Below are 57,671 nucleotides of genomic sequence, written 5' to 3'. Positions count from 1 at the left end.
ATCGAGCGCATCCCGAAGCTTGTAGATTTTGTAACGGCGTTCGAGTTCAGATTCAATTTTTTCCAGTTTGGGGCTAGACGGAATGATATCTAACTTGGGGAATTGAGTCGGCTGGGGAAAGGCTTTGACCGGTGTGGAGACCGAAAACCAGCCGACGGTTTGATTCAGTAATTCTGCAATACTCTTGCTTTGATCTGTCCCGGCGTCATCGCGGGGATCGTAGCCCAAATAATGGCTGCTGTTGCCTTGAACATCCAAATCGATCAGCAGTGTTTTGTAGCCTTGTGCCGCGCTCAGTGCCGCTAGGTTAGTCGCAATGCTGGATTTACCCACGCCACCTTTTTGGTTAAATATGACTCGCCGCATGTCTCCCTTCCCTGGATGATGTTGAATCAAAATACGTTACCTGACCGCGGTATGCGTCGCAATGCTTATTTCAGTAACTCGTGATCCGGGGGCAATAAGCGGGAAATCCACAACACCAGCTTATGCTTCATATTGGGGCCGTCTTCCTGATCCGGAGCCAGTGGCGTAATTTGCTTGGCCGCAACCAGCAGGCGGTAAATACATTCCACCTTGTCTTTGGCCGAAACGCTTTTATCCAAATCACCGTAGCCTTGCTTGTGCGCAAAGGCAAAGCCCAATTCCAGCGCTTTTTTCAGTAATTTGGCATCGTTCTTATTCTTTTTCATCTGTGTTCCTTCCCTTCGCGATCCACCTATGTGCCTGATAGCACAGCTGAGTTCATCATAGAGGGATTCACCCGGGATAGATAGCTCGGGCTGCCTCGGTGTTGGTTGGGCTAATACTAGTTTGCGTAGCATCAGTTGGATTGGTGCTGCAAACCGACTTTGATCCGGCAGCGTTTGAACGTGCGCTGCCAAAATCGGACATGGCTGAGGATGGCTTGGCGATAGTCCTGATAGAGTTGACCGGCGAGGTAATAGTCGTAGTAGGGCGTAAACCGGGGACTCAGTTCCGGCGGTGGGTTCAACAATATCCGCAGGGGGACCTGGATTTGCTGATACTGGCTGTCGAGTTCGGCGAGATAGGGCTGCAGGTCGACGGCATAAAATTGATAGAACACATTACTCAGATATTCCGCTTGCCGCTGGTTGCGGTTTGCCCCGCAGATGACCCCGGATTCATGGGTTTCCAGCAGCCGGGTAGAGGCGTTGAGCCAGTCGCTGGCACGGGCTAAGGAATAGACGAGCTGGCCGAAGTAACGGAAGGTGTGAATGGCCGCCTGATGATGGAGTAAGCCTTCGGCCTGCTTGGGCGGCAGGGTTTCCCCCCGGGTAATGATCTGGTGAATGTGTTGCAAGAAGCGCATTGCTTCCTGGTTCTCTGTTGCACCGGGGAAGCTGTCCAGTGGAAAGGCGTGGGTGAACAGGTTCAGTTGCCGGCGCCATTCTTCCCCAGTTGTCAGCATGTTCCATAAATAACGTGGCAGTTGCCTGCGTTTTAAAGCGTGAAACTGCTCAAGCTGGGGCCGCAAGTCTGAGTCTTCCGGTAACGTACTGAGGCAGTATTCCAGTCCGTCCATAAACAGCAGCTCGTAGCGCATCTGGCGGGTTTTATCCTGAAGCTTTCCCAGCGTCGAGTTTCGCTCTGCGATGAGCTGGAACAAACCACACTTTCGAAGTTCATATGCATCCAGCAGGCCGATTCGGATTTCCTCTATCGGGAGAATCAGGTCACGAATGTCCGGCAGGGGCGGAGGTTGTGTTTTCGGTGCGGCAGGTGCCGGCACCTCGAGAACACTGGCAAGGCGCTGCTGATAGGTCTCGAAACTGGCATCCGAGTCATTGCGCTCACACCCGAAGAGGGCGAAGCAGAGGAGCAGTACAAAAATCGCAGGGCATTTTGGCATCACGTAAGCTTATGTTTTTTATGATTGCTTTCTTTATTATGGTTAACTTTGTCGCAAAAAGAAAAGGCGACCTGAGTCGCCTTGTTTTCGATGGGGGAGATGCGGGGCTTATCGCAGTGACATTGCCAGTTGGAACTGATTGTCCTGATGGTGTACCCAGCGCATCCGCACGGCCAGCATAACGGCGGCGGACGTCAGGCCGATGATGTTTCCATACCAGAAGCCGTGCGGGCCCATCGGTGTCACCACCCAATCGGTCATACCCAGAATATACCCGGACGGCAGACCCAGGATCCAATAGGCGATAAAGGTGCGGCTGAAAATCGCCTGCATATCTTTATAACCACGCAGGGCACCGGCGGCGACCACCTGGATCGCGTCGCTACACTGATACACGGCGGCCAGGAACAGCAGTTGACCGGCCAGCAGGATAACCTCCGGGTTGTCGGTGTAGAGCTGGGCGATTTCTTCACGGAACAGCACGGTGAAGACCGCGGTGATGAGCGACATTGCGATTGCCACGAAAATCCCGCTATAGCTGGCAATCCGGGCTTCATCAATCTCTTCTTTCCCCATCAGGAAACCGACCCGGATGCTCAACGCTGCGCCGAGGCTCATCGGCAGCATAAAGATCAGCGAGGAGAAGTTGATTGCAACCTGATGCGCGGCCACCACAATCGAACCCAAGGGGGAGATCAGCAGGGCAATCGCTGCAAACAGGGAAACTTCAAAAAACAGCGAGGCCGCGACCGGGAAGCCCAGCTTAAACAGGCGCAGAACAGCCTTCGGTTGCGGTTGGTACAGCGTGGTAAACAGGCCCGCTTGTTTTAAGCGTTTGTTGATGAAGACATAGAACAGCATCGCGATAAACATCAGCCAGTAGACAATCGCGGTTGCGACGCCGCAGCCGACGCCGCCCATTTCCGGTGCGCCGAATTTACCGTAGACAAAGATCCAGTTCAGCGGAATGTTGGCTGCCAGGCCGATAAAGCCGATGACCATCCCGGGGATGGTTAAGGACAGTCCTTCCGAGAAGCTTTTCAGGGTCTGGAAGAACAACAGGCCGGGAACAGCGTAGAGTACCGCATGCAGATAGCCGATGGTTTTCTCAGCCAGAACCGGTTCAACGTCCATCAAGTCAATCAGGATCCCTGCGTTATAGAGCACCAGAATAATCGGAACGGACACCAGCGCGGAGAGGACAAATCCGTGCTGGACTTCAAATGGGATCTTTTCTTTCTTTCCGGAACCATTGAGCTGGGCAACGATCGGCACCAGCGCAATCAACAGGCCAACCCCAAATAAAATGGCCGGTAACCAGATGCTTGCGGCAACGGAAACGGCCGCCATGTCGGTGGCGCTGACGCCACCGGCCATGACGGTATCGACAAATCCCATGGCGGTTTGGGCCACAGATGCGATCAGTACCGGAATGGCTAATTTCAAGAGATGACGGGTTTCTCGCCAATAGTTTTGCACGGGATGCTCCTGGAACAGGGTAAGAGAAAGGTAATACAAATGTGCTGAGCGGTGAATTATAGCGCGATAATAACGTGACACAATTGTTAACGACTAAAAAACGCTGTGATTTCGGAAATCCTGGCCGGAATTTCCCGGAGGCCCATTGGCAATATCCGGGAAACCGGGAAGGTTGTGCTAGGATACGCTTTTCAAGCGGTATCCATGATTCGGATACCGGATTTTCCTCTGGAGTATGTATGTTTACCGGGATTGTTCAAGGGACCGCAGAAGTTGTTGAGATCATTAAAAAAGAGCAGTTTCAGACCCATGTGATTTGCATACCGCAAGCGTTGCTCAGCGGGTTGGAAATCGGTGCATCGGTTGCCCATAACGGCTGCTGCCTGACCGTGACGGCGATTGAAGGCGATCGGGTTGCTTTCGATCTGATGCAGGAAACGCTCAAAGTGACGAACTTGGGCCGGGTGGTGGTGGGCGATCACGTCAATATTGAACGGGCGGCGAAGTTTGGCGATGAAATTGGTGGCCACTCGATGTCCGGCCATGTGAACTTCACCACCGAAATCAGCGAAGTGATCACTACGCCAAATAATTGTACGCTGTGGTTCAACTTACCGGAGGACTACAGTAAGTACGTGCTGCGTAAAGGCTATATCGGGATTGACGGCTGTTCGCTGACCATCGGTGAGGTCACTGGCACGCAGTTTTGTGTCCATTTGATCCCGGAGACGCTGAATCGGACGCTGTTTGGTCAGCGTCGCGCCGGTGATCGGGTCAATATTGAAATCGACCCGCAAACCCAGGCGATCGTCGATACCGTTGAGCGTGTGTTGGCAGCCCGGGCATAATCGGGACAATTGCAAGCCCGGCCGCTGAGCCTGCGGTGTTGTCTCGTGATCACGCAGGCTCTGGCTCAGAAAATTTGTTCGTCGTCGGCATCCACAAATAAGTTGATGGTGCGATGTAATTCATCGACTTCCATGGTCAAATGAATGGCATGGCAGCACGCCGGACAGTCGTCATAGAATTCCTGACTGCCGCCGCTGGTATCTAAGGTGATGCGAATATTGTGGCCGCAATGCGGGCAGATAACCCCTTGCTCTGTAATATTTTTCATTGTTGTACTCCTTACTGAAGTGCTGAGCACGTCAAGCCAGATTCCATTCTGTTCTGTATTCGCCCCTGGGGAGATTCGATTGTCGGACAGAGGGAATCAAAATCCTTTCAAATCAAGGCAGTTCATGGACGATTGGCATCCTCCATTTATCTAAACTGTAGCGTTTTGTGTTGGTTTTTGCTGAGAATTAACCATAAAGTTTGATTGGTGGGGCAATTTAGGATAAATCACGGGGAATGTGTCTGTAAGGGGAATTGTTGTGCTGGTAATTTATCGTTTTATCAGAGCGGCGTGAAAAGATAAAAAGTCAATTTCGGAACATTGCGCTGAAAGCAAAAGATAAAAATGAGAGGTAAAGAGAAAGCGTTGATCTTTACCTCTGAAAGCTGCGAAAAATGGCGCTACAGCGCCTGAAGCAAGTCGCTACTTACTTCGTTTAACGAGCGAAGTTTCTGGTCTGCAATCGCCCAGCGGGCATCATCGGCAAAGTGAAGTTCCGGAACGGCGATCCCCTTCATTTGCGCGGCTTTGGCCGCCAGTAGTCCATTCACCGAATCTTCAAAGGCAACACAGGCCTGAGGCGGAACGCCCAGTGCGTCGGCGGCATTGATATAGACTTCCGGATGTGGTTTTCCGTAGCGAAGATGCTCGGCCGACAGAACTGCGAGAAACTTATCTTCCAGGGAGAGAGCCTGCAGGGTTGATTGGATCAAACGCATCGGAGAAGAAGAGGCCAGAGCAATTTTTAACCCGGCTTGTTCGCAAACCTGAATCGCTTCCAGCACCCCCGGCAACATGGGTTTGTGCTCGTTGATCAGGGCTTCGACCCGGCTGACAATCAAGTCGGTGACGGTGGCGCAGTCGTTCCCTTGCCAGGGCTGCTTGGCAAACCAGAACTCGACCACCTGATCGATACGCAGTCCGGTGGTTTCCCGGGTATCTTCCAGCGTGATCTGAACACCCTGCGATGTTAGTACTTCAACTTGAGCGCGTTGCCAGAAAGGTTCTGAGTCGACCAGCAGGCCATCCATATCAAAAACAGCAGCTTGTAACATGTACATCTCTCAATTTTCACGACGAGCGGCAAGTCGGATTCGCACCCATCTGAATATCTGACGATTCGCACGTTCTGACTTGTCGGAAATCCTGAAGATAACACAAGATTGCGGCGCTCGTCATGGTATGGCGTGGAAGGTCACGGGGGCGTGTGCCACGGTGGCGGGACGGACGCCCGCCACCGTGCGATGGGCGGAGAGATTAATCGAGCAGTCCGAGTTTTTCAATCAGGTGCTCGGCTTTGGCGATATAGCTGCCGCCGAACAGGTTACAGTGATTGAGGATGTGGTACAGGTTGTACAGCTCTTTTCGCTCCTGGTAGCCTTCGTCCAGGGGCCAGATGGCTTGGTAGCCTTCATAGAAGCGGGGCGGGAAGCCACCAAACAGCTCTGTCATCGCGATGTCGCATTCCCGATCGCCCCAGTAGCTGGCCGGATCGAAGATGATCGGGCCGGTGACGGTAACGGCGGTATTGCCGTGCCAGAGGTCGCCATGGAGCAGCGACGGCTTGGGCTGGTGGTTCATGAGCAGATCGATGACCCGGCTGGTGATGGTGTCGATATTGCCGAAGTCGATCCCTTTTTCCAGGCAAAGCTGGAGTTGCCAGGCGATGCGTTGTTCGGCAAAGAACCGGCACCAACGGCGGCGCCATTTGTTGGGCTGCGGTGTCAGGCCGATAAAATTGTCGATATCGAATCCGTATTCGGCTTGCTCGCCCCAGGCATGCAGGCGAGCCAAGTCCTGGCCGAGTGCGTAGGCGCTGTCGTCATCCAGGACTTTGGTGGGCAGGAAATTTAAGATCAGAAAGGCGTGCTCGCGGGAGATCCCCAGATGCTGGACTTCCGGAACCTGGATGCACCCGGCTTCCTGAAGAATACGCAGGTTTTCAGCTTCGGCTTCGAAGGTCACCAGTTGTTCGCGATCGTTGAGTTTGACAAAGAAACGGTCGTTGCCATCGCTGATACAGTAGCAGTCGTTGACATCGCCGCCCTCGACCGGCTCCTTTTCGGTGATTGTGAACGGTTTTCCCAAAACATCAGAAAGCTGGTGAGATATTACTTGCCACATAGCATCCTCCACGGCCCATCCAGGTATAACCAGTCAGAAGTTACCTGTTCCTTCAACATCCTAGCCTAATTTCTGAACCCGTTACTGTGCGTTCATCAAGGTTTTAGCGCATTGACTTCTGATCTGCTCATCCAAGCATAGCCAAAGCTGACCGGGTTGGCGGCCTGAACAGATGACAAAACAATGAAAAAAGCCGGAAAGTCTTCCGGCTTTGAGTGAGGGATGGGTGATAGGGCTGCTTACAGGCTTGGCAGAAGCGTTGCCGGCATCAGGGCGTTGAAGCTTGCTTCCAGCAGCAATTGGTTGGCTTTTTCGATGTCCGGCGCAAAATAGCGGTCCTTATCGTAGAAGCTGACACGTTCACGCAGCTGAGCTTTGGCCGTTTCAATCCGCGCCGAACTCTTGTTCGGGCTACGGAAATCGAGACCCTGCGCCGCGGCCAGCAGTTCAACCGCCAGGATCCCGCGGGTATTCTCAGCCATGTCTGCCAGGCGGCGACCGGCGAAAGTCGCCATCGACACATGGTCTTCCTGGTTTGCCGAGGTTGGCAGGCTGTCGACGGAAGCCGGGTGTGCCAGGGTTTTGTTTTCACTGGCCAGCGCTGCAGCGGTGACCTGCGCAATCATGAAGCCGGAGTTCACGCCACCGTTATCAACCAGGAATGGCGGCAGTTTGCTCAGCGCGCTGTCGATCAGCAGGGCCATGCGACGCTCTGACAGGCTGCCGATTTCAGCAATCGCCAGCGCCAGGTTGTCGGCGGCCATGGCGACCGGCTCGGCGTGGAAGTTCCCGCCGGAAATGATGTCGTCATCTTCCGCAAACACCAGTGGGTTATCGGACACTGAATTGGCTTCGACTTCCAGAATGTCTGCGGCGTGGCGGATCTGCTGCAAACAGGCGCCCATGACTTGCGGCTGACAGCGCAGGGAGTATGGATCCTGTACTTTTTCACACTGCTGGTGGGAAAGACCGATCTCACTGTCTTTATCCAGCATGTGACGATACGCTGTGGCAGCATCAATCTGGCAGCGATGGCCGCGAACACGATGGATGCGCGGATCAAACGGACGACGGCTGCCCAGCGCGGCATCGACAGACATGGAGCCGCACACGGTCCCGGCCGCGTACAGATCTTCCGCTGCAAACAGACCTTCCAGAGCAAACGCTGTGGATGCCTGGGTGCCGTTCAGCAACGCCAGACCTTCTTTTGGTGCCAGGGTGATAGGCTCCAGGCCGGCAATTTTCAGCGCCTCAGCACCACTCAGGATTTCACCCTTGTGACGGGCCTGACCTTCGCCCAGCAGCACGGTGCTCATGTGCGCCAGCGGTGCCAGGTCGCCGGACGCACCGACGGAGCCTTTCTTCGGAATACACGGGTAGACTTCGGCATTGACCAGCTGCATCAGGGCATTGACCACCAACGGACGGATGCCCGAGAAGCCGCGAGACAGGCTGTTAATTTTCAGCACCATCATCAGGCGCACGGTCGCGTCGTCCATGAACTCGCCAATCCCGGCGGCATGGGAAAGGACAATACTGCGCTGCAGGGTTTCCAGATCCTCGACGGCGATGCGGGTGTTGGCCAGCAGGCCAAACCCGGTGTTGATCCCGTAAACGACACGATCTTCAGCAATGATCCGTTCAACAGCGGCGGTACTGGCCAGCATGCCTTCCAGCGCAGAGTCATGGAGAGACAGTGAAACCCGCTGGCGGTTGACTTCACGCAGTTGTTTCAGTGACAGTTGACCCGGATTGATTTCTAAATGGTACATACAACGTCCTTTTCGCAATCGTTATTTGGTAGTGATCATTGGCAGGTCCAGACCCTGCTCTTTGGCACAGTTAATGGCAATTTCGTAACCGGCATCGGCGTGACGCATGACGCCTGTGGCCGGGTCGTTACGCAGCACGCGGCCGACACGCTCACCCGCTTCGTCGGAGCCGTCACACACAACAACCATACCTGAGTGTTGTGAGAAGCCCATACCGACACCGCCGCCGTGGTGCAGCGATACCCAGGTGGCACCGGATGCCGTATTCAGCAGGGCGTTCAGCAGCGGCCAGTCAGACACAGCATCTGAGCCGTCCATCATACCTTCGGTTTCACGGTTCGGGCTGGCAACAGAGCCAGAGTCCAGGTGGTCACGACCGATGACAATCGGTGCTTTCAGCTCACCATTTTTCACCATTTCGTTGAAGGCTTTCCCCAGGCGGGCACGGTCTTTCAGACCCACCCAGCAGATACGTGCCGGCAAGCCCTGGAACTGAATACGCTCGCGCGCCATGTCCAGCCAGTTGTGCAGATGCGGGTTGTCCGGAATCAGCTCTTTCACTTTCTGATCGGTTTTGTAGATATCTTCCGGATCGCCGGACAGAGCTGCCCAACGGAACGGACCGACACCTTCACAGAACAGTGGGCGGATATACGCCGGAACGAAACCTGGGAAATCGAATGCGTTCTCAACGCCTTCTTCCAGTGCCATCTGGCGGATGTTGTTGCCGTAGTCTACAGTCGCCGAGCCGGCTTTTTGCAGATCCAGCATCGCCTGAACCTGAACGGCCATAGAAGCTTTTGCCGCTTTCACCACTGCTGCTTCGTCTTGCAGACGCATTTCAGCCGCGTATTCCATGCTCCAGCCTTGTGGCAGGTAGCCGTTCAGCGGATCGTGGGCCGAGGTTTGATCCGTCGTGCCGTCCGGGACAATGCCGCGGCGAACAATTTCCGGATAGATATCGGCGGCGTTGCCCAGCAGGCCGACGGAGACCGGTTTGCCGGTTTGTTTAGCTTCTGCAACAATCGCCAGCGCTTCATCCAGCGTGGTGGCTTTACAATCGACATAGCCGGTACGCAGACGGTAATCGATACGGCTTTCATCACACTCGACCGCAATCATCGAGAAGCCGGCCATGGTTGCCGCCAGGGGTTGAGCGCCGCCCATGCCACCCAAACCACCAGTCAGGATCCAGCGGCCGGATGCATCACCGTTAAAGTGTGTTTTCGCCATTGCCACGAAGGTTTCGTAAGTGCCCTGAACGATGCCCTGTGAGCCGATGTAGATCCAGCTCCCGGCAGTCATCTGGCCGTACATCATCAGGCCTTTCTTATCCAGCTCGTTAAAGTGCTCCCAGTTGGCCCAGTGCGGGACCAGGTTGGAGTTGGCGATCAGGACGCGCGGCGCATTGGCGTGAGTCTTAAAGACGCCGACCGGCTTTCCGGACTGAACCATCAGCGTCTCGTCTTCTTCCAGGCGTTTCAGCACTTCTACAATCTTGTCGTAGCATTCCCAGTTCCGTGCAGCACGACCAATCCCGCCGTAAACCACCAGCGCGTGCGGGTGCTCCGCGACATCCGGGTGTAGGTTGTTCATCAGCATCCGCAGTGGCGCTTCTGTCAACCAGGATTTGGCATTGAGCTGAGTCCCGGTCGGTGCTTTGATGGTCCGTGTTTCATCTAAACGTGGATTCTGTTGCGTCGTAGATTGTGTCATTTGGCTCTCCTTGCTGTGCCTGTGTTGTTATCGGATGGCACGGGCGATTGTCCAGGCTAACCGTGCGGCCAGCCGTGCTGTGTGGTTATCAATGTCGAAACGCGGGTTGTACTCGGCCAGGTCGGCGACCAGAATTTTGGATTCACCGGCTGGATTTTTCGCTGCCAAAATGGGCGCGAGTAACTGCTCAACGACATCGAATGGTACGCCGCGCGCAGCCGGGGCACTGACCCCGGGGGCGACAGCGGCGGGAAATACGTCCAGATCAATGGTCAGATAGAGGTGATCACACTGATCGATAAACGTTTGTAATTCATTCAGGGTTTGCTCCAGGTGCTGATGCGTCAGCTCCGTATCATCTTTGTAAAGCACGCCCAATCGATCCGCTTTCTCATACAGTGCCTGAGTATTACTGGTTCGGCTCAGGCCCAGGCAGGCATAGCGGAACGGCCAGTTTTGCAACTGACAGAAGCGGGCTGCCTGATGAAACGGCGTGCCGGAGCTGCCCATGTTGGATTGCTGCCCGGCAGGCGGGTTCCGCAAATCGAAATGAGCGTCGAAGTTGATAATACCGATGCTGGGTGCCGGATGAGACGACTGGGCGTCGGCGTCCGAGTGATCCGACACCGCTGCATGTTGTTTTTGCAGCAGGTAGTTGCCGATCCCCTGGAAGGTCCCCCAAGCCACTTCATGGCCGCCGCCGAAGACGATCACTTTATGGCGTTGGCGCAGTGCCCGGCAGACATCTTCGCCCAGCCGATGCTGAGCCAGCTCCAGGTTACCGTCGTTACAGCTGATATCGCCGCCGTCATAGACCGGCTCTTCATGGTGCCAGGCCAGATTGGCCAGGGCTTTACGGATAGCTTGCGGGGCCTGGTAAGCACCGGTGCGGCCTTTGTTTCGGGCGACGCCTTCATCACAGGCGAATCCCAGCAGCATGATGCCTTCGTCGTTGACTTTATCGGCTGGCTGGACCACCTGGTGCCAGCGCAATCCCAGTTCACCGTCTTCCGGATCAGTACGGCCTGTCCAGGCACTCATATCAATTGGCATGGTTGAACGCTCCATTCGCTGGAAACAGATGTCCGTCGACGACACGTGCCATCAAGTCCGGAACACCGAGGCGATAAGATAGCTCGGCAGGCGTCGAGACTTGCCACAGGGCAAGGTCGGCTGCCATACCGGGTTTGATTTGTCCGCGTTGCTCCTGTAACCCCAGCGCTTTTGCTGCGTGGCAGGTGACGCCGCGCAGACATTCTTCCGGCGTCAGGCGGAACAGGGTACAGCCCATATTCATCATGGTTCGCAGCGAGGCAATCGGAGAGGTTCCCGGATTGAAATCCGTGGCTAAAGCCATCGGCACCTGGTGTTGGCGCAAGGTTTCAATCGGCGGTTGCTGGGTCTCGCGCAGAAAGTAAAAGGCGCCCGGAAGCAGCGTCGCAACCGTACCGTGCTCAGCCAAAGCTTTCACTCCGGGTTCATCAAGGTATTCAATATGGTCGACCGATAACGCGCCCAGACGAGCTGCCATTGCGCTGCCGCCAAGGTTGGACAGTTGCTCGGTGTGGCCTTTAATGGCTAAACCATGCTGTTTGGCTGCTTCAAATACGCGTTCACACTGCTGCGTTGAGAAACCGATGCCTTCACAGAATACATCGACTGCATCTGCCAGCTGCTCTTTGGCAGCAACAGGAATCATCTCATTGCAGACCAGATCGATATAGCCATCCGCATCATCTTTGAATTCAGGCGGCAAGGCGTGGGCGGCCAATAGGGTTGTGGAAACTTTGATGTCCGACGCCTGACCGATCCGGCGAGCGACGCGCAGCATCTTCATTTCGCTTTCCAGCGTCAGGCCATAACCGGACTTGATCTCAACCGTGGTGACGCCGTCATTCTTCAGCCCCTGCAATCGCGCCATAGCCAGTGCATACAATTCGTCTTCTGACGCTTCGCGTGTTGCATTGACCGTGGCCAGAATCCCACCACCGGCTTTGGCGATGGTTTCGTAAGGTACACCGTTCAAACGCTGCTCAAACTCATTGGCACGATTACCGGCAAATACCAAGTGGGTGTGGCTGTCGATGAACCCCGGTGTAACCAGTGCGCCCTGACAATCGATCACCTGCGGGTGACCATGACAGTCCGGATGTTCATCGGCATGACCGACGAATTGAATTTTACCGTCCTGGATACCGATCATGGCGTTATCGATGATCTGATAGCCGTTTTCCGGTTGCATCGTTACCATTTTGAGATTTGTCAGTACGCGATCCATGGGAACCTAATTTGCGTGTCGTTTATGTATATACAAATTATTAGTCAAAGTTGAGCCTGAACACAAGAGATTGTGTAAATAAAATGTGATCGAAATGGCACTAAATCGATAATTTTAACAATTGGGCAGGATCAGTGCTCGAATGAATCCATGTTGAACCGCTGATTTTATAAATGTATAGATGATAATCATGACCAGACAGTCATGGTCATTTTATGGCTTTGGCCCTTCTGTGGCGGGGCTGGCTGGCAAATAATGAGATGGCAAATAATGAGATGGCAAATAATGAGATGGCAAATAATGAGATGGCAAATAATGAGATGGCATCTCAGATGACAAAGCAGGGACCGGTTGACGGCCCCTGTCTGGTATAGAGAAAAGAAGGGGAGATTAAACTTTGCTGCGGGAGCTGAGTTTGTATTTGTCACCCGGATGGTAGAGCAGGGCTGTGCTGATCAGGTTCTTATTACTCCAGGTCCGGCGATTGAGGAGCAAACAAGGCGAGCCGGTGCGAATTTTTAGTAAATCAGCAATGCGTTTGGCCGGTAAAATCGCTTCAACCGTATGTTCGATATCACTGAGCGGGCATGCCTGCACCAGATACTCGTTCGGCGTCTGGCGGGTAAAGTCCTGATCGATATAGCTCGGGGCATAGTCCGGATTGACCCAGCGCTCTTCAAGTTGGATTGGGCTGTCGTTTTCGTAATGGACGATCTGGGTAAAATAAACATCGGTGCCGTGCCTGACCCCCAGTTGCAAGGCAATATCATCACTGGCTTTCACGGTGGTTTGGCTGATCACCTGGCTGGTATAGCTGTGACCGCGGTTTTTGACTTCTGCCGCGATATTTCGGATCTCCATCAATGGCGATTCGGCTTTCTTCTGACAAACAAATGTCCCCAATCGTGGTGTCCGTTCCAACATGCCGTCTTTTACCAAATCGCGAACGGCCTTGTTGGCCGTCATGCGGCTGACGGAAAATTGCTCCGACAGTTCGATTTCGGTGGGGATCCGATGGCCCGGCGGCCAGGCGCGGGACCGGATTTTGTCATGGAGATATTGCTTGATTTGTAAGTATCGCGGGGACTGAGCCATTGCTGTGATTCCATAATTGCCTATACAAATGAAAGCAATTTTTCCGTCCGATTTCAAGTTTACCCGCGTAGAATTCAGGGGGGATGCAAGAGAAATCAGTCCACTGTGGGGTGTGATGGCGGGAAAATGTACGATTTCCGCGAGTTGATGCAGTCTGACTTTGCATTTTCTTCCCTGCGTTTGCTATAGTCCCACTTTGCGTTTGTGTATCGGGCTGCTCAGTATTGCGGTATCGGCACAAAAGCGACTCTCACTTTAAGCTTCTCAAAGCTTTTACGTTTAAATTCAACATGTCTTGCTTGGTGTGCAAGACCACTGTTAAGGGATATATACATGCCTGTAATTACTCTTCCTGACGGCAGTCAGCGTCACTTTGACAACCCAGTTTCAACCATGGAAGTTGCGGAATCGATTGGTCCGGGTCTGGCGAAAGCCACCATTGCCGGTCGTGTCAACGGTCAACGCGTGGATGCGTGTGATCCGATTGAAGCCGACGCGAGCCTAGAAATCATCACCGTAAAAGATGAAGTCGACGGCCTTGAAATCGTTCGTCACTCCTGTGCGCACCTGCTGGGCCACGCCCTGAAGCAGCTTTACCCACAAGCGAAAATGGCGATCGGTCCAACCATCGATAACGGCTTCTACTACGATATCGATCTGGATGAGTCACTGACGCAAGAAGATCTGGAAAAGATCGAAGCGCGGATGAAAGAGCTGGCGAAGACCAAATACCAAGTGGTAAAGAAAAAGGTCAGCTGGCAGGAAGCACGTGATACATTTGAATCACGCGGCGAACCGTACAAGATGGAAATTCTTGATGAGAATGTTTCTCGCGACGATCGTCCGGGTCTGTACCATCATGAAGAATACGTCGACATGTGTCGTGGTCCACACGTGCCGCACATGGGCTTCTGCCAGAACTTTACGCTGCTGAACGTTGCCGGTGCCTATTGGCGTGGTAACAGCGACAACAAGATGCTGCAGCGTATTTACGGTACGGCTTTCCACGACAAGAAAGCGCTGAAAGCGCATCTGGTTCGTCTGGAAGAAGCTGCAAAGCGTGACCACCGTAAGATTGGTAAGCAGTTGGATCTGTTCCACATGCAGCAAGAAGCACCGGGTATGGTGTTCTGGCACCACAACGGCTGGACTATTTTCCGTGAGCTGGAAGTGTTCGTGCGTGAAAAACTGACTGAGTATGACTACCAGGAAGTGAAAGGTCCGCTGATGATGGACCGCGTGCTGTGGGAACGTTCAGGTCACTGGGACAAATACGCTGAAGCCATGTTCACCACCTCTTCTGAGAACCGTGAATATGCGATTAAGCCGATGAACTGTCCGGGTCACGTTCAGATCTTCAACCAGGGTCTGAAATCTTACCGTGATCTGCCGCTGCGCATGGCCGAGTTCGGTTCATGTCACCGGAACGAACCATCCGGCGCGCTGCACGGGATCATGCGTGTTCGTGGTTTTACCCAGGACGATGCGCATATCTTCTGTACGGAAAGCCAAGTGCAACAAGAAGTTACTTCTTGCATTAAAATGGTTTATGATACCTACCAGACATTTGGTTTCGACAACATCGTTGTGAAACTATCAACGCGTCCTGAAAAGCGTGTTGGTTCAGATGAAATGTGGGATAAAGCGGAGTCGGACCTGAAACTGGCCTTGGAATCGATGGCACTGCCATACGAAATTCAAGAAGGTGAGGGTGCATTCTACGGACCGAAGATCGAGTTTACCCTGCATGACTGTCTGGATCGTGCCTGGCAGTGTGGTACAGTGCAGCTGGACTTTGCCCTGCCTGAGCGTTTGGGCGCGACATATGTTGGTGAAGACAATGAGCGTCATACGCCGGTCATGATTCACCGTGCAATTCTGGGCTCGCTGGAGCGCTTTATCGGCATTTTGATTGAAGAGTATGCTGGCTTCTTCCCAACTTGGTTGGCGCCGCAACAGGCTGTTGTGATGAATATCACCGATAGTCAGTCAGAATATGTCCAGGAAGTTGTAGCAAAACTGCAAAAAAGTGGAATTAGAGCCATTGCGGACTTGAGAAATGAGAAGATTGGCTTTAAAATTCGCGAACATACTTTGAAGCGAGTACCATACATGCTGGTTTGCGGTGACAAAGAGGTCGAAGCAGGCGAGATTGCGGTACGTACTCGCAAGGGTAAAGATTTGGGTAAATTTAAGATTGATGATCTTGTTGCATTTATGCAGGAAGAAATTAGCAGTCGCAAGCTCAATATTGTGGAGGAATAAGGTATTAAAGGCGGAAAAAAAACCCAAGCACCGGTTAAACAAAATCAGCATCGTCTGAACGGCGAGATCCGTGGCGTACGTGAAGTTCGCTTGACTGGTATTGATGGGGAGTCAATTGGCGTTGTTTCTATTGAAGAAGCAATTAATACTGCTCATGAAGCTGGTGTTGATCTAGTTGAAATCAGCCCTAATGCCGAGCCACCAGTCTGTCGTGTGATGGACTATGGCAAGTACCTGTTCGAAAAGAGCAAGGCTGCTAAAGAGCAAAAGAAAAAGCAGAAACAAATCCAGGTGAAGGAAGTTAAATTCCGTCCTGGTACAGACGAAGGCGATTATCAGGTAAAACTGCGCAACCTGACTCGCTTTTTAGAAGAGGGCAACAAGGGTAAAGTCACACTGCGTTTCCGCGGTCGTGAAATGGCCCACCAGAGTCTGGGTATCGATCTTCTGAATCGTATTAAGGATGAGCTAGCCGACCTAGCGGTTGTAGAGAGCTTCCCGAGCCGAGTTGAAGGTCGTCAAATGACGATGATGCTTGCCCCGAAGAAGAAGTAATTACGGCATTACAAGTAGCAAAAGCGCTGCTTCACCGCAGCGCTTTTTGTTCGCCTGATTACTATGTTATTAACTATCAACAATGCGGAGTCTCATCATGCCTAAGATGAAATCCAACAAAGGTGCTGCTAAGCGTTTCAAGAAAACTGCTGGTGGCTTTAAGTTTAAGCACGCAACTAAGCGTCACATCCTGACTAAACGTACTACTAAGAACAAACGTCAGCTTCGTCCAAACGCTATCCTTCCAGCATGTGAAGTGGCAGCTGTTGCACGTATGCTTCCGTTCGCTTAATCGTTTTTAGTTTTATATTTAATTTTAGTTAGGAGTCTCCTATGCCTCGCGTAAAACGTGGTGTACAAGCACGTGCACGTCACAAGAAAGTTCTTAAACAAGCTAAAGGTTACTACGGTGCACGTTCACGTGTATATCGTGTAGCTTTCCAAGCAGTTACTAAAGCTGGTCAGTATGCTTACCGTGACCGTCGCAACAAGAAACGTACTTTCCGTCAACTGTGGATTGCACGTATCAACGCTGCTGCTCGTCAAAACGGTATGTCTTACAGCCGTCTGATTAATGGTCTGAAGAAAGCATCTATCGAGATCGATCGTAAGATCCTGGCTGACATCGCTGTATTCGACAAAGCAACTTTTTCAGTTCTAGTTGAAAAAGCAAAAGCTGCACTGTAATTTCAGTCCAGTTTGATGGGAAAAGGAGAGCTTCGGCTCTCCTTTTTTCCTATCCGTCTTCTGTATTCCTGCCTGACTTTTTGTCCTAGACTTTCCCGCTGAAAAGCAAGAGCCACCCATTCTCAGCACTGGCCTTTCTCGCTATGTCTGATCGGTCTATTCGCTCCACTGATTCGCCTCTACGCCTCAATATTTCAGTGCTCTAACGTTTTCACGCTTTGACGTCTCAAGGTCGCCTCCGTACATAGCACATAGCACATAGCACATAGCCCATGCATCGCGTCGTAATATGGCGGGTTAGGATTCATAGGACGGCGCAGGCTGACGATCGGTTCCATGTTGGTAAGCCCATTTTTGCAGGCCCAGGACCACAGCAACAGAAACCACGGTCAGCAGGCTGAAAAGGAGTAAAGGGCTGGTCAGCAGTTGCACCGCGGGGGAGGCATCGTACTGAAACAGTGCCAGGAGCCTGTCGATCACGTCGCACCAATCCAGCATTAGCCAATAGGCAGCAGTCAGCATCGGGATCAGGACATGGCGGCGTAGATCAATGCCATTGCGGCTTGATGCCGGCATTAACAGCCAGATGAAAACCAGGTAGGTCACCAGACTGCCGATAACGGCCAGTAGGATGGTGAGCGGATCCTGAATATCGAACCGGAGTCCTCCCTGATTATCGCCCATCAGGAGGAACAGGAGCCAGTAGGCACAAAGGACCATGGCAGACTCGCGCCATTGGCCGAGCCAGTGGCGGCCAAACAGCCCGTGAAAAACACGCCGGATGGCGAAGTAAAGGAATAAGTTTAAGCCCAGCGCCACAGGAACCAGCAACAGTTGCAGCGGCAGGTTATCAAAAATGAATGTGGCGATTGCGGGATCGCTGTAGGCCCCCATATACCAAAAGAGCGACATGACCAGCGTATTGAGTACGCCATGGTTGAGGTAAATTTCGCCACTGTGGGTTCCGAGTTTAGCCAGGAGGGACGGTGATTTTACCGACGGCAGCGTCAGGGCCAGGGCGGTGATCGCGAGTGTGACTGGAAGCGTCATGAGGTAATAGTCAGCGGCGAAACTGTCGTGTCCCCAAATCAGCCAGAGCCCTTCTGCCACCGCCAGCGCTGAAAACAGAAGGGTGGCAAGCAAATACACCGGCCAGGGGGCACGCATGAATAATTGGATAGCGTTGCTACGGGCGAGCTGATAGCCCAAGCACAGATAAAATAAGCCAAAAAACAATGGATCCCTTGAGTTCACAAAAAACGTGTGGGTTTCCGGGTTGAAAATCTCAAACGGAATCAGGGCTTGGTATGACTGTCCGCTCAGACCGATGACATGCAGGACACCAGCGAGCAGGAACAGGTGCATGGTCCGCTGAAAATGCTGTGCCAGGCAGAGCAGGACGGTGGCGATGATCAGCGCGGTCATAAACCACATGATCTCGAATCCTAGGGTGCCGTGGTAAAGCGCCTGCAGCCAGGAAAAAGGTTGCCAGTTTTGATACCCAAGCCCGTCGACGAGCAGGTACAGCAGCGTCCAGGTGAGGTACATCCGGGCAAGTTTGCTCACATAGCGCCAAGTATAGCCCCAGCTGTCTTTCTGACTCTGAAAAAAGTACAGGTAGCCGGCTACCACTAAAAAGAAAGGCACCGCAAATCGCGCCAGTATATTCAGGCTGAGATAAATTCCGTTTTGATCTTCGCCGCCGTATCCGTAGAAACTCATATAATGAATCACAAACACCGCAATGATGGCGAAAAATTTAAACGTGTCGAATGCATAGATCCTTGGCATTTGTGTCTCCGAATCAATGATTGAGCGCAGGTGCATATCAGTGCGGATCCTTCACTGTTTTTGCAACTTATTCAACTGTTTCCTTGGTTTTATAAGTCGATTTGGTGTGTCGCTCGAGAGGTGGCTGATTCGTGCCTGAAGACTTCGTCGCTTGGCGGGGTTAATTTTGCTCAATTCCCTCTTTTTATGGCATTTCAGTTTGGATTTAGACGCATGTTTCTTTAGTATGTATCGTTACGCGAATTTATATCTCCCTAAAGGACGCCACTTGTAGGTGGATGAGGAAACGATGCTACATCTAGACGAGATTATTGCCAACGCAACGGCAGCTATAGAGCAGGCTGAATCATTAGTCGCTCTGGACGAAGTCCGTGTCCAGTATCTGGGCAAAAAGGGTGAACTGACCCTGCAACTCCAAAGTTTAGGTAAACTTCCGCCGGAAGAGCGCCGCGAAGCGGGCCAAGAAATCAACAAAGCCAAGCAGGTGGTTCAGCAGGGTATTGCCGCGCGTAAAGATGCGCTGCAACGTGCCGAGCTGGAAGCGAAGCTGGCGGCAGAAACCATTGATGTGAGCCTGCCGGGTCGTCGCATTGAGAACGGTGGTCTGCATCCGGTGACACGTACCGTAGAGCGTATTGAAACCTTCTTTGGTGAGCTGGGCTTCAATGTTGAGTCTGGTCCTGAAATCGAAGATGCTTTCCACAACTTTGACGCGTTGAACATTGCAGCCGATCACCCGGCGCGTACGGATCACGACACCTTCTTCTTCAACCCTGATCTGATGCTTCGTACGCATACTTCAGGCGTTCAGATCCGGACCATGGAAAACGGCAAGCCGCCATTCCGCTTTATTGCTCCGGGCCGTGTGTATCGTAACGACTACGACCAGACGCACACGCCAATGTTCCACCAGGTGGAAGGGATGCTGGTTGATGAAAACGTCAACTTTGCCCAGCTGAAAGGCATTCTGCATGACTTCCTGTGTAACTTCTTCGAAGAAGAAGTGGAAGTGCGTTTCCGCCCATCGTACTTCCCGTTTACAGAGCCTTCTGCGGAAGTTGACGTGAAAGGGAAGAACGGCAAGTGGCTTGAGGTTCTGGGCTGCGGTATGGTTCACCCGAACGTGCTGCGTAGCGTTGGGATCGATCCTGAAAAATACTCTGGTTTTGCGTTCGGTATGGGTGTAGAGCGTCTGACGATGTTGCGTTACGGCGTAAACGATCTGCGCGCATTCTTCGAGAACGATCTTCGTTTCCTAAAACAGTTCAAGTAATCCAGAGGTTTAAACACTATGAAATTTAGCGAATCATGGCTTCGTGAGTGGGTAAGCCCTTCTGTGACAACTGACGAGCTTACGCACCAAATTACAATGGCCGGTCTGGAGGTCGACGACGTCCTGCCGGTTGCGGGCACCTTCACTGGCGTGAAAGTGGGCCAGGTTGTCGAATGCGGTCAGCACCCGGATGCGGACAAGCTGCGCGTGACAAAAGTTGACGTGGGTGAAGCTGAGCTGCTGGACATCGTCTGTGGTGCGTCGAACTGTCGCCTGGGCCTGAAAGTCGCTGTGGCGACCGTGGGCGCGGTTCTGCCGGGTGATTTCAAAATCAAGAAAGCCAAGCTGCGTGGCCAGCCTTCTCACGGTATGCTGTGTTCTTTCACCGAACTGGGGATCGACGTAGACTCTGACGGCATCATGGAGCTGGCGGAAAATGCCGTGATCGGTACCGATTTCCGTGAATTCCTGGGCCTGGATGATGTGACCGTTGACGTTGATCTGACGGCGAACCGTGCGGACTGTTTCAGCATTCGTGGTATGGCGCGTGAAGTCGGCGTTCTGAACCGTGCTGACGTCACTGCACCGGCCGTTGACGCCGTTGCGCCATCGATCGACGACACGGTTTCTATCGAAGTGAAAGCGCCTGCGGCTTGTCCACGCTACCTGGGTCGTGTGATCAAGAATGTGAACGTTGCTGCAAAAACACCGCTGTGGATGCAGGAAAAACTGCGTCGTTGCGGTATCCGTTCGATTGATCCGGTTGTAGATATCACCAACTTTATTCTGCTTGAGCAGGGCCAGCCGATGCATGCATTTGATCTGGACAAGATCGAAGGCGGTATCGTGGTTCGTATGGCGGAGCAAGATGAGAAGCTGACGCTGCTGGACGGCTCTGAAGCGGTGCTGAATGCAGACACGCTGGTTGTTGCTGACCACAACAAAGCGCTGGCAATTGCCGGCATCTTTGGTGGCGAACTGTCAGGTGTGATGTCATACACCAAAGACATCCTGCTGGAGTGTGCGTTCTTCGCGCCGGATCACATCCGTGGGCGTGCGCGTAGCTACGGTCTGCACACGGATTCTTCAATGCGTTTCGAGCGTGGCGTGGATTACGCACTGCAGGCAAGCGCCATGGAGCGTGCGACGCAGCTGATCGTTGAAATCTGCGGTGGTGAAGTCGCACCTGTGGTTGCGGTTGAATCTGAAGCCGATTTGCCGAAACCGAACATTGTTGCCCTGCGTCGTGAGAAACTGGACAACCTGCTGGGTCATCACATCGCTGATGCCGATGTGGTTGAGATCCTAGAGCGTCTGGGTATGGCTGTTTCAACAACGGCTGAAGGCTGGACGGCGACTGCGCCGACCTGGCGTTTCGACATTGCCATTGAGCAGGATCTGATCGAAGAAGTAGGCCGTATTTACGGTTACAACAATATTCCGAATCAGTCGCCGGCTGCCGCATTGAAAATGAACGACCACAAAGAAGCGAATTTGCCGCTGAAACGTGTTCGTCATTTGCTGGTTGACCGTGGCTACCATGAAGCGATCACTTACAGCTTCGTTGAGCCAGAGCAGCAGAAGCTGATCGTACCGGATGTTGCACCATTGGTGCTGCCAAACCCGATCTCTGCTGATATGTCTGCTATGCGCCTGGGCCTGATCCAGGGTCTGCTGAACACTGTGGTTCATAACCAGAAGCGCCAGCAGCCACGCGTTCGCCTGTTCGAGCACGGCTTGCGTTTCATTCCGTGTGACACTGCTGAAAACGGCATGCGCCAGGAGCCAATGCTGGCCGGTGTGATTGCAGGAACACGCAGCGAAGAGCACTGGGACATTGAAACCAACACGGTTGATTTCTTCGATCTGAAAGGTGATCTGGAAGCAATTCTGGAGCTGACAGCGAACGAGAAAGCCTACAGCTTCAAAGCGGCGAAGCATCCGGCATTGCATCCGGGTCAAACCGCTGCCATTGTTGTTGATGGCCAGGAAGTGGGTATCATCGGGACGGTTCACCCTGAGCTTGAGCGTAAGTTCGGTCTGAACGGCCGCACCATCGTCTTTGAGCTGGAGTGGGCTGCCATTGATTCTCGTGTGATCCCGGAAGCTGTAGGTCTGTCTAAGTTCCCTGCCAACCGTCGCGATATCGCTGTGGTTGTGAATGAAGACGTTGCTGCGGGCGATATCGTCGCGGCTTGTCAGGCTCACGGTGGTGAATTGCTGACCGACGTGAATCTCTTTGACGTTTACCGCGGCAAAGGGGTTGAGGAAGGCAAGAAGAGCCTGGCCATTGCGCTGACGTTGCAATCGACGGAGCGAACGCTGGAAGAAGCTGATATTTCTGGTGCTGTTGATAGCATTGTTGCAGCACTGGCTGAAGGCTTTGCGGCATCGCTGCGTGATTGATTACAAACTGGTTTGACCTGAATAAGCAAATTTTTGCTATTTAAGTCATTGTTTTATGAAAGCAGCCGGAAATGGCTGCTTTTTTTTGATCTTTAGCCAAAATTGTCTAACATTCTGATAGATAGCGGTATTTGCTGGTTCTGTCGCAACTCACAGAGTGTTATGCGGTAGTCCCCTGATTTTTCAGAAATTATTTTGGGGACAAGTGAATAGAAAGCACAACTAGGTGCATGAAATTTGGCTTTTACTGCGACGAAAAATCAATAATTTGACGTTTCATTGACGTAAAAAAGTTGGCGGAAATCAGCGAGTTGGCTTAAACTTGTGACTAGTTAAGGACGGGCTCCGGTTATGGAAATTATACTGTACGACGATCCATCGCCGAGTGATGCTTGCCTGACGACTAATACGTAGCAGAGGTCGTGACACTATCTCTGCGGTCCATTCAACATAGTCTTGAGGGAATTATCTATGGCGCTCACAAAAGCCGATTTGGCTGAGAACCTGTTTGAGAATGTGGGACTAAGCAAACGGGACGCCAAGGATACGGTGGAAGTCTTTTTTGAAGAGATCAGGAAAGCTCTGGAACATGGTGAGCAAGTGAAGTTATCTGGATTTGGTAATTTCGACCTGCGTGATAAAAATGAGCGACCAGGACGAAATCCGAAAACCGGTGAAGACATTCCAATTTCTGCCCGCCGTGTTGTCACTTTCCGCCCAGGCCAGAAACTTAAAGCTCGCGTAGAAAGCATCGAAATCGAAAAATAGCAGTTTTGAGTTCGGAATATGAACCCAGGTAAGGTGTGTAGGCTTACCTGGGTTTCGTTTTTTTAGGGCTTTTTTCTTTTTTTGAGATCTTCTGCAAGAGCCCGGTCGTTACAATCATTTAGCTAACTTGTATATTACTTTGCAACGCTTTCACTGTGTAACGCTACCAGACAGTGAATCCCAACGATAAAACACTACTAAAGCGCAAAGCAAAAGAGCAATTACACGGAGGTTGTCGATGGCGTTTCTGAAACAGGTGAAAAAAGGTCGGTTCTTGAAAGCAACTCTGGACCTGACTTCGCCGTTTGAGCCCGGGGAATGGGCACTGGATTCAGGGGTTCAGTGCAAGATGCCGATGCGCGGTGTTCTCGACATCACACCGTCAGCATTGAATGGGACAGAAAAAGATATCGTGCTCTCCTCAGGGGTTCATGGTGATGAAACCAGCCCGGTTGAACTGATCCAGCGTCTGGCTGAGGGGATTCTGAAAGGGGAGATTATTCCTGCCCACCGTTTATTGTTAATCATTGCTCACCCGGAAGCGATTAACGCCCATACCCGGTTTGTGACTGAAAATATGAACCGGTTGTTTAAAGCGCAAAATGACGCGCGTAATGTCGACTGCATCACGGCCAACGCATTGCAGCAAGCCGTCAGTGATTTTTATCATGGTTCCTCACAGGCGCAGCCGGATCGCTGGCACTTAGATCTGCATTGTGCCATCCGCGACTCCAGGCACTACACCTTTGCGGTCAGTCCGTATACGGATAACCCGACTCGCAGCAATCGTCTTTTTGCGTTTTTGCAACGCGCCCAAATTGATGCGGTGCTCCTGTCTAACTCGGCTTCGCCGACATTCAGCTGGTACAGTGCTGAATATTTCTCGGCCCAGGCGCTGACGATGGAACTTGGGAAAGTGGCTCGATTTGGCGAGAATGACCTGACGTTGCTGGAAGGTTTTTATAATGCGATGCTGGCGTTGGTCACCGAGAACGATGTCCCGCTGGAGTGGTACGGCGAAACGATTAGCGTCTATAAAGTGACGCGTACGCTGACTAAGCATACCGATGCATTTCAGTTTACGTTCCCGGCGGACCAGGCGAATTTTACTCACTTTGAAGAAGGGGCCTTGCTGGGCAGTGATGAAGGGGTCGAGTACACCGCGGCACCGGGCGGAGAAGCGGTCGTTTTCCCGAATCCGAATGTGGCCATCGGCCAGCGTGCCTGTCTGCTGGTGAAGAAAACCCGGGTCAACTTCCGTGAGCAGGTGACTGTCGAATAATTCATCGCTCTCATCGGTAACGTGCGGCGACCGACAAAGAAACAGCATTCTTTGTCGGTCGCCGCTTTTCATTCCGGGGTCGAGAAGGTATTGTAAACGCTCCGTTTTTACCATATTCGTCCCATGCAGCTAAATGATCTTATTTTACGCCAGCGCGCGAGGTGGCAGTTCAGTTTGATACTGAGTGCTGTCGCGCTGGTCATCGCGGGTTTCTTCTCTCTCGCCGTGGGCGAAATCTTTATCTTACCCTGGTCACCGGAAGGGGCGCTTGAGCAACAGTTCCTGCTGCAATTACGCATGCCACGGTTATTCGCCGCGATGGCCATCGGGGCTTCGCTGGCAGTCTCCGGAGCCGTGCTTCAGGTGTTGCTGGGGAACCCGCTGGCGGAGCCCGGGGTGATCGGCATTTCCGGCGGTGCCAGCCTGGCGCTGGTGATCCTGCTGTTTTTCTTTCCGGCATTATCGAACCCGATGATCACCATGGCCGTGGCCATGGCCGGGGCTTTGTGTTTTACCTTGATCCTGGTCGGTCTGTCGCGGCGGCGAAAGGTATCGACGACGCGTTTGCTGCTTATCGGGGTGGCACTGGGGATCCTCTCCGGGGCCGTCGTGACCTGGGCCTTTTACTTCAGTGATGATTTGAACCTGCGGCAGCTGACGTATTGGGTGATGGGGAGTGTTGGCGGCGCAAACTGGACTCAGCTCTCCCTGCTGTTCCTGGTGATCCCAGTGCTGGGTTGGCTGTGTCTGCAGGGGCAAAAACTGGATCTGCTGATGTTGGGTGAGAATCAGGCCCGGCAACTGGGGCTGGATGTCGTGGCCTTTCGCTGGCGGTTAATTCTGGTGGTGTCTTTATTGGTTGGCGCAGCAGTTGCGCTGGCCGGGGTGATTGGCTTTATCGGACTGGTCGTGCCGCATTTACTGCGCTTGTCACTCGGGACCGAAAACCGATACCTCTTGCCGCTGTCGGCGATCTGCGGTGCTTTACTGCTGGCCGTCGCTGATATTTTCGCCCGGGTTTTACTGCCGGCGGCTGAGCTGCCGGTCGGTGTGGTGATCACCAGCCTTGGCGCGCCGGTCTTTATCTGGATGCTGCTGCGATCGCAAATGGACTAAGCCAATGAACGAGATGAATCCACAGGGCTTGCTCCTGGATGTGAAAAACCTGGCGATGCCACCGCGTTTGCTGCCGGTGTCATTTACCGTCGCTGCCGGCGAGATTGTGCATCTGATTGGCCCGAACGGCAGTGGCAAGAGTACCGCCATTGCGATGCTGTCAGGCCTGGTCCCGGCCCAAGGGACTGTTGTGCTGCAAGGACAATCACTCGCGGACTATGACTTGCCGAGTCTGGCAACCGTGCGATGTTACCTGGCGCAGCAGGACAGGCCGGCTTTTTCTGTCGGGGTCTATCATTACCTGGCACTGGCGCTCTCGGCGCTGGGGCCTCTGGATCCGATAGCGGTCCAGCAAGCGCTGGATGAGGTGTGTCTTGCGCTCAGTATTGCAGACAAGCTGAACCGTAACATTCAGCAGCTGTCCGGGGGGGAATGGCAGCGGGTTCGCCTGGCGGCTGCCTGCTTGCAGGTGTGGCCGGCCTTAAACCCTGAAGCCAGATTGCTCCTGCTCGATGAACCGGCCGCGGCGTTGGATATCGGGCAGGAAGCAGCGATGTACCAGCTGATCCGCATGATGGCCGGGAAAGGCATCGCCGTGGTGATGGCAAACCATGATCTGAACCGCACCTTGCGTGAGGCCGATAAAGTTATTTTGCTCAACCATGGCTGTTGCGTGGCGAAAGGCGAACCAGAAACTGTGATGACCGTCGAGCGTTTAGAAAGTGTCTTTTCAACCCGGGTCCAGCGCATCGAACACCAGGGGCAATCCTGCCTGATTTTTACCGACTAGCACGAAAATAGCGGGTGATATTTTGGTCCTGCTCGCAAAAATGATAACGGGATCTGGCCGGGAATGGCAGGCGATCTGCTGCGAATTTGTTATAATCTTAGTTTCATATCTGTGATAACCAAGCCGAAACAGGAAGTTCGGCTGACTAGGAGTTAAACATGAACGCACCCAGCTGGGATCTCTCCATCGCCTATCAGGATCTTTCTGATCCCAAAATCACCCAGGATATCCAGACGATCAAATCGCTGATCACGCGCTTGGAAGCACTGGATCCAACATTGCTGGAAGACTTGCAGCAGGCTGTGATCACGGATGCCAACATTGCGGTGATCCTGTCGACCCTGTCCACGTATGCCAACTGTCTGGCCTCCGTGGATGCCAGCCACGACGGGGCGAAGAAGCTGGCCGGGCAGGCCGATCGACTCTATTCGCAGGCTGAGCAGGCGATGAATCCCTATCAGCAATCCATCATTCACCTGGATGAAAACGCATTTGAGACTTTCCTGCAAGGCGAGGGGCTGGACGCATTTCGCTTTAAGTTGGAACGTCGCCGGTTACAGCGTAACAGAATGTTGTCGGTCGGCGAAGAGCAATTGCTGTCGGCGATGCATGTTGACGGCCGCAATGCCTGGGGGCGTTTGTATGACAACCTGACCGGGAGTTTGTCGGTGACGATGCAACTTGCCGACGGCAGTGAAGAAACGGTGGGTTTGTCACAGGCTGCGAGTCTGTTGTATGGCCCGGAGACACAACGTCGGGAGCCTGCCTGGCGTGGTATCTCGCAGGTGATGACAGTGCACCAGGAGTCATTTGCGGCGATCCTGAACGCTCTGGCCGGTGGTCGTTTGACCGAATATGAAAAGCGCAGCCATACCGAGCAGGTTCATTTTTTGGATCCAAGTCTGCACACCAGCCGGATTGAAAAGCAGACCCTTGATGCCATGCTGAGTGTGGCACGGAACAATCGCGATGTCGGACAGCAAGCCGGTCTGGCGATGGCGACCTTGTTTGGTACCGAGAAACTTAAGCCCTGGGATGAGCTGGCGTCGATGCCGGCCTTGGGCGGCGGGGAGAGTGAAACGTACAGCTTTGACGAGGGGATTGCGATCATCCGCGAAGCGTTTGTCGGGGTTGATCCGGAAATGGCCGATTTTGTCGACTGGATGGTGGAAAACCAGCGCATTGATGCCGCGCCGCAACCACGCAAGCGCTTGGGCGCGTATTGCACCAAGTTTGCTGATACCCGTTCGCCGTTGGTGTTCATGACCTGGGGCGGCAGTATGTCTGATGTGCTGACGCTGGCCCATGAGCTGGGCCATGCCTTCCATAACTGGGTGATGCGGGATATGCCGCTGGTCCGCACCGAATATCCGATGACGCTGGCTGAGACGGCATCCATTTTTGCCGAGAATATTGTCCGCGATGCGCTGATGGCCAAAGCGAAAACGACGCAGGATAAACTGCAGATGTTGTGGGAAGAAGCGCAGTCGGCACTGCAATTGATCATTAACATTCCGGTGCGCTATGAATTCGAAAAAGCCTTTTATGAGCAACGCCAGGAAGGGGAGCTGACGCCGCTGCAATTGCGAGAACTGATGGCCAAGACCTGGCGTGACTGGTATGGCGAGGCGATGGACGAAACCAACGACATGTTCTGGGCCAGCAAGCTGCACTTCAGTATTCCGGAGATCAGTTTCTACAACTACCCGTACCTGTTCGGCTACCTGTTCAGTAAAGGCGTGTATGCACAGCGGGCAGCGAAAGGGGCACAGTTCTACAGCGACTACAAAGCCTTACTGCGCGATACCGGCTCCATGACGGCCGAAGCCGTGGTTCAGAAACACCTGGGGATGGACATCCGTCAACCGGCGTTCTGGCAGCAAAGCGTGGACATGGTGCAGCAACAAGTGGCGGCGTTTGAACGTCTGGTTGCTACTTTGAAATAACCTTCTGTCCTGAGAAACAACAAAGCGGTTTATCCGATGGCCGGATAAACCGCTTTTTCGTACTTGCAGCCGCTGGTTCAGTCAGTAAGAACAGCCGCTGTTACGTGCTTAGAAGCTGTAACGCGCACCCAACTGATAGCTGGTTTCTTTCAGCTCTTCAATTTTACGGTGTTGGAGGTTTGCTTCCAGGCTGAAATGTTGAGTCAGCTGAATGTTGTTCCCCAAACGAAACTCTTGCATGGTGTCATCATAGGCTGCCAGGCGAACCGCAGGCTCAATCGTCCAGTTGCGCATCAGTTGGTAACGGGCGCCAACTTCACCCGTTAGGCCGGAGTCATCTTCACGGAACGACGCATGGCTGTCTGAGAATCCCCAGAAATGCACATCCAGCTCAGCTTCGAATCCTGAAATCCCCGCCAGGCCGTAAACGGTCAGACGGTTATTGATTGGCTGGAAGTAACCCAGGCCCAGCAGCGAGTGTGAAATGGTCAGATCGTTGTCGACGGTGCCTTCGCTTCGGGCTTCCAGAAAGAATTGATCAGTAAAGTTCCAGCTACCGCGCAGATACAGGCCAGCAGTTGAATCCGAAGTTGTCCCGCCCCAGGAAGAAACGGAGGTCGGCAATTGGTGGTTGTACTCAGAAACCTGAAGTCCGCCGCTGACAAAGTTGAAGTTTTGCGTTGCGTTGTCAGCCTGAGCAGAAAAAGCGGTGATCATCAGCGCTGAAAGCGGAAGTAAAGCAATCTTGTTCATGTTGTTCGCCTGTATTTTGTTATTGCGCAGCACGGTGAACCGTGATGTCGTCTTAGCTCTGGCGGCAGATTAGCGCTTATAAAAACACTGTGCAATATAATTATGTACATTGTTTTTAATTTGAGAAGCGTTTGCTTGGAAAATGAGCAGAAGCGGTGTCCGTCGGCATTTCTGTACGAAACTGTGTCGGTAGTCTTACTGTGGGTGAAACGGAATCGTGATTGCACTTCGAAGCGGTGACATCGATTTACCAACATTCATCCCTATGCATCAATACTGATATCTTGGTCATAGATTCCTGCCGAGTGATTGATTTAAGATGAAAACTGTACTTATTGAGTAGGACAGGGAAGCATGAAAAATACGTTTGAGCACGCATTGCCTAATGCAGAAGGTTATTTCGGTGAATATGGCGGGAGCTTTATCCCACCGGCGTTGCAGGAGATCATGGTTCAGATCACGGCAGCTTATGATGCGTGTCGACAGGATCCGGCATTCCGTGACGAGCTGGCACGTTTATATAAGCATTTTGTGGGTCGGCCCAGCCCTATTTTTCATGCCGAGAACCTGTCGCGTAAATATGGCGCGCCGATTTATCTGAAACGGGAAGACTTGAACCACACCGGCGCCCATAAGATTAACCACTGCTTGGGTGAGGCGCTGGTCGCCAAGAAAATGGGCAAGAAAAAACTGATTGCCGAAACCGGGGCCGGTCAGCACGGTGTGGCGTTGGCAACAGCCGCAGCGTTGGTCGGATTAGAGTGTGATATTTACATGGGCGAGGTAGATATCGCCAAGGAGCACCCGAATGTGGTGCGGATGCGGATCCTGGGGGCCAATGTGATCCCGGCAACCCACGGACGTAAAACGCTGAAGGAAGCGGTTGATGCTGCGTTCGAAGCTTATCTGAAGGATCCGATTCATCAGCTGTATGCCATTGGCTCGGTGGTGGGACCACATCCGTTTCCGATGATGGTGCGTGATTTCCAGTCGATTATCGGCAACGAAGCGCGGGTGCAGTTTAAGGAAATGACCGGGAGCCTGCCCGAGAATCTGGTGGCTTGTGTCGGCGGCGGCTCGAATGCGATGGGATTATTCAGCGCATTTCTGGACGATCACGATGTGGCAATTCATGGGGTAGAGCCGGCAGGTCGTTCACTGACAGAAGTCGGGGAGCATGCGGCAACGCTGACGCTGGGCGAGCCAGGGATCATGCATGGTTTTAAGTCTTATATGCTCAAAGATGATCAGGGGGAGCCACAGGAAGTGCATTCGGTCGCCAGCGGGCTGGATTACCCGTCGGTCGGACCGCAGCACAGTTACCTGAAAGACATCGGCCGTGCCCAGTATGGCACGGTCAGCGACGATGAAGCGATTGCAGCATTCTTCGAACTCTCGCGCAGTGAAGGGATCATTCCGGCGATTGAGTCGGCACACGCGGTGGCCTATGCGTTGAAACTGGCGAAGGCCGGCGAGAAAGGCTCAATGCTGATTAACCTCTCCGGTCGCGGTGACAAAGATATCGACTTTGTTGTTGAGCAGTATGGCAAGGACTACGGGATTGAATCGGTCTAATCGCGAACATGGGTGAAAGCTAATGTGAATCGGGGGCGCTTCAGGCGCCCCTTTGCTTTACTTGGCTTTGCTTTTCATTGGAGGGGAAGGGACGAGTTTAGAGTCCCTCGGCCCTGAGAATATAGTCCAGCGCACCGGTGATCGCGGCAACCTGGGCATCATTACATTCTTGCTCGGTCACTTTCGGACTGTCCGGGTAGACCTCCGTGGTGGTGCCGTAGACACAATTGGTCAGACCGCTGCACAGACCCAGCTTTTTGGTCGGGTAGTTGATGACGCCTTCCTGGGTGATTGGCTCGCCGATGATCTTTCCATCGCTGTCCGGTGGCGCAATGTGCGTCACAGAGCGGACGGCATCAATGATCGCTTTCTGGAAATCCGGTTGAGGATTGTCCGTGTCACCGACCAGGTAGAAGCCATCCGGCACCGTGCCCGGGATGTACGCAACGCCGTCGCGGGCCGCCAGCGCCGGACGAAATTCCAGCTCGTCGGTGTCGGTGGTTTCGTGCAGATCAATGTGCGCCAGGATGTCGGTTTGCAGGGTTTCCACCAGTTTCATCAAGGCCGCTGATTCTTCTGCCGGACTGTCGGCGTAAAACGAACGGTTCGGATCGACCGCATTCGGGTTCCAGCGGTTGATCGTCTCATATCCCCAGGGACTGACGCACGGGGCAATCAGCAGATTAAACCACTGGCTGTATCGTTCCGCCTGCTGATCGATAAACTGAATCGCGCCGTGTACACCGCTGGTTTCGTAGCCATGAACACCGCCGGTCACCAGGATCGTCGGCTTGCGGCTGTCCCAGTTCAGGGTTTTCAGCGCATACAGCGGGTAGCGTTGTTTGTCATAAGAAAGTGCCCCGTACTGAACCTGCTCGAAGCGGCCATTCAGTGGTTTGAGCTTGGTCAGCACATCGTCCTGATACGAGCGTTTGAGGGTGACCTGAGCGCGCCAAGCACTTTTCTCTTGTGCGGTCCAGGGGGTATCCGGAGTGCCGATTGGGTAGGGATGAGTGTTGTTCATGAAGTTCCCTTGGTCATGATGATGAGGCTAAGGGCGAAAGCATAGCAGCCGAAGTAGGCATCGCAACAGGATTTTCCGCACGGCGGTAAAGAAAAGGCGGCCTGAATAGGCCGCCTGAGTTCATTCATTTCAAAGCAACAGGGATTAACTGGTTTTGAACTGTCCGACCAGTTTTTTCAGATCCGCACCGGCATGATTGAGCTCGCTGACAACCTGTTCGGAGCAGCGGCTTGACTCGGTCAGCTCGGCAATAATGTCCTGAATCGCGACCATATTGCGGTTGATCTCGTCAGTCACCGAGCTTTGCTCTGTGGCAGCGGTGGCAATTTGGCTGGTCATGTCATTAATCGCTTCCACTGCATGGGTGACGGTCGACAGGCTTTCAGTGATCGAGTTGGCGGCATCCACAGCTTCGTTGCAGGTGGACTGGCTATGCGTCATGGATGAAACGGCCTGGGAAACCAGGGCATGCAGCTCATCCAGCATCTCTTTAATTTCCTGTGTGCTGGATTGGGTGCGGCTGGCGAGCCCGCGCACTTCATCAGCAACGACGGCGAAACCACGGCCTTGCTCACCGGCCCGCGCAGCTTCGATGGCAGCATTGAGCGCCAGCAGGTTGGTCTGCTCGGCGATCTCGCCAATGACTTTCAGGACATTATCGATTTTTTGCGATTGCTGGTTCAGCGAGTGGATATGCTGGGCCGCCTGATCGACTTCTTCAACCAGTGCGGTAATGGAGACAACAGAAGTATCAACCCGCTGCTGAGCAATATGCGCTTCTTCACTGGCACTGCTGGTGGCATTGGAGACTTCATTGGCATTCATCGCCACTTCGCTGGCCGCTGAGCTCATTTCGGTGACGGCAGTGACAACCTGCTCGGTTTCGTTGTTGTGTTCATGTAACTGCTTAGTCAGACGAACCGTTTGCTGGTGAATGTTACTGGCTGCGCTGGAGACATGATGGGTGGCATCGGAAACCTGGGTGATGATGCCCTGCAGTTTTGCCACGAAACGGTTGAATGCATCGCCGAGCTGGGCAATTTCGTCGTGGCCGTGCACGTCCAGGCGGCGGGTTAAATCACCTTCACCGTCGGCAATTTCATTGAGGGTGCGTGCCATGTTTTGCACCGGCCGGGCCATACGATTGGCAAAGTAGAGAATGACCATGGCAAACAGGACACCGAGGACCAGAGTGATCATCAGTACGATCTGGAAACGTTTTTGCATTCCGGCAACGGCATCGTCATGGAAGACTGCCACTTCGCGGTCAATATCATCAATGTACAGCCCGGTCCCAATCATCCATTTACCGTTGTTCACACTGGTTGCGAAGCTCAATTTCGGCTGCGGTTGACCACCATTGGTTTTCGGGTACGCGTAGGCAACAAAATCCCCGCCGCGCTGACCGGCTTGAACCAGCTCCCGGATGAAGGCGACGCCGTTGCTGTCTTTCAGGCCGATCATGTTTGAGTTATGCTTCTCCGGCGCGAGCGGGTGGACCAGGTTTACTCCCTGCATGTCATAAATGAAAAAGTAGCCGGCGTTGTTGTCGGCAAAGCGCAGGGGCGTCAGGAGCTGGCGCAGTTCTGTCAGGGCCGCAGCGGTGTCCGGTGTGTTGGCAAGGACATGATCCACGGTATGCTTGGCAATATTGACGGAGTCTTGCAGCTGGCTTTTTCGCTCCTGAACCAATCGTGCTTTATAGAGCGCGACTTCTTCATCAATGGCTTTATCTTCGAGGGTAAGAATGATGCCGATGGCGACACTCATCATGACCAGTGCAGGTAACAAACTGAGTAATAACAACTTGCTCTTTAATTTTATTTCTTTCATACGGCTGAACTCTGGCTTCCGGAATAGGGTTTGGATCTTGGTATATGAATTTTTTTATTATATCGGCAAAGCATAAAAATTATTGAAGCATTGTCGTGTTATTTGTGCAGAATATGATTTAGTTTTTGTGTTTGCTCACATTTACTCTAAGTCTTTTGTCAATAACGTCAGAATATGTAGGCATGAGTATTTCGTGCAACGCTGGTTAAGCTAGTGCGGCGGGCTGGCCCCGGCTGGAAAGGAAGAGGTTCGGCGGCCGTGCTGTTTGGGTTTTTCCGAACTGCTCGTGCTGTATCTATCCGGTGTTGGTGGCGGCTGGGACTTGGGCTTCCTGAAAAATACACTAATAATTGAAACTGATATTCATTTCGACTTATGATTGCTGTTCTACAGAAACAGATGCGTGCAAAATATTTCAATACGATGACACGGTAACATCATGAAAGTTATTTTTTATGTTCTTGATAACTGAAATGGGGGCGTGGGTAAAATTAGATTCAATATCAGATGTTGATAAATTAAATATCAATATTGTTCCGTTTATTTGATGGTGAAATACAGCCACGCAAAATAATGAACTGGATTTGAATGAAAACTATTCCCTGACGATTGAGTTTATATGGCTCAACCGCCAGAGAAATATCAGAGGCTTAACGGATTAACCGCACTTTGAATCGCCGCAATTGAGGCAAGTCTTGCAACCATCTTTGATGATCACGGCCTTGTTGTGGCATTTGTAGCACAGCGTTGCACTTGGCGGGAAGCTACTGTTGTTGGCTTCTGCATCTTCGGCCGGTGATGCTTCGACTGCAGAGGATGCAGTCAGCTCTTGCTTCTTCGCCGCCAGGAACGCTTGCTGATGTGCGTCCGGCTCAGGTTTGGCCAGCATGCCGATTTCCGTCAGGTGCTGCTCAATCACGTTGCCGATTTCGGCAATCAGTGATGGGACGTATTTGCCCTTGTTCCAGTATCCGCCTTTTGGATCGAACACGGAGCGCAGCTCTTCCACCAGGAAGGTACAGTCGCCGCCTTTGCGGAACACGGCTGACATAATGCGCGTCAGTGCCACAATCCACTGGTAGTGCTCCAGGCTTTTGGAGTTGATGAACACCTCAAACGGACGGCGGATTTCATGCTCCGTGCCTTCATTCAGCACCACATCGTTGATGGTGATAAACAGAGAGTGCTCGGAAATATGCTCCGGCGTTTTCAGTTTATAGGTCGACCCCAGTAGTTTTTCCGGGCGCGGCATATCTTCATGCATGTGTACCACATCCGGTTTGGCGGCTGGTTGCGGTGCCGCGCTTGCTGTTGCGGTGGTATCGTCGGCCGGGGCTTTGACTTTGTACCCGACAATTTTGCTGTCAATCTTTTTGACCATGATGTTGTAACCTTACTTAAAATTTGCCGTAGTAGCCTTCTTTGAGCGCATCATAGAGGTTGGCCGCGGTATGTGTTTCGCCATCGTATTCGATGGTCTCGTTGCCTTTGGCTTCCAGGGTAGAGCCGTCTTCCAGTGTGAACACATAGGTGGTGTTTTCCAGATCCTGCTCTTTGACCAGAACGCCCTGGAAGACTTCCGGGTTAAAGCGGAACGTCGTGCAGCCTTTCAGGCCCTGATCGTAGGCATCCATATAGATGTCTTTAAACGTCTCGAACGGGAAGTCGGTCGGGACGTTGGCTGTTTTGGAGATGGACGAGTCGATCCAGCGCTGAGCTGCGGCCTGAACAGCCACGTGCTGAGCTGGTGTAATATCGTCTGCGGTGATGAAATAGTCCGGCAGTTGAGTCTCTGGGTCGTTGCTGTACGGCATCGCCTCGTCATTGATCAACGCACGGTAGGCCAGCAGCTCATAGCTGTATACATCGACACTTTCTTTCGATTTCTTGCCGCTGACAATCACGTTGCGGGTGTAGTGATGGGCAAAGCTTGGTTCAATACCGTTACTGGCGTTATTGGCCAGGGACAGCGAAATGGTGCCGGTCGGCGCAATCGAGCTGTGGTGGGTAAAGCGGGCACCGTGTTTTTCCAGCTCGGCAATCAGCTCTGGCTCAATGGCTGCCATTTGCTGCATGTAGCGGCTGTATCGGGCGTGCAGCACCTTGCCTTTCACTTTGTCACCGACCTGAATGCCGTCTTCAGCCATTTCCGGGCGCAGGCGCATCATTTTCGCGGTGATCTCAAATTCTTCCGCCATGACCGGTGCCGCCCCTTTTTCTTTGGCCAGGCTCAGGGCTTCTTTCCAGCCGGTGACGGCCATTTCCTGGGCAACCTGCTCGGTAAATGCAACGGATGCCGCACTGCCGTACTGGTGCTTGAGCATGGTTAGGGTCGAGCCCAGGCCCAAAAAGCCCATGCCGTGACGGCGCTTGTGCTGGATTTCATGACGCTGTTTTTCCAGCGGCAGCTGGTTGATTTCGACCACGTTATCGAGCATGCGGGTAAAGATGGCAACCACCCGGCGGTAGCTGTCCCAGTCAAAGCGTGCTTTGTCAGTAAACGGGTCGCGGACAAACTTGGTCAGGTTGACCGAACCCAGCAGACAGGCGCCATAAGGCGGCAGGGGTTGCTCGCCGCACGGGTTGGTGGCGCGAATGTCTTCACAGAACCAGTTGTTGTTCATCTGGTTGACCTTGTCGATCAGGATAAAACCTGGCTCGGCGTAGTCATAGGTTGAACTCATGATCACGTTCCACAGCTTGCGGGCCGGCAAGGTGCGGTAGATTTTACAGGCCACGCGGCCCAGATCATCTTCAATCAGGTTCGTTTTGGTCGGCCAGTCCGCCCAGATGATCGACGTATCTGTGTGCGGATCCAACTGATCCTGTTTGGCTTCGGTTGCAGTGATCGGGAAAATCAGCTGCCATTCGGTGTCAGTTTTGACGGCGTTGATAAATTCTTCGGTGATCAGCAGTGACAGGTTGAACTGGCGCAGGCGGCCGTCTTCACGTTTGGCACGGATAAAGTCGATCACATCCGGGTGACGGATATCCATGGTGCCCATTTGAGCGCCGCGGCGGCCACCGGCAGACGAGACGGTAAAACACATCTTGTCATAGATATCCATGAAGGACAGCGGACCTGAGGTGTAGGCGCCGGCCCCGGACACAAAGGCACCGCGCGGGCGCAGGGTCGAGAAATCATAGCCGATCCCGCAGCCGGCTTTCAGGGTCAGTCCGGCTTCGTGAACTTTCCCCAGAATATCGTCCATTGAGTCTTCAATGGTGCCGGAGACAGTACAGTTGATGGTCGACGTCGCGGGCTTATGCTCAAAAGCCCCTGCGTTGGAAGTGATCCGTCCCGCCGGAATCGCACCGTTGCGCAGGGCCCACAGAAATTCCTGGTACCAGTGGTCCTTGACCTTGTCATGTTCCAAATCGGCTAACGCACGCGCGACACGCTTGAATGTGTCATCGAGCGTTTGATCAATCGCCTCGCCATGCTTGGATTTCAGACGGTATTTGCTGTCCCAAATCTCCATTGATGTCGGCTGGTAAGCAATGTCGATTGCCTGAGAGGCTGCTGAAGCCGTTGGAGTTTTCGCCATGATGAATGCACCTTAATGTTTGTCTTCTGTTCCAGCACAAATGATAGAAAACCAGCTCATAACAACCGGTTTTATATCCGCTTTGGACCCGGTTTTACCGGGATTTATTGCGGCAAGGCGGCAGATCAAACCACTATCAATCAGGATCTTCAAGTCTTGACAGGAACATTCAGCCGTCTTGTCGTCGAGTTGTGAAAATAACGGTTCAGAACAGTGCAAACTGTATAAAAAACAGCATAAATTGAAGGCTTTTGTTACATTTTTTCATTCGAGTACCGTAACAAGGGGCATATTGCAAGTCGTTGAATATTTCCTGAAGTTTCGCTAACATGGCCGGCTTTTTTCAGCGTGGAGGAATCAGGATGTATATTGGGTTTGATTACGGGACGGCAAATTGTTCGGTAGCCATGATGGCTGAAGGAAATCCAGTGTTATTACCGCTGGAGCAAGGGAACCACTATATTCCTTCCACGCTGTGTGCCCCGAGCCGCGAAGCGGTGAGTGAGTATCTGTACCGGCACATGGGCGTTTCTCCCCGGGAGACGGTTGGCGAGCAGTTGTTGCGGCGTTCAATTGCAATGAACCGGGAAGAGGGGATTGATGTCGAGCCGGGAGATATGCGGTTCGGTCAGGCTGCGTTGGATCTGTATCTCGATGATCCGGAAGAAGTGTATTACGTCAAATCGCCCAAGTCGTTTTTAGGTGCCAATGGCCTGCAAGCCGCCCAGATCAGTTTCTTTGAGGATCTGGTCTGTGCCATGATGCACAATATTAAGACTCAGGCGGAGCAGACGACGCAGCAAGCCATTGAGCATGCGGTGATTGGACGCCCGGTCAACTTTCAGGGCACCGGTGGCGAACAGGCCAACCAACAGGCCGAAGGTATTCTGCGTCAGGCCGCCGAGCGCGCCGGGTTTCGCAATATTGAGTTCCAGTTCGAGCCGGTCGCGGCCGGGCTGGATTTTGAAAGTACCCTGACGGACAACAAAACCGTGCTGGTGGTCGATATCGGCGGGGGAACCACAGACTGTTCGATGATTCAGATGGGGCCGGATTGGCGCGGTAAAACCAATCGCCAAGACAGCCTGCTGGGTCACACCGGCTTGCGGGTCGGAGGGAATGACCTGGATATTCACCTGGCTTTTCGTCAGCTGATGCCGTTGCTCGGCCTAGGCAGCCAAAACCAAAAGGGAATTGATCTGCCGGTGAGTCAGTTCTGGAACCCGATCGCCATCAACAATATTGCGGCGCAGACGGATTTCTACAGTGCTGCGAACTATCGGGTGCTGGAGCAACTGCTGCGCGATGCAGCTGATCCGGACAAGCTCCGCTATTTGCTCCGGGTGCATCAGGAAACCTTGGGCTACCAGTTGGTGCGTAAGGCTGAAGAGTGCAAGATTGCGCTGTCCGAGCAGGTGTCGAATCAGGTGGTGCTGGATGGTTTGTCGGCGCTGTTAACGGCGTCTGTATCCCAGCAGGACATGGCGCAGGCGATTGAGTCGCCGCGGGTGAAGATCAGCCAGTTGGTGACGGAAGTGATCCAGCAGAGCAGCACCAAGCCGGATGTTGTGTACCTGACCGGTGGGACGGCGCGCTCTCCGGTGTTGCGTGCCAGTATCGAATCGCTGTTGCCGGGGGTGCCTTTGGTCAGTGGCAACTATTTTGGTTCGGTAACGGCGGGTTTGGCCCGCTGGGCCGAACGCTGTTTCGCCTAAACCATGCCGGAAATCGCCAGCGGCACAAGCCCGACCTGTCGTCGGGCTTGTGCCATTTCTGCAGGGCGTCGCGTTAAGAGCGTTTGACCCAGGCTGAGCACCAGCCGTTGACCGACACCGCTTTGCCGGGAAAGAGCTGGCAAGGTCGCCATTCAGCGCCTTCTTCCCCCAGAAGCAAGGCACAACCACCGCACTTTTTATCTTCATGAGGTGAGTTTTCGGTGTACTGCAGCGCTTTGGCTTGCGGATCGTCCGCCGTCAGATGAGGGAGATCTGCTGCTTGAGCCGGGCTAATCAGCTCTTTCCCGCCTAAAGTTATCCCGATCACACTTGCCAGACTGAGCTTTAAAAACGTTCTGCGACTTGCATCTTTCTTCATGATGATTTCCTCTGAGAGCACGACATTGCATTGATTCTTCATTGCATTCTTTGTTGCTTAGATTCTTCATGGCTCCGCTTCTGCATGGCATAGCTTCTACATGACTTAGCTTCGTCATGGCACGGAATCTTACCTTGCCGAAGGCATGTCGAACTTATGGCCGACTTTGCCCCGGTCCGTATAAGTGTGGAAGGGATATGCCGGGAGCGACACATTCATTTTGCGACATCGGAGATGTTTTTGATTTGCAGGGGGCTTTCGTCAGGATGGTCAAGATGCTTACGGGGACAGTGGCGATCATTTAACACTTTGTAAACATTGTGGTCATTGAATATTCAAGCTCAAGTGGTTGACTACAAAGGATTGATACAGCGCAAACAATTTTCAGATTGTAACGTTTGCGCAGTTGAAACATTTTATTTACAAGTGCATCATGTGTCCGTCTCACCAATGACGAGAATTACAAAGGTAAGAAAATGAACTTATTTCTGATTGATATTGATGGGGTTTTGGTCGAGTCCGATCATGCGGATCTTCAGTGTTACAGCCAAGCCATCGAGGACGTCGTCGGGATCCAGATCCATACGGACTGGCCTCAATATCAAAATGTGACCGATGCCGGGATTCTGGATGATGTGATCCAACGGCATCATGTCGCGGCAAATCGGTCGCTGATCCACCGACAGGTTGAAAGTCGTTATCTCGCCTTACTGCGGGAGTATGTGACTGCTCACCCGACAGCCTTTACTGCGGCGCAGGGAGCAGAGGCGTTTGTGGCGCAAATGCGGGAACGGGAGAATACTCATGTGGCAGTTGCGACCGGAAACTGGGCTGCCGTGGCCGAGTTGAAGCTACGCGCGGCAGGTATTGCCCTGGCCGGAATGACGCTGGCCACCTCATCTGATGCGGTCAGCCGCACGGAAATCATGGCGCTGGCCGCATTTCGCGCCAAACAGGACTCCGGGGCAACATTTGCCCGCCGGGTATTTTTCGGGAACGGCAGCTGGAACAAGCATGCTGCGCAGGAGCTGGGATACGACTTTGTCGAAGTCGGGCAGGCGAAACAACACCGCCACCATATTCCGAACATGGTGCACTTCAAAGCGGCGTTTTCCCAACTGGCCTTGCAGTAGTTCGATTTCGGACGGGTTGCTTTCCTGAGAGAGAATTAGATAAGGGAACGCAATCGGGCGATTTTTTGGATCTCTCAGCGCAGCTTCACTGTATTTCGGTACTTTTTTGTCTAGTCTTCCTTTAGGAAGCGCAAAAAACTGATGTTGGAGTGGTGCCGCGCATGAGTAAGAGTAACGAGTGGGTGATTCGCTGGTTTTCGGATATCTGGCAACGTGCAGATGGCCGGTTGTTGTCGGAATATGCTGCCGATCCGTTTAGTTTTCATTTGCCCGGCGGACGGGTGAGGACGGTCAGTCATCAGGAGTATCTGGGCTACCTGGATATTTGGGGTCAACGGTTTCGGGACGTGAAGTTCACGGTACAGGATATCGTCAATGAAGGCGACCGGACGGTAGCCCTCTATCATTGCAGTGCGATTTACAATGGCGGCTGGGCCAAAATCCCGGCGCGCAAGCAACAGGTCGAGATGACCGGCATGGTGTATTTTCTGCGTCAGAATCACCTGATCACCACGTGTCGGATGGAAGACAGTAGTTTTGACCTGTACCAGCAGCTGACCCGTTATCTTGAATAGGCTCGAAATAGGTAGGAGTCGGACTGAGATAAAAAAAAGCGGCGCGGTCAATACCGCGCCGTATATCGTTTGAGGCCTTTGGCTATGTTGAACAGCGCCGGGCGATCAAGCTGTCGGTTGATTAAGCTGTCGGTTGATTAAGCTGTCGGATGATTAAGCGGTCTGGATCTTGGCAGCTCGGGTTAATTTAAGCGCTTCGAAATACTGCCGGGTTTCCCCAATTACCACGCCACGGAGCAGGATCAGACCAATCAAATTCGGGATCGCCATCAGCCCGTTCACAATATCGGCAATCAGCCAGATCATATCCAGTTGCAGGAAAGCGCCCCCGCCAATCAAGGCCAGGAAAAACAGCTTGTAAGGCAAAATGGCTTTCACCCCGAACAGATAGGTCACACAGCGCTCGCCGTAGTAGTTCCAGCCCAGGATGGTGGTAAAGGCAAAGAACATCAGCCCGACGGATACCATCATCGGTCCCCAATAGGCAGAGTCCAGCCCGCTGGCAAACGCGAAGGTGGTCATTGCCGCACCGGCGTGTTCACTTTGCCAGGCGCCGGTTACAACCAGGGTCAGGCCGGTCATGGTACAGATAATGATGGTGTCAAAAAAGGTCCCGGTCATCGACACCAGGCCCTGCTGGACGCAGGAATCTGTCTTGGCGGCTGCGGCGGCCATCGGCGCACTTCCCAGACCGGATTCATTCGAGAACACCCCGCGGGCAATTCCGGACTGAATCGCGAGCATAATCCCGGCGCCGACGAAACCACCGGCTGCGGCATGGCCGGTAAAGGCGGACTGGATCACCAGTGTAATGGCCGCTGGCAGGGCTTCAGACTGAGCCGTCAGCACGGCAATACAGGCGATGATATAGAATCCGGCCATCAGGGGGACGACTTTACTGGCGACCTTGGCGATGGATTGGATCCCACCGAGCGTGACGGTGGCGACCAGCAGCGTCAGCAGAATTGCGCCCAGTTCGCGCGGCACATCAAATGACAGGTAGGCAGCATCGAGGATAGCGTTGGTTTGCGGGAACGTCCCGATACCGAAGCAGGCGACACCCAGTGCAAAAACGGCAAACAGTTTCGCCAGCCACTTGCTGCCGACCCCTTTTTCCAGGTAGTACATCGGACCGCCGATCATCTGACCGTTCGCATCCACTTCGCGGTACTTCACCGCAAGCAGACACTCTGCGTACTTGGTTGCCATCCCGAACAACGCAGCCAGCCACATCCAGAACAGGGCACCCGGCCCCCCTAGTTTGATGGCGGTGGCGACACCCACGATATTCCCGGTTCCGATGGTAGCGGACAGGGCAGTACAAAGGGCGGCAAAGCTTGACACATCCCCTTCACCACGATTTTTGCCATTGCCAGAAAACAGGTAACCAAGTGCCAGCGGCAGGTGGCGCAGTTGAATAAAGCCAAGTCGTAGTGTGAGGTAGCAGCCGGTGCCGACTAACAGGATCAGCAGGGGAGGCCCCCAGATGAAGTTATCGACAGTTTCAAGAAAGTGGTAGATTGGATTCATAATTCTCCCCTTAAATATCAAAGGAAGAGATGAAGAACAACAGGAAAAGGATGTTCCAGAAAGTTGGTACGTTAAAATTTCTGAGCTGTTGATCTTATCTCCTCTGTCCTTTTGCCTGAGAGTTTCACTTGCCGCGGCTGAATGATTCAGCGAATCGGCAAGTTTGCTCCTTCGGCGTCCGATTGAACGGATCTCTCCAGAGGCTCCTCCAACAACAGTCCATACCCGTATATCTATGCATAGAAATGCGGGTGCCTGAAAGATTTACACCTTATCAGCCGGCTGATTTTTATCAGAAAAAACCGGGGGATAACGTACTTACTTCTTCGGCGGGCGGGTCCTGAACCGGATGGGTCAGTCGCGTGCCACTCTCCTGCTGTCTTCATCGGAACTCATTTTGCGCTGGATATATTAATGGATAGAAATGTGATTGTCTGCATAAAAATAACAAGGCGAGATAAAATCTGGCATGTTCGGCGAGGGTGTCGAGCAAAATATCACCAGTGCCGGGTGAATAGATAACCAGCCTGAGTCACTGTAGGGTTGGGTTGTAAAAGTTGGCATGACATCAAGTGACGAAAAAATCATACGAATTAAGTAATTCACAGCAATTCGTACTGAGCTATTATTTTTTTATGGTTTTCTATACTATTTTCCAGACAGCGACGAATGGTAAATCTATAGACTAATTGGGAATAATCGGGCCGTTTCTAATTTCCTTTAGATATTCCAAATCGAATGAAATCTTGTATGTAAGGACATAAGTTCCTGAACATACTGGGGTAGCAGAAAATTTCAGAGTTATTGCTTAAATTTGAAACAGTATCGCCCGGCTGGATTTATTTAAGTTTCTGAGCGTTAATTATTCACAGGTGGTCAATTTTTTGACGCCTGAAACAACAATTCCAATAAATGCTTATTTACTTCATCAACAAGGAGTGTTTCACCACAGCTTAGCCAAAAGCTGTATGTACTAATCCGACTGGTAGTAAGGTGAATTTGTGATTTGGGTCAGTTGTAGTCATCACGATAAGACGGCAGAAGCCAGAGAAAACTTAAAGCAATCACACAATGTTGTTGATGTTTCGCCTTTTGAATTACTGTCGACAATGACAGGCCAGGAATTGATTTTTTTGGAGGTCGTTGATTCAAGCTCAGAAGGATTTGAGTTGCTGCGTTCGGTGAAAAGTCGCTTTCCCCAGGCGAAAGTTGTGGTGGTGTACCACAGCCTGGATGCCAATCTGGCACTGAATGTGCTGAGGGCCGGTGGTGAGGACGTGTTGCCCGCGAATGCGACAAGACAGGAGTTGGATGAATGTTTTAGCCGATTGCACACCCATCAGGTGGAAAATGAAGCGGATAGCGGCTTCGAACACCGGGAATTGTCCATTCGGCCGGCACTGAAAATTATCGATGAAAACATCAGCGCGCCGCTGCGCGAGGAGGATCTGGCGAACGCCTGTCATTATTCGCCAACCTACTTCTCCCGGCTGTTTCATAGCATTATGGGGGTGACGCTGAAGCAGTACATTATCAAAAAGCGTTTGGATTTGGCGTGCGGACTGTTGAGCTCCGATCGGGAAAAAATCTCTCAGATTGCTAATTCTGCCGGATTCAAGGATGTGTCCTATTTCTCCCGAGTCTTTAAAAAGCACATGGGATGCTCGCCCGGAGAATTCAGAATGCGCAAACACAACCTCAACACCTAACCTGCGTCAACGATGTGCGTTCAGCCCTGAACGCACCTCATTTTTCTTAAAGAATCACCTCACTTGCCGATAACCCGGACAGGGCGATTTGTCCGTGCCGCGAAGTTGCCTGTGACCTTGCTCATTCATGATATACACTTGAAAGCATACCAAGAGGGAATGCGATACCTTCAGTTGTACAATCTTCATTTGCATTGCCTTCAGTGGCATTGTCTTCACTGGTGTCGATGAGCTGAATGGTCGCGGCAGGTGCGCAAAGGGTTAACGGTATAAGAATAAGATGACAACCTTTCACGATATTTTAGGGACAGACCGGCATACGCCGGCAGATGAACTCAAGCGACGTTATAAACTTCTTTCCAGTCGCCTGCACCCGGATAAAGGTGGTTCGAAGGCCATGATGCAGTTACTGGTCCAGGCCTACGACAAGATCTGCCAGGGCAAGGGACATGAAGAGGCCGTGCGAACGATCACCGTGAAGGGGGCTTCAAGTGAGCGCTATCAGGCGAAGTGTCGCCAGCTTGAACGGGAAGTGGAAGCATTGCAACGGATCAATGACGACTTGACCCTCCAGTTGCAGCGCGATAAGCGGCAGCAGAAATCGACCGAAGAGCTGGAACGTGTTGCGGCGGCCTGTGAAGAAGATCTGAAGTTACTCCGTCGGGAAAATAACCGCCTGACCAAACAACTGGATGAGGCGCGCCGCAAACTCAGTGAGTCGACCCGCACCGTCGCCCGCTTTGAACCGGAGCGCAAATCAGACCGCAAAGCGGACGCCGGAACCCGGGCCCCACTGAGTCAGATTTCGCCTGTGGTGCTAAACCAGCTCAAGTCTTTGGGGCGGATTAACCTGCGTCGTTCCGCGCTGATGGCGATGCCGCTGATTGTGGTGGCCGGATTGATTACTGCAGGCAAGGCGCCGTGGTTATCGTTGATGGCGATGTTTGATGAGCCGCCGCCACCGCCGGAAGTCAAAATGACCATTCTGAACTACAATCCTGACGACGCGATGCCGACCACCCCGGCGCAGGAAATCATGCCCATACAGGCGGAGTCCGCTGTGCGCCCGCTTGCGCCGCGCATCCGGCTGGTTAATCTGGTTGGGCATTGGGACCTTCAGCAATATGAAAACCTTCCCCAGCCTTATATCCGGGTCCGGAGCGAAAAGGGCTCCTATATCGTAAAAGGGTGCGGCGGGCATTTTCAGTATTATCACAATAGCCATCTTCGTGCCGGGCGTCTGGCGGCCAATCTGATTTTCGAGCGACATGATCGGCACTTCCAGGTGTATAACATCCCCTACGGCAATGGTTCATTCGCGGCCAACTGGGCTGACAGCCAAAGCTTACTCATCAACAATGAATATTTTCCTAACCAGGGGTTTGTCGAAGCCTATCAGCAATTGCTGCAGCGTTGCCGCTAACCGGATTGGGATGGGTGGCGATGGTTGAGCGGCCATTATCACCGCTTCCCGTTTGAGTCATTTTTCTAGGTGCGCCTGGAGCAACGGGAGTTGACGCTGGTGGGCGGGATCCGGCTCGGAATGCTATTTATTTGAGAAGTGGGGTGTCAAAAGACTGCTATCTTTAAACGTATGCGCTTGTGTTTTCAGCTGTCTTTGCGGAGAAGTTTTATGAGAGCGTTGTACACCCCGAATCCTGTTCTCTTTGCCGGTTTACTCCTTCTGCTTTGTTTATCTCAGCCATCACTCGCTGCGGCCAGCCGCCTGCAACAAATCATTGACCGGGGTGTGTTACGCGTCGGAACGACCGGTGACTGGGCACCGATGACGATGCGCGATCCGTCCACCAACTTCTACAAAGGCTTTGATATTGATATCACCACGGAGCTGGCCAAAGATCTGGGCGTCACAGTGGAATATGTGGCCACAGACTGGAAAGCACTGGTTAGCGGGGTGATCACCAGTAAGTATGATATGACCGGAAGTGCGACACTGAACCTGAAACGGGCCAGGGTCGCGGGTTACAGCCAGCCGTATTTTTATCTGGCTTATGTCCCGGTGATACAGAAAAAACATTTTCGTCGCTTTCGTTCCTGGGGAGATTTCAACAGTCATTTGATCACCATTACTTCCCGGGAAGGGACCACCCAGGAGAGTCTGGCCAAGGAGCTGTTTCCGGAAGCCCGGCACGATGTGATTCAACCGCCGTTGCGAGATTACCAGCAGTTACTGGCGGATAAGGCTACGGCGATTGTGATTTCCAATATTGAGGCGGCGACACTGACAAACCGGTTTCCTCAGCTGGCGGTGGCAAAGGTGAAGGGCATGCGACGGCCAACCCCGGTTGCCATGCTGCTGCCGAAAGAAGATCAGATTTGGATCAATTACGTCAATCACTGGATTGAGCTGAAAAAGACACAGGGTTTTTTTGACCGGGTTGCCCGGAAATGGGGCATGGTGAGTCTGGATATTCCTTAAGCCTCAGGTAAAGACAGGCGAGGTGATGGAGGCGGTGAAAAATTGTCCATCTTTGGCGTTGAACGGACGCAATAAAAATGACATGGTGGACTGATAGGTTGATCGGGGAGGGCTGAGTGCCACCAGATCAGTAATGATGTTATCGCAAGGAGTGATATGGATTTTTCAGCCTACAAAGGATTGATCTTTGATATGGACGGCACGTTGATCGATTCGATGCCTGCCCACGTCTATGCCTGGAAACAAACCTGTGAATTATTTGAAATCCCGTTCGATGAAGCCTGGTTCTACAGCCTGGGCGGACTGCCGACCCTGAAGACGGCGCAGGCGATTAACCGTCGCTATGCACAAAACTTCGATATTCATCGTCTGGCAGACACCAAGGGCGAATTTTTTGCTGCATTGCCTAACCGAGGCGAAGTGATCCCGGAAACCTTTCAGTTGCTTAAACGCCTGCAAACCGAGAAGAAAATTGCGGTGGGCACCGGCAGCCGACACAAGTATGCAGCGCCGCTACTGGAAGAGACCGCAATTTTGCCTTTGCTGGATGCGCTGGTAACCGCTGATGATGTGGACAATCACAAGCCTCATCCGGATACCTTTCTCCGGGCGGCTGAGCGACTTGGACTGGATCCGCAGGACTGCGTGGTCTTTGAAGATACCGACCTGGGGAAGCGTGCTGCTCTGGCGGCCGGGATGGATTGCGTGATGATTGTTGAAGGGGCATTGGGGGAACTGTGCCGTGCTGACGGGCGGGTGCATTCGGTTTCGGGTTTGCCTGAAATCATGGGGTGAGTCCGATTGAACCAGCGGGGAGGCGAAGTGATGATAATCCCCGCAAACACTTGTTTTACTTCCCTCAATCTGTTGCACCGGTTGTATAAACTGATCATAATGCCCTGATAAATTCAAGATATGAAATATGACTCGGGGGATCCTCTGTGAAAGCTATTTTGCCAATGTTGCTGCCGATCTTCCTGGCCGGGTGTGCCAAATCTGTCGATGAGCGCGCTGATGAGTATATTGATTTAAGCTTTGCGCTGTGTGGTGCCAAAGTGAAGTCTTATTCACAAGGGGAAGACGGTAAAATTCGGGTGGTGTGCGACAATGAAAGCTATTTCCTGGTGAAAGATCAGCAAACGCTGGCCTATATGAACGAGCTCAATGGCGCCTATTGTTACGGGAAAGGCTTTTCTGTGTTTAATGAGCGCAGTAATTATTACACCTTCACCTGCGCAGATGACAAGAGTTTCAATATTCCGAAGTAGCCCCTGAATGCTGCACCCGGCTGAACCCAGCATCACATTGCGATGTGCGGCCGGTGAAGCGATTTAACCGCAAAACAGTAAGTTGTCGTACCTGTGGTCTTTTCTGTAGAACAATTATCGGTGGCTCACCATCTGCTGTCACAGCAGATGGTCTATATTGACGAGCATTTACGCCAGGGGGCTTTAGTCTATATCGAGAGCTTGCTGGTCGAGTCCCATATTCCGCGCACACACTATTTAACGCTGGATGATCTCAGCAGCCCTTATCCGATGCTCAGTCTGACTTCATGGATGGCTGTTGATTTTTTCAGCGCGGCGCCTTTGCCATCTTGCCAGGATGACCCACTCCGACCGATCAAGCTCACCCTCTGTACCGTCGTGCAACAACCGGATGCAAAGCCGGTCCATCGTTGGCAAACCCTCGGAACCTTCCGCTGTGAAGACGCTTTGGAAGCCATCCAGGGGTTACTCATCGCCCTGAACAATCCGGCTTATTTTGCCACTTGCCGGACCTGTGATCTCGGGTGTGCGGCCGGATATCTGAATGTCCAACAGCTGTGCTGCAATTGTGTTGAGGTCCCCGTCGGCTAGAGAACCAAGATTGTTCTTTTCTCTTTTGTGCGTGATTTTCATCGCTGAGATCAGCATGAAAGGACGCAAATCCCTGACAACTGGATTGAATAGCCCTGTCTATACTCTGAATGGTCAAAAGAAGAAAACGAATTCGGAGTGGGTATGGAATTTTTAGAGAGCTTTTTTGGGATCATCGGTGATCTCACCTGGGGATGGTCGCTGGTACCTTTCCTCGTCATCCTGGGCCTTTTCTTTACCATTGTCAGCGGATTCGTCCAATTCCGTTTCTTCGGACGCATGTTCCGGGTCCTGCTTAATAAAAATCAAACCGCAGACAAAGATGCCATTTCGGGCCGGGAGGCACTGCTGCTCTCCGTCGGTGGCCGGGTCGGTGGCGGGAACATCGCCGGGGTGGCCGTTGCGATTACCCTGGGTGGTCCCGGCGCGGTCTTCTGGATGTGGGCGATCGCATTGGTCGGGATGGCCACCAGCCTGGTGGAGTGTTCACTGGCCCAACTGTATAAACGCAAAGAAGGTGAAGCCTATCGCGGGGGGCCGGCCCGAACCATCATTCACGGCCTGGGAGAAGACTACCGCTGGCTGGCATACCTGTATGCCGTGTGTCTGATCGCCTCGTTTGCACTTGGATTCAACGCGTTCCAGGGTAACACCGTTGCCGGTGCCGCGCAGGATAGTTTGGGGATCGACCGGATTTGGACCGGCGCCCTACTGGCGATCGGGACCGGTTTTATCGTGTTTGGTGGGATCAAGCGGATTGCTAAAGCGGCGGACATCATTGTGCCGATTATGGCCGTCGGGTATCTGGCAATGTCGCTGGTGGTGATTTTGATGAACATTACCCATATTCCAGCCGTGCTCAGCAGTATTGTTGCCAACGCTTTTGGCCTGGAAGAAGCGGTTGGCGGTGGGATGGGGGCCGCATTGGCGCAGGGGTTGCGCCGGGGCCTGTTCTCGAATGAAGCCGGACTGGGTTCGGCGCCGAATGTGGCGGCGACCGCCGAAGTGTCTCACCCGATCAGCCAGGGGATCACACAGTCTTTGTCGGTGTTCATTGATACGATCCTGATCTGTAGCTGTACCGCGTTTGTGATCCTGCTGGGGGATGTGTATGTCCCTGGTGCTGCGGATATTGACGGAGTCGTCCTCACACAGCAATCCCTGGTGTCGCATATGGGTGAATGGTCGCAGTACTTCCTGACTGTGGCGATCCTGCTCTTTGCCGTCAGTTCGATTATTTATAACTACTACCTGGGGGAAAATGCCCTGACCTTCATGTCCGGCAGCAAAGCTGCCGTGTTTGTGCTGCGGGTGGTGGTGATTGGGATCGTATTTATGGGGGCGGTTGCACCCGGAGCCACCTCAGTCTTCTTCTTTTCCGATCCGCTGATGGGGGTACTGGCGATTGTGAACTTGCTGGCGTTGATGATGTTGTTCCCAACCCTGACCCGGATTCTCAAGGATTACAAACGGCAGCTGAAGGCCGGGGTCGAGCATCCGGTTTTTGATCCGAAGAAGTTTCCGGATCTGGATGTTGATTTGAAAGCCTGGAAGCCGAAGTCGTCGCAAACGGACGGGCAAGCGTCTTAAGTCGAGCGCACAGGCCGCCCGGGCCTGTGCGTCTGGTATCTCAAGCGCCTGTTATCAAATCTCTGGTATCAGGCTGCAGGTTTCAAGCTGTCGGCTTCAAACAGTTGTTTTCAAGCAGTTGGTTTCAGGAGCTGGCCGAGATAACGAACCACATGCGCCGCATCCTGAGCGGCGCGGTTCACTTTAGCAATCAGCAGCTCAGCACGCGCGTCGTCTGCCTTCAGGCTTGCCTTGATCTTCTGGTTCATCGCTTCAGCCATTTCAAGCTTGGTCTTGCAGTCCTGAAACAACGCAGAAATAAAGGTCAGCTCAATCTCACCCCCCTTTGAAAACAAGTCTGCGGCAATGGTGTAGACCGTGTGGAATTTGGTCGCCATATCTTTTTGGTTCGCTTGGCTGTCTTTCGCCCAGTCTTCGGCCCAACCCTTGAAGATTACGGCGATTTGTGGATTCGGGGCAATGTTGACTTGTTGCATGGCGTGTTGTCCTCAGGTGAATTGCAGAGGCATAGTAAAGCAGCTCAGAATCAGTTTAAAGCGATCAGGCCGATTTGCTGCTTCTATCGGCTAAAAAATCATCGCAGCAGCGCTCAAGAGGAGGTGGGGGAAGGACAATATTTGGGTGCAGTGACAGAGATTGTAATTGACAGATAGCCCTGCATTCTGTGACCCGGGTAACTTTTCATCTGCACATTTAGTGATAGGTGTTAAATAACTAAATTATTGATATTGATTGCTTTTAAGGTGCTTTCGCGCGTCGTATATTGCGTTTCAGCAGGGGGAGCCACCGTTCATGCAGGTGTTGGACAGGTTGGTAGTTATCGCTCCGCCTCGAGCTGAAAAGGAATCACGATGACCCGAAACAAACGATTATGCCCGTGGCTGCTGGGGTTGGCAGTGCCAGGCTTATTGGCGATGAGCGGTGCAGCAGCGGCTGAAAGCACCCATTTCCGTTATCAGAATCTGGAAAGTTACCGGCTGGATGCCGCGCAGGTGTTCCGGATGCGCAAGGCGATTCCGGATGTGGATCTGCGCAAGGCGCTGAAACCGCTGATAGGGAAGACGTATTACAGTGAGCCATTGTTTTTACAGGCACTGAGCGACCAACTTGGTGAGGCGATTGTTGCGCAGCATCAGGCCCGTTTGGTGGAGAAAGCCCGCCAGCCCGTTGAAAGTTTGTCGATTGATGTCATTAACGATGACGTGCTGCATGTCGCCTTTTCATCGTATCCGGACAATCAGGCACTGCCGACCACTGAGTTGATTGATCTGAAAGGGCTGGCCCGCAAAGCATCGGTGGTGAAGACTGAACAGGGATTCTCGACGGCGTCATTGCAGGTCACGGTAGCACCCGAGAGCCTGTGTTTGACGGTCACGTCAAAGCGCCACGGCCAGCTGAGCGAAATCTGTCCGGGTAAGGGCAACGGTTTTAGCCTCGACTCACCAGGAGATTATCAGCTCAACGGGCTGGGGCAGGAGTTTCATGATCCGGGCGTGCTGAATGCCAACTGGCTGGGACATAAACGCCATGGTGGCAATAAGATGGAAGGGTTCCAGGGCGGCGGCACAGGGAATACCCAGTTTCCGATCTTGTATGCGCTCAACCCGCAGCAAAAAAATTATGCCGTGTATCTGGATACCGTTTATTCCGCGGAATGGGATTTTACCCAGGCCCCTTGGCAGATCTCCCAGCTGGCAGACGATCCGAAGTTTCTATTCATCGCCGGTGATGATCTGCCGGATCTGCGCCAGCAGTATATGGCTTTGGTCGGCAATCCACTGGTTCCGCCCCGAAAGCTGTTTGGATTATGGTTGTCTGAGTATGGCTTCGATAACTGGCAAGAGCTGGATGATAAACTGACCACCCTGGCTGAGCACAAGTTTCCGCTGGATGGCGTGGTGATGGATTTGCAGTGGTTCGGCAATGTCGATGCCTTCAGCTCAACCAGCGCCATGGGCACTTTGACCTGGGATGAGGCGCATTTTCCGAATCCGGCGCAAAAAATCCAGCAGCTCAAAGAGCAGGGTGTCGGCATGATGCTGATCGAAGAGTCTTATGTCAGTGACGGGTTGGCAGAGCACACCAAGCTGGCAGAAGACGGTTACCTGGTCCAGGATCGCCAAAGCGGGCAGCCGATTGATTCAGATCCCAATGGTTACGGCTACTGGTGGGGTAAAGGCGGCATGATTGACTGGACCCAACCGGAAGCCGGGAATGCCTGGCATGACTGGAAACGCCAGCCTCTGATTGAGATGGGCATATTAGGTCACTGGACCGACTTGGGTGAGCCGGAAATGTATAACCCGCAGGGGATCTATGCCGGTGGGAAGTCGCACAATGCAGTTCATAATATTTTCAACTACAAGTGGCTGGAAAGTATTTACGCCGGCTATCAGCGAAATGAGGTGGAGACGAGACCCTTCATGATGTCTCGCTCCGGTGCTCCGGGCATTCAACGTTTCGGTGCGACGATGTGGTCGGCAGATATCGGCACCAATGTGGAAAGTCTGGCGACTCAGTTCAGTATGCAGCCGAATATGATGCTGTCGGGCATGGATTACTACAGCTCGGATATTGGCGGTTTTCACCGCAGCGCCCTCAGCGTGGTGCCGGAGAAACGGAAGCAGGCACTGGATGAAACCTATACCCAATGGTTTGCCTACAGCGCCCTGTTTGAGGTGCCGGTCAGGCCGCATACGGAAAACTTGTGTAACTGTAAAGAAACTGCGCCCGATCGCGTCGGCGATCAAGCCAGTAATCTGGCCAGTATCCAATTGCGCTATCAGTTAATCCCTTACCTGTACTCACTGGCCCACCGGGCCCATTTGGCTGCCGAGCCGGTCTATCCGTCACTGGAGTATTACTTCGGTGATGACCAGCTGGCGCATAACCTGCCGGCGCAAAAGATGATGGGTCCGTCTCTGATGGGGGCCGCGGTGGCCAAACTGGGTCAGCAAAGCGTGGATGTCTACCTACCGCGTGGCACCTGGTATGACTATCGTACCGGCCGGGCCATTGAAAGCCAGGGCCAGTGGTTGTCATCTGTACCGCTGTATCAGGATCAGGTAATGACCCTTCCGCTGTATGCCCGGGAGGGCGCGATTATTCCGGTCAATCCACAGCAATCGATGCCGATGAGCAGTGATGTACCGGAAGCCCTGGCGGCGCGGATTTACGGCAAATCCGGTGCATTTACCTTGTATGAAGATGATGGGCAGACACATGCTTATCTGCAGGGGAAAGTGCGGAAGACGACGCTGAGCACTCGTGAAACAACAAACGGGGTTGCGCTACAGGTGACCACGGAAGGCAGCTACGACGGTGCATTGCAACAGCGGCCAATTCAACTGGCGTGGTTCGGGCTGACGCAGAAGGTTGCGGCTGTGACGCTGAACGGCAAGCCGGTTGTCGAATGGACGCAACAGGGCGACCAGGTGCGGATCAGCAACCCGGCGGTGGATGTCCGACAGCCACTGGAGATCAACGTCCGGTTTGAATAAACGGGCTCTGGGGATAAAAAACAGCCAGCAAATTGCTGGCTGTTTTCATTCATGGCAATAGAAATTGCGTTATTTGTTTGCCGTGCTCGGCTGCTCCGGGTGCCAAGCACCGTCCAGCTCTTCCAGTTCCGGGAACTTCGAGCGGTCGAACTCAGGCGTCTTACCGGCTTTCAGCTGCACTTCATAGTCTTTAATCACTTTGATGGCCAGCTGTGACAGCAGCACCAGTGCGATGATGTTGACCAGCGCCATGACCCCCATGGATGCATCTGCCAGGCTCCAGACAACCGGCAGCGACGCAACAGAACCGAACATGACCATCGCCAGCACGAACAGGCGGAAGATGAACAGACCTTTATTGCTGTTGCCGTTCAGGAACATGATGTTCGTTTCGGCGTAGGTGTAGTTGGCAATGATCGAGGTGAAGCAGAACAACAGGATGGCAGCAGCCATAAAGTAGGTTGTCCAGCTGCCCAGCTCACTGCTCAGGGCTTGTTGGAGCAGGCCGATGCCGGTCGCGGCATTTGGCTGATCCATGACGCCAGAGAGCATAATCATCGCAGCAGAAGCTGTACAGATCACGATGGTATCCGCAAAAACACCCAGCATTTGAACAAAGCCCTGAGAGGCCGGGTGGTTCGGGTTTGGTGTCGCACTGGCTGCCACGTTGGCCGCAGAACCCATACCGGCTTCGTTCGAGAACAGGCCTCGGGCGATACCGTTCTGCATGGCTTGCGAAATGGTGTAAGCCACACCACCGACAGCGGCCTCTTCCCAGCCAAACGCGCTCTTGACGATCAGAGCAACGGCCGCAGGCAGCTCGGTGATGTTCATCGCCACAATCACCATCGCAATCGCCAGGTAACCAATCGCCATCACCGGAACGATACGAGAGGAAGCTTCTGCGACTTTACGCAGGCCACCCATAATGAAGAAGGCCGCTGCGATGACAATCACAATCCCCATCACAGTTTTATCAAAACCAAACGAGTGGTTCAGTGCATCGGTAATGGTGTTGGCTTGAACTGCGTTGAAGACCAGACCGAAGGCGATGATCAGACAGACTGAAAACAGCGAGCCCATCCAGCGCATGCCCAGACCTTTTTCCATGTAGTAGGCCGGGCCGCCACGGTATTGACCGTCGACATCTTTGGTTTTGAACACCTGCGCCAGGGTTGACTCGATGAACGCAGTTGACATCCCGAACATGGCGATTAACCACATCCAGAAGATAGCGCCCGGGCCGCCCACAGTCAGGGCAACAGCGACACCAGCCATGTTCCCGGTACCGACACGGGCAGCCATTGAGGTGCAGAATACCTGATAGGAGCTGATCCCGTTATCAACATCTTTCCCGCTCTTCAGGACATCAACGGCGTGTTTGAATTGACGAATCTGGATGAAACCGAGGCGAATAGTAAAGTAGATACCCACTGCAACGAGCAGGTAGATAAGTAGATAGCCCCAAAGTACATCATTAACTTCACCAATAATTGCCAGCAGGCCGTCATTGAGCGAGGTTAACCAAGTTTCGTGTGTAGCACTCATATTATTTTCCTGTTTAACTGGCTCAGCAAGTTTGTGACTCACTGAGCGAACCGGAACGTCCATTTAAGTGACAGTTCGTATTGACCGATTTCAGATGTGTTCTTGTTGGTTGCTCACAAAGGTGTCTGCATGGGTAACCAGTTGCATTTACAATTGTGAAACATGAAATCGGATGCTTCGACTTGTGAAGGTGCAGAAAGTTAGCATGAAATTCTGAAGCCCACTTGCGATCTAAGTCACACTTCTTAAATGATAAATATGCAAGTTACTGTTATTTGTTGAATGTAAATAAATATTAACAAATTAAATCAATGAGTTATATTTGTATTCGCATGATGTGAGCAGGAATGAATCGAACGCTGCACAATTAGGCAAAAGAATTATTTTAACCTGAATTTAACTTAAAATTCAGAAAATTTAACTTATTCATTGTGGGGTTATATTGCTAAATTTTAACAACTGGCGATCTTTCAAACGCTGTGCTGGGTGTAATTTGAGCAGTGATGGATGGGGAAGATGTTGTTGAAAACACAATGATGCCCCCGTCCGGGAGCAGGCGACTTGATGTAATGTGGATGCAATCCAAATAGAAGCTCCCAAATTGAAGCTATATAAGGATGCATCGGTTTAGTGGGTATACTGGGGCTTGAGCAGATGGTGATAGTGCACGAGTGCCGGCTTCAGGACCTCGTCTTCGTGTATTTCAATAATATCTGTGCATTTGTGTCCGCAAATACAGATATAAACATTATCTTCTGACACAAAAAACTCATCAGATTGTCCGCATTGATTACAAATCGGATCGAGCTTCATTGGTTATCCTCCCTGTTATACTCTGGAATCATACTGTGAGTTCCATGGGTTTCATATATTGCGCGGTGGAAAGTTGGATTCATCGCAAGTTTTTATTCTGCGCCTGTGACAGGGACAGACAGGGAAAAGCGATCTCATCTAACGAAAGGGGCGGGTAGTGATAATCGATCACCGTTTTCATGTTCAGTATCGTTGTTCATATCGTTCAGATACAAAAAAGGCCCTTTGGTCGGACATACTGGATTCGAACCAGCGACCCCTACTCCCCCAGAGTAGTGCGCTACCAGACTGCGCTAATGTCCGCCAAAAGGCCATTATATTCATGGTCTTATCGACGGCTTTAAATTAGCAACAAGCAGCTCGGAAAGCAAAGGCTAAAGTGTGATCGATCTACCAAAACAGTGATGGTGTGAGATTAAATGCTCGAACTCTCAGCAGTTAGAGGAGGTTCTGGGCATCATCATCTGAAGTGTCAGGCAGCGGGTATGTTTCATTGAAAGCGAGGTAACATGCTGTTTTGTGAAGGACTTGGCTTCCGGTGAGGTCGGGTTCACGTTGCACTGCATGCTGGCAGAGACTTTATTTGAGAAATCGCTAAAATTTAAGTTCACAATAAACAAAACTGAGAGTATGATTTGCACGTAAATGCCTCTCTGCGCTGCACAGCGACAAATTTCCATTATAATTAGGGTGTGAATTGATTCTCCGTTCTAATCGATGAGTTTGGCAGGCAGTTACCAACCTTTATGATTCCTTTTGTGTGCCTATTAATTTTTATATTAATTGGCAATCTCGTTCTGAGGCGAATGCCGAACAACTTATTATTCGTTCAAGCTTCAATGTAATGCCTGAATGAGACCAAGTTGGTTTGTGATTTAAGAGGTATATTTCATGGATAGTTTTGCAGCTGCTGAAAAAGCACTGACCGCTATGTTAAAAAACGTTGAAGCGAACGGCTCAACAAAAGAAGAGCGTGTTGATTATCGTCAAATGCTGATTGATTTCGCGGACGAAGTTCCGGGTCGTCAGAAGGCCGTCATCAAGCGTATTCCACTGCAAAAGATTAATGACCTGATTGCTGTGCTTTATGAATTTAAAGAGGAAGCACGTCAGGTTCGTATGACGGAAATCCTGGCCCAAATGGAAAAGGATGGCGTTCACCCTGAAGATCTGGTGTTGAAACAACAAGACTAACTTTTCAAAACACATCACGCTTTATCCAGACTTTCAACACAGCGGTATGTCCGTTGATGGAATTCTTTTATCTGCCGCTTGTATTGTCAGTGTCGGTTGTCAGCATTTGAATCGTAAAAAATTGACAGAAGTTTTACGATCAAATGTTGCAAATAGTGATAGGGATTTATCTTTACTCCCGGACATCAGGTCAATCTAAGTCTGCAAATCATCCCGTCAGGAAAATCGCCGGATGGGTGAAATCCTTATTTCGATTTCGATCGTATAGGGGAGATGGCATTCGGGAAAGTGCCTGTTGACGAGGGGTCAGGTATCAGGGAATAAATCAACCGTGCTGTTGTTTCTGTGGAATGCCGCGCAATCGACACGTTGACCGGGCGCACGTCTGCGTTATATCGAATGTCCATACGATAGGGCGGGGAATTTACGTTCTATAATCGGCTTGCCGCAAATATGTAATCAGCCGCATCAAAAAAATACGATAAAAATATATTCGGGTGCGTCTGAAACCCAATACAGAGACAACAAAAAACGGAGAGCCAGGCTCTCCGTTTTTTGGTTGTGGTATACCGGTTAGGCTTCAACAAGGCTTTGTTGATCAAATCAGGGAAAACAACAGA

The 57,671-nt window shown here is 52.5% G+C and carries 47 protein-coding genes, 1 tRNA gene and 2 riboswitches (1 of these 50 running past the window's edge); of the genes, 25 read left to right on the top strand and 23 right to left on the bottom strand.

Going from position 1 to position 57,671, the window contains the following annotated elements; translation table 11 throughout:
• The 4 genes from VV869_RS02995 to VV869_RS02980 all read right to left on the bottom strand — a co-directional run.
• A protein-coding gene (locus VV869_RS02995) for a ParA family protein (protein ID WP_337733512.1) crosses the window boundary here: on the bottom strand, positions 1 to 366 show its start. Its footprint begins 444 nt before the window's first position; the window shows 366 of its 810 coding nt (coding positions 1–366); the start codon lies at positions 364 to 366; its stop codon lies beyond the left edge, outside the window.
• Between the two features lie 65 nt (positions 367 to 431).
• Complete coding sequence (locus VV869_RS02990; RefSeq protein WP_337733511.1) at positions 432 to 692, bottom strand: DUF5062 family protein; 261 nt, start codon at positions 690 to 692, stop codon at positions 432 to 434.
• 131 nt (positions 693 to 823) lie between these two features.
• Positions 824 to 1,873 carry a DUF3080 domain-containing protein gene (locus VV869_RS02985; RefSeq protein ID WP_337733510.1) on the bottom strand — a complete coding sequence of 350 codons (1,050 nt, stop codon included), beginning with the start codon at positions 1,871 to 1,873 and terminating at the stop codon, positions 824 to 826.
• A 108-nt stretch (positions 1,874 to 1,981) separates the two neighbouring features.
• Positions 1,982 to 3,352, bottom strand: a complete 1,371-nt coding sequence (locus tag VV869_RS02980; protein ID WP_337733509.1) for an MATE family efflux transporter — start codon at positions 3,350 to 3,352, stop codon at positions 1,982 to 1,984.
• Between the two features lie 239 nt (positions 3,353 to 3,591).
• On the opposite strand from VV869_RS02980, the gene VV869_RS02975 reads away from it, so the two are divergent.
• Complete coding sequence (locus tag VV869_RS02975; RefSeq protein ID WP_337733508.1) at positions 3,592 to 4,200, top strand: riboflavin synthase subunit alpha; 609 nt, start codon at positions 3,592 to 3,594, stop codon at positions 4,198 to 4,200.
• Between the two features lie 65 nt (positions 4,201 to 4,265).
• Here VV869_RS02975 and VV869_RS02970 read toward each other — a convergent pair whose 3' ends face one another.
• The 8 genes from VV869_RS02970 to hutC all read right to left on the bottom strand — a co-directional run bounded on the left by VV869_RS02970 (position 4,266) and on the right by hutC (position 13,454).
• Positions 4,266 to 4,469 (bottom strand): CPXCG motif-containing cysteine-rich protein, encoded by a 204-nt coding sequence (locus VV869_RS02970; RefSeq protein ID WP_337733507.1) that lies wholly within the window; start codon positions 4,467 to 4,469, stop codon positions 4,266 to 4,268.
• A 401-nt stretch (positions 4,470 to 4,870) separates the two neighbouring features.
• Positions 4,871 to 5,524: a hexitol phosphatase HxpB gene (gene hxpB, locus VV869_RS02965; RefSeq protein ID WP_337733506.1), complete on the bottom strand. Its 654-nt coding sequence runs from the start codon at positions 5,522 to 5,524 to the stop codon at positions 4,871 to 4,873.
• 202 nt (positions 5,525 to 5,726) lie between these two features.
• Positions 5,727 to 6,593, bottom strand: coding sequence for a fructosamine kinase family protein (locus VV869_RS02960; RefSeq protein ID WP_337733505.1), 867 nt, complete (start codon positions 6,591 to 6,593; stop codon positions 5,727 to 5,729).
• 239 nt (positions 6,594 to 6,832) lie between these two features.
• Positions 6,833 to 8,365, bottom strand: coding sequence for a histidine ammonia-lyase (hutH, locus tag VV869_RS02955; protein ID WP_337733504.1), 1,533 nt, complete (start codon positions 8,363 to 8,365; stop codon positions 6,833 to 6,835).
• Between the two features lie 21 nt (positions 8,366 to 8,386).
• Complete coding sequence (gene hutU / locus VV869_RS02950) at positions 8,387 to 10,081, bottom strand: urocanate hydratase (RefSeq protein ID WP_337733503.1); 1,695 nt, start codon at positions 10,079 to 10,081, stop codon at positions 8,387 to 8,389.
• 27 nt (positions 10,082 to 10,108) lie between these two features.
• Positions 10,109 to 11,134, bottom strand: a complete 1,026-nt coding sequence (gene hutG, locus VV869_RS02945) for a formimidoylglutamase (protein ID WP_337733502.1) — start codon at positions 11,132 to 11,134, stop codon at positions 10,109 to 10,111.
• Positions 11,124 to 12,359: an imidazolonepropionase gene (gene hutI, locus VV869_RS02940; RefSeq protein ID WP_337733501.1), complete on the bottom strand. Its 1,236-nt coding sequence runs from the start codon at positions 12,357 to 12,359 to the stop codon at positions 11,124 to 11,126. Before hutI ends, hutG begins: the two co-directional genes overlap by 11 nt.
• A 390-nt stretch (positions 12,360 to 12,749) precedes the next feature.
• Positions 12,750 to 13,454 carry a histidine utilization repressor gene (gene hutC / locus VV869_RS02935; RefSeq protein WP_337733500.1) on the bottom strand — a complete coding sequence of 235 codons (705 nt, stop codon included), beginning with the start codon at positions 13,452 to 13,454 and terminating at the stop codon, positions 12,750 to 12,752.
• Between the two features lie 333 nt (positions 13,455 to 13,787).
• Between hutC and thrS the strand changes: the two genes are divergently transcribed.
• From thrS to rplT, 4 genes are all read left to right on the top strand, one after another.
• Positions 13,788 to 15,719 (top strand): threonine--tRNA ligase, encoded by a 1,932-nt coding sequence (thrS, locus tag VV869_RS02930; RefSeq protein WP_337733499.1) that lies wholly within the window; start codon positions 13,788 to 13,790, stop codon positions 15,717 to 15,719.
• A gap of 3 nt (positions 15,720 to 15,722) precedes the next feature.
• Complete coding sequence (infC, locus tag VV869_RS02925; RefSeq protein WP_337733881.1) at positions 15,723 to 16,274, top strand: translation initiation factor IF-3; 552 nt, start codon at positions 15,723 to 15,725, stop codon at positions 16,272 to 16,274.
• Positions 16,275 to 16,371: 97 nt separating this feature from the next.
• Positions 16,372 to 16,566 (top strand): 50S ribosomal protein L35, encoded by a 195-nt coding sequence (gene rpmI / locus VV869_RS02920; protein WP_007469870.1) that lies wholly within the window; start codon positions 16,372 to 16,374, stop codon positions 16,564 to 16,566.
• Between the two features lie 41 nt (positions 16,567 to 16,607).
• Positions 16,608 to 16,961, top strand: coding sequence for a 50S ribosomal protein L20 (rplT, locus tag VV869_RS02915; RefSeq protein ID WP_337733498.1), 354 nt, complete (start codon positions 16,608 to 16,610; stop codon positions 16,959 to 16,961).
• 297 nt (positions 16,962 to 17,258) lie between these two features.
• Here rplT and VV869_RS02910 read toward each other — a convergent pair whose 3' ends face one another.
• Positions 17,259 to 18,752 (bottom strand): acyltransferase family protein, encoded by a 1,494-nt coding sequence (locus tag VV869_RS02910; protein WP_337733497.1) that lies wholly within the window; start codon positions 18,750 to 18,752, stop codon positions 17,259 to 17,261.
• Positions 18,753 to 19,041: 289 nt separating this feature from the next.
• On the opposite strand from VV869_RS02910, the gene pheS reads away from it, so the two are divergent.
• From pheS to VV869_RS02875, 7 genes are all read left to right on the top strand, one after another.
• On the top strand, positions 19,042 to 20,025 hold the full coding sequence (gene pheS / locus VV869_RS02905) for a phenylalanine--tRNA ligase subunit alpha (protein ID WP_337733496.1): 984 nt from the start codon (positions 19,042 to 19,044) through the stop codon (positions 20,023 to 20,025).
• Between the two features lie 18 nt (positions 20,026 to 20,043).
• On the top strand, positions 20,044 to 22,431 hold the full coding sequence (gene pheT, locus VV869_RS02900) for a phenylalanine--tRNA ligase subunit beta (protein ID WP_337733495.1): 2,388 nt from the start codon (positions 20,044 to 20,046) through the stop codon (positions 22,429 to 22,431).
• Positions 22,432 to 22,902: 471 nt separating this feature from the next.
• Positions 22,903 to 23,199 (top strand): integration host factor subunit alpha, encoded by a 297-nt coding sequence (gene ihfA, locus VV869_RS02895; protein ID WP_255387773.1) that lies wholly within the window; start codon positions 22,903 to 22,905, stop codon positions 23,197 to 23,199.
• A gap of 238 nt (positions 23,200 to 23,437) precedes the next feature.
• Positions 23,438 to 24,481 (top strand): succinylglutamate desuccinylase, encoded by a 1,044-nt coding sequence (locus VV869_RS02890; RefSeq protein WP_337733494.1) that lies wholly within the window; start codon positions 23,438 to 23,440, stop codon positions 24,479 to 24,481.
• A 123-nt stretch (positions 24,482 to 24,604) separates the two neighbouring features.
• Positions 24,605 to 25,597 (top strand): vitamin B12 ABC transporter permease BtuC, encoded by a 993-nt coding sequence (gene btuC, locus VV869_RS02885; RefSeq protein ID WP_337733493.1) that lies wholly within the window; start codon positions 24,605 to 24,607, stop codon positions 25,595 to 25,597.
• Positions 25,598 to 25,625: 28 nt separating this feature from the next.
• Positions 25,626 to 26,387: a vitamin B12 ABC transporter ATP-binding protein BtuD gene (gene btuD, locus VV869_RS02880; protein ID WP_337733880.1), complete on the top strand. Its 762-nt coding sequence runs from the start codon at positions 25,626 to 25,628 to the stop codon at positions 26,385 to 26,387.
• A gap of 158 nt (positions 26,388 to 26,545) precedes the next feature.
• On the top strand, positions 26,546 to 28,333 hold the full coding sequence (locus tag VV869_RS02875) for a M3 family oligoendopeptidase (protein ID WP_337733492.1): 1,788 nt from the start codon (positions 26,546 to 26,548) through the stop codon (positions 28,331 to 28,333).
• Between the two features lie 108 nt (positions 28,334 to 28,441).
• Here VV869_RS02875 and VV869_RS02870 read toward each other — a convergent pair whose 3' ends face one another.
• A complete protein-coding gene (locus tag VV869_RS02870) occupies positions 28,442 to 29,086 on the bottom strand; it encodes an outer membrane beta-barrel protein (RefSeq protein ID WP_337733491.1) in 645 nt (214 codons plus the stop codon).
• A gap of 354 nt (positions 29,087 to 29,440) precedes the next feature.
• On the opposite strand from VV869_RS02870, the gene trpB reads away from it, so the two are divergent.
• Positions 29,441 to 30,661, top strand: a complete 1,221-nt coding sequence (gene trpB / locus VV869_RS02865; protein WP_337733490.1) for a tryptophan synthase subunit beta — start codon at positions 29,441 to 29,443, stop codon at positions 30,659 to 30,661.
• A 97-nt stretch (positions 30,662 to 30,758) separates the two neighbouring features.
• Here trpB and VV869_RS02860 read toward each other — a convergent pair whose 3' ends face one another.
• The 4 genes from VV869_RS02860 to VV869_RS02845 all read right to left on the bottom strand — a co-directional run bounded on the left by VV869_RS02860 (position 30,759) and on the right by VV869_RS02845 (position 37,066).
• Positions 30,759 to 31,685 (bottom strand): M14 family metallopeptidase, encoded by a 927-nt coding sequence (locus VV869_RS02860; protein WP_337733489.1) that lies wholly within the window; start codon positions 31,683 to 31,685, stop codon positions 30,759 to 30,761.
• A gap of 144 nt (positions 31,686 to 31,829) precedes the next feature.
• Positions 31,830 to 33,518: a methyl-accepting chemotaxis protein gene (locus tag VV869_RS02855; protein WP_337733488.1), complete on the bottom strand. Its 1,689-nt coding sequence runs from the start codon at positions 33,516 to 33,518 to the stop codon at positions 31,830 to 31,832.
• 658 nt (positions 33,519 to 34,176) lie between these two features.
• Positions 34,177 to 34,899 (bottom strand): TSCPD domain-containing protein, encoded by a 723-nt coding sequence (locus tag VV869_RS02850; protein ID WP_337733487.1) that lies wholly within the window; start codon positions 34,897 to 34,899, stop codon positions 34,177 to 34,179.
• A 16-nt stretch (positions 34,900 to 34,915) separates the two neighbouring features.
• The gene (locus tag VV869_RS02845; protein ID WP_337733486.1) at positions 34,916 to 37,066 is read right to left on the bottom strand and encodes an adenosylcobalamin-dependent ribonucleoside-diphosphate reductase; all 2,151 of its coding nucleotides are present in this window, start codon (positions 37,064 to 37,066) and stop codon (positions 34,916 to 34,918) included.
• A gap of 362 nt (positions 37,067 to 37,428) precedes the next feature.
• On the opposite strand from VV869_RS02845, the gene yegD reads away from it, so the two are divergent.
• Positions 37,429 to 38,781 (top strand): molecular chaperone, encoded by a 1,353-nt coding sequence (gene yegD / locus VV869_RS02840; protein ID WP_337733485.1) that lies wholly within the window; start codon positions 37,429 to 37,431, stop codon positions 38,779 to 38,781.
• Between the two features lie 73 nt (positions 38,782 to 38,854).
• Here yegD and VV869_RS02835 read toward each other — a convergent pair whose 3' ends face one another.
• Entirely contained in the window at positions 38,855 to 39,160 is a 306-nt protein-coding gene (locus tag VV869_RS02835; protein WP_337733484.1) for a high-potential iron-sulfur protein, read from the bottom strand.
• A gap of 476 nt (positions 39,161 to 39,636) precedes the next feature.
• Between VV869_RS02835 and VV869_RS02830 the strand changes: the two genes are divergently transcribed.
• Entirely contained in the window at positions 39,637 to 40,293 is a 657-nt protein-coding gene (locus VV869_RS02830) for an HAD family hydrolase (protein WP_337733483.1), read from the top strand.
• 161 nt (positions 40,294 to 40,454) lie between these two features.
• Positions 40,455 to 40,868 carry a nuclear transport factor 2 family protein gene (locus VV869_RS02825; RefSeq protein WP_337733482.1) on the top strand — a complete coding sequence of 138 codons (414 nt, stop codon included), beginning with the start codon at positions 40,455 to 40,457 and terminating at the stop codon, positions 40,866 to 40,868.
• Between the two features lie 153 nt (positions 40,869 to 41,021).
• On the opposite strand, the gene VV869_RS02820 is transcribed toward VV869_RS02825, so the two are convergent.
• Positions 41,022 to 42,398, bottom strand: a complete 1,377-nt coding sequence (locus VV869_RS02820; protein WP_337733481.1) for an alanine/glycine:cation symporter family protein — start codon at positions 42,396 to 42,398, stop codon at positions 41,022 to 41,024.
• 93 nt (positions 42,399 to 42,491) lie between these two features.
• Positions 42,492 to 42,608: riboswitch (glycine riboswitch) on the bottom strand.
• A 23-nt stretch (positions 42,609 to 42,631) separates the two neighbouring features.
• Positions 42,632 to 42,784, bottom strand: a riboswitch (glycine riboswitch).
• 747 nt (positions 42,785 to 43,531) lie between these two features.
• Between VV869_RS02820 and VV869_RS02815 the strand changes: the two genes are divergently transcribed.
• The 7 genes from VV869_RS02815 to VV869_RS02785 all read left to right on the top strand — a co-directional run bounded on the left by VV869_RS02815 (position 43,532) and on the right by VV869_RS02785 (position 49,996).
• Positions 43,532 to 44,107, top strand: coding sequence for a helix-turn-helix transcriptional regulator (locus tag VV869_RS02815; RefSeq protein ID WP_261600101.1), 576 nt, complete (start codon positions 43,532 to 43,534; stop codon positions 44,105 to 44,107).
• Positions 44,108 to 44,387: 280 nt separating this feature from the next.
• Entirely contained in the window at positions 44,388 to 45,530 is a 1,143-nt protein-coding gene (locus VV869_RS02810) for a J domain-containing protein (RefSeq protein ID WP_337733480.1), read from the top strand.
• Positions 45,531 to 45,740: 210 nt separating this feature from the next.
• Positions 45,741 to 46,547 (top strand): transporter substrate-binding domain-containing protein, encoded by an 807-nt coding sequence (locus VV869_RS02805; RefSeq protein WP_337733479.1) that lies wholly within the window; start codon positions 45,741 to 45,743, stop codon positions 46,545 to 46,547.
• A 156-nt stretch (positions 46,548 to 46,703) separates the two neighbouring features.
• Entirely contained in the window at positions 46,704 to 47,342 is a 639-nt protein-coding gene (locus VV869_RS02800) for a beta-phosphoglucomutase family hydrolase (protein WP_337733478.1), read from the top strand.
• A 146-nt stretch (positions 47,343 to 47,488) separates the two neighbouring features.
• The gene (locus tag VV869_RS02795; protein ID WP_337733477.1) at positions 47,489 to 47,815 is read left to right on the top strand and encodes a hypothetical protein; all 327 of its coding nucleotides are present in this window, start codon (positions 47,489 to 47,491) and stop codon (positions 47,813 to 47,815) included.
• 120 nt (positions 47,816 to 47,935) lie between these two features.
• The gene (locus VV869_RS02790) at positions 47,936 to 48,406 is read left to right on the top strand and encodes a hypothetical protein (protein WP_337733476.1); all 471 of its coding nucleotides are present in this window, start codon (positions 47,936 to 47,938) and stop codon (positions 48,404 to 48,406) included.
• Positions 48,407 to 48,550: 144 nt separating this feature from the next.
• Positions 48,551 to 49,996, top strand: a complete 1,446-nt coding sequence (locus VV869_RS02785) for an alanine/glycine:cation symporter family protein (RefSeq protein WP_337733475.1) — start codon at positions 48,551 to 48,553, stop codon at positions 49,994 to 49,996.
• Positions 49,997 to 50,106: 110 nt separating this feature from the next.
• Here the strand turns inward: VV869_RS02785 and VV869_RS02780 are convergent, their stop codons facing one another.
• Positions 50,107 to 50,472, bottom strand: coding sequence for a hypothetical protein (locus VV869_RS02780; protein ID WP_337733474.1), 366 nt, complete (start codon positions 50,470 to 50,472; stop codon positions 50,107 to 50,109).
• A 375-nt stretch (positions 50,473 to 50,847) separates the two neighbouring features.
• Here VV869_RS02780 and VV869_RS02775 point away from each other — a divergent pair, with 375 nt between their 5' ends.
• On the top strand, positions 50,848 to 53,496 hold the full coding sequence (locus VV869_RS02775) for a TIM-barrel domain-containing protein (RefSeq protein WP_337733473.1): 2,649 nt from the start codon (positions 50,848 to 50,850) through the stop codon (positions 53,494 to 53,496).
• Positions 53,497 to 53,565: 69 nt separating this feature from the next.
• Here VV869_RS02775 and VV869_RS02770 read toward each other — a convergent pair whose 3' ends face one another.
• Together VV869_RS02770 and VV869_RS02765 are read right to left on the bottom strand one after the other, a co-directional pair.
• The gene (locus VV869_RS02770) at positions 53,566 to 55,044 is read right to left on the bottom strand and encodes an alanine/glycine:cation symporter family protein (protein WP_337733472.1); all 1,479 of its coding nucleotides are present in this window, start codon (positions 55,042 to 55,044) and stop codon (positions 53,566 to 53,568) included.
• Positions 55,045 to 56,083: 1,039 nt separating this feature from the next.
• A tRNA-Pro gene (locus tag VV869_RS02765) sits at positions 56,084 to 56,160 on the bottom strand.
• 588 nt (positions 56,161 to 56,748) lie between these two features.
• Between VV869_RS02765 and VV869_RS02760 the strand changes: the two genes are divergently transcribed.
• The gene (locus VV869_RS02760; protein WP_337733471.1) at positions 56,749 to 57,051 is read left to right on the top strand and encodes a hypothetical protein; all 303 of its coding nucleotides are present in this window, start codon (positions 56,749 to 56,751) and stop codon (positions 57,049 to 57,051) included.
• Positions 57,052 to 57,671: the final 620 nt, after the last annotated feature.

It is taken from the genome of Photobacterium sp. MCCC 1A19761 (assembly GCF_037389125.1).
In the GTDB taxonomy this organism is placed as follows: Bacteria; Pseudomonadota; Gammaproteobacteria; order Enterobacterales; family Vibrionaceae; genus Photobacterium.
This window is presented reverse-complemented; position numbering and strand designations above follow the sequence as displayed.

Coding starts and splice junctions, on each gene's coding strand:
- VV869_RS02990 (WP_337733511.1), bottom strand. CDS start 692: ATGAAAAAGAATAAGAACGATGCCAAATTACTGAAAAAAGCGCTGGAA.
- VV869_RS02985 (WP_337733510.1), bottom strand. CDS start 1,873: ATGCCAAAATGCCCTGCGATTTTTGTACTGCTCCTCTGCTTCGCCCTC.
- VV869_RS02975 (WP_337733508.1), top strand. CDS start 3,592: ATGTTTACCGGGATTGTTCAAGGGACCGCAGAAGTTGTTGAGATCATT.
- VV869_RS02970 (WP_337733507.1), bottom strand. CDS start 4,469: ATGAAAAATATTACAGAGCAAGGGGTTATCTGCCCGCATTGCGGCCAC.
- hxpB (WP_337733506.1), bottom strand. CDS start 5,524: ATGTTACAAGCTGCTGTTTTTGATATGGATGGCCTGCTGGTCGACTCA.
- VV869_RS02960 (WP_337733505.1), bottom strand. CDS start 6,593: ATGTGGCAAGTAATATCTCACCAGCTTTCTGATGTTTTGGGAAAACCG.
- hutH (WP_337733504.1), bottom strand. CDS start 8,365: ATGTACCATTTAGAAATCAATCCGGGTCAACTGTCACTGAAACAACTG.
- hutU (WP_337733503.1), bottom strand. CDS start 10,081: ATGACACAATCTACGACGCAACAGAATCCACGTTTAGATGAAACACGG.
- hutG (WP_337733502.1), bottom strand. CDS start 11,134: ATGCCAATTGATATGAGTGCCTGGACAGGCCGTACTGATCCGGAAGAC.
- hutI (WP_337733501.1), bottom strand. CDS start 12,359: ATGGATCGCGTACTGACAAATCTCAAAATGGTAACGATGCAACCGGAA.
- hutC (WP_337733500.1), bottom strand. CDS start 13,454: ATGGCTCAGTCCCCGCGATACTTACAAATCAAGCAATATCTCCATGAC.
- thrS (WP_337733499.1), top strand. CDS start 13,788: ATGCCTGTAATTACTCTTCCTGACGGCAGTCAGCGTCACTTTGACAAC.
- rpmI (WP_007469870.1), top strand. CDS start 16,372: ATGCCTAAGATGAAATCCAACAAAGGTGCTGCTAAGCGTTTCAAGAAA.
- rplT (WP_337733498.1), top strand. CDS start 16,608: ATGCCTCGCGTAAAACGTGGTGTACAAGCACGTGCACGTCACAAGAAA.
- VV869_RS02910 (WP_337733497.1), bottom strand. CDS start 18,752: ATGCCAAGGATCTATGCATTCGACACGTTTAAATTTTTCGCCATCATT.
- pheS (WP_337733496.1), top strand. CDS start 19,042: ATGCTACATCTAGACGAGATTATTGCCAACGCAACGGCAGCTATAGAG.
- pheT (WP_337733495.1), top strand. CDS start 20,044: ATGAAATTTAGCGAATCATGGCTTCGTGAGTGGGTAAGCCCTTCTGTG.
- ihfA (WP_255387773.1), top strand. CDS start 22,903: ATGGCGCTCACAAAAGCCGATTTGGCTGAGAACCTGTTTGAGAATGTG.
- VV869_RS02890 (WP_337733494.1), top strand. CDS start 23,438: ATGGCGTTTCTGAAACAGGTGAAAAAAGGTCGGTTCTTGAAAGCAACT.
- btuC (WP_337733493.1), top strand. CDS start 24,605: ATGCAGCTAAATGATCTTATTTTACGCCAGCGCGCGAGGTGGCAGTTC.
- VV869_RS02875 (WP_337733492.1), top strand. CDS start 26,546: ATGAACGCACCCAGCTGGGATCTCTCCATCGCCTATCAGGATCTTTCT.
- VV869_RS02870 (WP_337733491.1), bottom strand. CDS start 29,086: ATGAACAAGATTGCTTTACTTCCGCTTTCAGCGCTGATGATCACCGCT.
- trpB (WP_337733490.1), top strand. CDS start 29,441: ATGAAAAATACGTTTGAGCACGCATTGCCTAATGCAGAAGGTTATTTC.
- VV869_RS02860 (WP_337733489.1), bottom strand. CDS start 31,685: ATGAACAACACTCATCCCTACCCAATCGGCACTCCGGATACCCCCTGG.
- VV869_RS02855 (WP_337733488.1), bottom strand. CDS start 33,518: ATGAAAGAAATAAAATTAAAGAGCAAGTTGTTATTACTCAGTTTGTTA.
- VV869_RS02850 (WP_337733487.1), bottom strand. CDS start 34,899: ATGGTCAAAAAGATTGACAGCAAAATTGTCGGGTACAAAGTCAAAGCC.
- VV869_RS02845 (WP_337733486.1), bottom strand. CDS start 37,066: ATGGCGAAAACTCCAACGGCTTCAGCAGCCTCTCAGGCAATCGACATT.
- yegD (WP_337733485.1), top strand. CDS start 37,429: ATGTATATTGGGTTTGATTACGGGACGGCAAATTGTTCGGTAGCCATG.
- VV869_RS02835 (WP_337733484.1), bottom strand. CDS start 39,160: ATGAAGAAAGATGCAAGTCGCAGAACGTTTTTAAAGCTCAGTCTGGCA.
- VV869_RS02830 (WP_337733483.1), top strand. CDS start 39,637: ATGAACTTATTTCTGATTGATATTGATGGGGTTTTGGTCGAGTCCGAT.
- VV869_RS02825 (WP_337733482.1), top strand. CDS start 40,455: ATGAGTAAGAGTAACGAGTGGGTGATTCGCTGGTTTTCGGATATCTGG.
- VV869_RS02820 (WP_337733481.1), bottom strand. CDS start 42,398: ATGAATCCAATCTACCACTTTCTTGAAACTGTCGATAACTTCATCTGG.
- VV869_RS02810 (WP_337733480.1), top strand. CDS start 44,388: ATGACAACCTTTCACGATATTTTAGGGACAGACCGGCATACGCCGGCA.
- VV869_RS02805 (WP_337733479.1), top strand. CDS start 45,741: ATGAGAGCGTTGTACACCCCGAATCCTGTTCTCTTTGCCGGTTTACTC.
- VV869_RS02800 (WP_337733478.1), top strand. CDS start 46,704: ATGGATTTTTCAGCCTACAAAGGATTGATCTTTGATATGGACGGCACG.
- VV869_RS02785 (WP_337733475.1), top strand. CDS start 48,551: ATGGAATTTTTAGAGAGCTTTTTTGGGATCATCGGTGATCTCACCTGG.
- VV869_RS02780 (WP_337733474.1), bottom strand. CDS start 50,472: ATGCAACAAGTCAACATTGCCCCGAATCCACAAATCGCCGTAATCTTC.
- VV869_RS02775 (WP_337733473.1), top strand. CDS start 50,848: ATGACCCGAAACAAACGATTATGCCCGTGGCTGCTGGGGTTGGCAGTG.
- VV869_RS02770 (WP_337733472.1), bottom strand. CDS start 55,044: ATGAGTGCTACACACGAAACTTGGTTAACCTCGCTCAATGACGGCCTG.
- VV869_RS02760 (WP_337733471.1), top strand. CDS start 56,749: ATGGATAGTTTTGCAGCTGCTGAAAAAGCACTGACCGCTATGTTAAAA.